The sequence below is a fragment of the Allobosea psychrotolerans genome (assembly GCF_002917105.1).
Classification (GTDB): domain Bacteria; phylum Pseudomonadota; class Alphaproteobacteria; order Rhizobiales; family Beijerinckiaceae; genus Allobosea; species Allobosea psychrotolerans.
Genome location: NZ_PQFZ01000016.1, coordinates 1 through 55,564, shown reverse-complemented (window position 1 = coordinate 55,564; position 55,564 = coordinate 1). Strand labels below are relative to the sequence as shown.

The following is a 55,564-nucleotide window of genomic DNA, read 5'->3' as shown; positions in this document are numbered from 1 at the left end:
GCGAAGGCGTCGGTCGCGAGGATCTCCTTCGCGGTCCGGCCGGAATGGATGGCGAGCGCCAGCGCCACCAGCCCGCGCACGATATGCGCGTCGCTGTCGCCGCTGAAATGCAGCACGCTGTCGGGGCCGGGCGGACCCTCGCGCTGCGCCACGAGCCAGACCTGGCTGGCGCAACCGCGGACCTTGTTGGCGTCGTTATGGTCCGCCTCGGGCAAGGGCGTCAGGCCCTTCCCGAGTTCGATCAGGTAGCGATAGCGGTCGTCCCAATCGTCGAGCAGCTCGAAATTGGCGATGATCTCGTCGAGGTTGGTGCTCATGTCCACGCTGCGCAATGAGGATGCCGGCTCCCGTCGTCCAGGACGTCGTCCGGGAACATGGCAGACAGCGTCTTCGGCGCGTCCCCCTGCGTCGTCAAGCGTCGGCGTGCCGCAGGCGCTCTGCGTCGGTTGTTTTAACGCGAGCCGGCTTTGCTGTCTTGCTCGGAGGCTCCGAGGCGGGCGGTGGCTCCCGGCAGCGCGAGCGCCAAGACGCGCTGGCGCGTGTCGGGATCGAGCCCGGCGAGGATCTGCGCGGCCTCGCGGGCGGCGGTGAGGCTTTGCATGGCACTGTGGGTGTCGATCCGGGTCGCGGATTTCGCGACGCCGCGTGCCGCATCGACGGCGCTGCTCGCCATCGACTTCCCGTCATGGACAGGCGAGTTCAGCGCGATCACGCCGATCACCGCCAGGCTGCGCAGAATATAGGCCATGCTGCGTCCCCGTTCCCGCATCTCTCCCGAACCCGCCGGCACCATAGCCTGCGAACCCGAAAGATCGCGTCATCCAGAAGCCGCGCATTTGAAGCAAATGCACGATGCGATCTTCAGTTTCCATTCACCCTGCCGGCAACATCGTCACCGCGCGGAACAGCTCTCCGATTTTTCGCAAGGCACTGAAATCAATCATATTATTCGCTTATCTGCGGTGCCGGGCCGGTCTTGCTGCGCCGTGGCCTTAAGCCCCGCTTAAACCGGCGATGGCGAGGATCGCTGCAACACGGGCGAACCAGCCCTCAGAAGGTCAGGCGTTTGCGGTTTCTCATGACGATGTCTGCGATCAGGACACAGGTGGCGGCGTTGGTGCACGCATCGGTGCTGCCGAATTCGCTCGAGCGCATGCGGCATGAGCGCTTCATTCTGACGCGCCTCATGGTCGGCGCCGTCGCGCTCGGCCTGGCACCCGCCTATCTCGCCTGGCGCGGAACCTTGGGCACGCTCGAGGCTCTCATCATGATCGCCGCCGCCCTGCCGCTCATCGCCGTCGTCACGCTTTCGCGCAGCGGCCGGCTCGACATCGCCCATTGCATCTCGGCGAGCGCGCTGGCGCTGTTCATCGCCGCGCTTGCCGGGATGACGGGCGGCGCGGGATCGCCCCTGCTGCTCTGGCTGGCGGCCGTGCCGACCGAGGCGATGTTCTTCGGCTCGCGGCCCTATGTGGCGCGCGCCAGCGCCATCGCCGCCATCGCGCTCGGCAGTGTCGTGATCTTGCAGCAGCTCGGCGCCTTCGCGGCGCCGGCGCCCTGGACCGCGGGCATGATGCCGAGCTTCGTCATGATCGCGATCCTGTACGCGATGGCTGTCGCCGTCGGCTTCCTGCATCGGCGCGACGACGAATTGCGCGAGCATCGCGCCTCCGATGCGCGCGCCCAGCTCCTCCTCGACAATGTCGGCGATCTCGTCACCTGGCATGATGCCGGCGGCTCCGTCCTGTTCGCCAATGCCGCGGCCAAGGCGCTCGCCGGCGCCGATCCGCAGGATCTGCGCGGGCGCGGCCTGTTCGAGCGGGTGCACATCGCCGACCGGCCGCTCTTCCTCAAGGCGCTGAGCGACGCAGCCCATGGCGGCGGTGTCTCCACCGCCTGCTTCCGGACGCTCTTCGTGCCGCGCAGCGGCGACACTGACGGCAGGACGCCGGTCTCGCTCTGGCTGGAGATGCGCGCGCACCGGATCGAGGACGCGGGCGCCAGGGACGGCGTGGCGGTGGTCTGCGTGATGCGCGACATCACGGCCCGCCAGGCGCTGGAAGAGGAGCGCGCCCGTGGTCATGCCGAGGCCCTGAAGGCCAGCGACGTCAAGGGCCAGTTCCTCGCGACCGTCAGCCATGAACTGCGCACGCCGCTGAATGCCATCATCGGCTTCTCCGAGATGCTGAGCAATGATGCGCAGGCGTGGCTCGACGCTGAAAAGCGCCAGGAATATGCCAAGATCATTCACGGTTCGGGACATCACCTGCTCGATGTCGTCAACACCTTGCTCGACATCTCCAAGATCGAGAGCGGCGCGATGACGATCGAGCAGGAGCCGATCGATATCGCCGCCGTGGCCCAGGATTGCTGTGCGCTGATGGCGTTGCGCGCCGAGGCGAGCCAGGTCTCGCTGGAGCGGGTGCTGGGGCCTGATTTGCCGTCCGTTCTGGGCGATCGCCGCGCCTTGAAGCAGGTCATGATCAACCTGCTCTCCAATGCGGTGAAGTTCACGCCGGTCAATGGCCGCGTCGTGCTCGCGGTGGTGCGCGACGGCGATATGATCGACCTTTCGGTCGCCGATACCGGGATCGGCATCGCCGCCGCCGACCTGCCGAAGCTGGGCGATCCCTTTTTCCAGGCGGGCGGCAGCTATGACCGCAACTACGAAGGCACGGGCCTGGGCCTCTCCGTGGTGCGCGGCCTGGTCGGCCTTCACGGTGGCAAGCTGACGATCGAGAGCGCGCCGGGGGTCGGCACGCGCGTCGCCGTCAGGCTGCCGGTCGGCGGCGTCGCAGCCAGCTCCCTGCCGGTCAAGATCACGACCTTCGCGCGCGCCCCGCGCCGCGGCCTCGAATCCAAAGAACCCGTCCGTCTGACCGCCTGATCAAGAGCCAAGCATGTCCGCAACGATAGCCGCCCGCGCCCGCTCCGGTTCCACTCTGACCGCGCCGATCAAGCGCGCCGCGCCGCCGCGCCGCAAGGCGCCCTGGCTGTCGCGGATCTGGCGGGCCGTCGGCCGCCGCCCGGGCCGCGCCTTCGTGCTGCTGGTCTTCACCGCGGTGGCGGCCGCGATCCTGGCCAATGCGATGCTGCTGCAGAAGGTGCGCCACCCCGCTCCGATCCTGTCGGCTCCGATGCAGGGACCCTATGCGCGCTCGGTCGAGCGCCGCACGGAGACGCCGCCTGCCGCCGTGACGCCCGCCGCCCAGCCCGCCTCGGCCTCGACACAGGGCTTCGTCCCGCCAGCCCGTCCGAGCGATCTCACGCAGCTCATCCGCGAGACCACGCAGCCCAGGCCGCCCGCCGCCGTCACCAATGTGCCGCGCACCGCCCCGGCCACTGCCGCGCATGCGCCCGCGCCGGTGACCCGCAGCGCCGCGATGCGCGATCCGATCGCCGATCTGATCAATGGCGGCGATATTCGCCCGCCGGCCGATATTCGCGGCGCCAAACCTTCTCAGCGGTAAGAGAGTTTTTGGGCATGTGAGCCCTCATCCTGAGGAGCCGCGCCAGCGGCGTCCCGAAGGATGCTCCAGCTGGTTCGGGAGCCTCCTGGAGCATCCTTCGAGACGCCATTCCTGCCGGAATGGCTCCTCAGGATGAGGGCTCGCGGAGTTTCCAAGCCTTCGCAGCGCTGGGCCACGGCGATCGCCGCGGCTGGACAGGGCCGCGAAGGCGCTCTAGCCGGGACCGACATCCATTCGGGGATTTCGGCCATGGCGCGCCTCACGAGCGATTTCTGGGTCTCGGCCTATCTGCGCCAGGCAGCGCATGACGGGCTGGTCGCGGTGCTGCGCCGGCGCGGCGCCAGCGAGGCCGGCGCGATTTTCGTCAAGCTCGACCGACTCGACGGCACGGCGGCGCTCTATGGCCCCGCACCGCAATCGCTGGCTGACGACGAGGGTAACCGGCGCTTCCAGCTCATCCTCGATTCGGATCCGGCCTCGATCGAGGAGCGCGTCGCCCGCGAGCGGCGCTTCGATTCCGATCTCTGGCTGGTCGAGATCGAGAACCGGCAGGGCGACCCCAGGCTCGATCTCGTCGAGGCCTAATAGGCTTCTTCAGCAGCCCGCTAGCTTGTCGGTCAGCCGTTCTCGCGCCGCAGGCCGAGCTTGCGCATCACATCGGAGATGAGCGTCTGGCTCTCCGGCTTGGCGGCGCCGCTGCGATTGGGCGAATTGCTCGGATCCATCGCCGGCTGATGCCGGCCCCTGCGGGTGACGACCGGCGCACGCACGCCCGCGACCTGCATGATGATCTTGAGCGCGACAGCCGGCCTTACCAGGCGCATCAGGGCGACGAGGGCGAAGATGCGGTCGACCGAATGGGCCGCTTCGTCGCCGAGCCTGATCATGAAGCGCGTCGCGTCCTCCACGCTCGCCCCGGCCGCCGTCAGCGCCAGCGCCACGAGATCGCGCGATGTGTCGGCTTCCATGGCTTCCGCCAGCGCCTGCCCGCCGCCGACATAGCTCGCGATCGCGCCGAATGCGCCGGCGGGGTCGTTGCTGGCCGTGGTGAGCCAGCCCGCGAAGAGATCCGGCGCGAGCTGCGGCCGCCGCTCCGCCGGGGCGAAGGAATCCAGCGCCGTCAGCGATTCGATGATCGCGGTTTTCCGTTGCGCGCCGGCCTGCAGATAAAGCGGCGCCAGATCCGCGCTGGCGATATCGGGCCGCGCCAGCAGGAGCTGGGCGTAGGAGGGCTCGGTGCGCGAGCGCTCGAGCAACTGGTCGAGCACCATGTGGGGCAGGGGCGAGGCGGCATTGGCGATCAGCGCCAGATCGACCGGGCGCAGGTCGCGATCAACCAGGATCAGGGCCGCCGTCGCGGTCAGATCCGCGCGCTCCGCGATGGCGAGCGCGATCTCGTCATCGCCCCGTTCCGCCAGGGCCTCGATTTCCGCGGCGGGGAGCGGCATGCCATGGCGCAGGAGTGCAACCAAGACCGCGCCGCCGCGCGATTTCAGGGCCTGCAGTACGGATGCTGGTGCGTAACGCCAGCCAGCCAGCTTGCGCGCCAGGATCACGGCCGTGGCCTCGTCGATGGCGGGAATCAGGGCCTCCCCCATCTCGCGGAAGGCGTCGAGGTCCTCCTGCGGCGGCCTGGGCGAGGACATCAGCAGATCGGCCTTCACCCGCAGCGAAACCTGGCTGAGATCGAGTCCGCCATCGCGCGCAAGGCGGGCGAGCTGGGCAAGTTCGGAGGCGATACGCGAGGGCATGAAGGGAACTCTGTGCGGAATTTCGATGGTCTCACCATCTTAACCCGCGAGGCTTTAAGAGGGTGTTAACCATGTCGAGGCCTGATGCGGACAGGAGGGCCTAAGCGTCGATGCGGGTTCTGCCCCGTATGGCTCGAAGCCCTGCTGACAACCGCGATCCGGAGCGGGTGCTAAGGCGGGGAATCGGTTTTCCGCAAGAGAGCCCGCTTCCGCTTCCAAAAGCTCAAGGCGCCAGACAAGGAGGCGCGTCACAATGGCCGATGTCATTCCGTTTGCGTCTCGTCCCAAGGCGGCGCCGACCTCGCACAAGGCGGCACCGATCTCGCAGGAGAGCGCTCCGGCTCGCGGGCCGGCGATGATCCTGTTCTTCACCGGCGTGCGCTACGAGCGCCAGGCCGAGGCCGCCGCCATCGACGAGCGCGTAACCCGCAAGCGCCGCGCCGCTCCGCGGCAAGGCCGTGCGAAAAGCGCCGGGCAGCCGGTGTGAGGACCGCTTGCCGAAGCCTGGCCTTGCTGCTCGCCCTGGCGGGAGGCGCCTGCACGGGCGATCTGGGACGTCCGCGCCCGAATCTCTGGAGCGATACGATCGCGCCGCAGGCCGGTTTCTGGTCGGCGACCTTTCGTGGCGAGGCGGCTTCCTATTTCAGGATGACCGATGACGAGGAGCAATTGCGCGACAGGGCCTGGCGTCTGGTCATGCCGGCGCATGAGCGCAATTTTTTCGAGCGCCAGGTCTCGGATCTCGCCCATGCGCGCATCCTGCCGGTCGCGGCGCAGTCGAACGCGGTATCCGACTATTTTCGCGGCCTGACCGGCGGCTCCTATGCCTCGCAGGCCTCGCGCTACAACAGGCTCGCCGAGGATGCGAATGCCGACCGCCTGCTGGTCACGCCGTTTCGCGGCAATGCGGCGCGCGTCGTGGCGGCTGATCGCGTCCGCATGCGCGCCGTCGAAGGTTCGCCCCTGGTGCCGCCCGAGAAGGCTGACCCCGCCATGGCGCGCGTCGTCGAGAATGAGGGGCTGATCCTCTGGGTCTGCGAACGCGTAGCCTTCCGGATCGAAAGCTACCGCTACGCGCTGGCGAACCTCGTGGTCGAGATGCCGTCGCGCGAGGCGATCAAGGCCGAGCGCAGCATCATGGCGCTGGAGGCGGAAGCCGGGCCCACGTGCAAGCTGCCGCTCATTGGCGCCTTCGGCGGGGGCGGGGGCGCGCAAGAGCCTGCCGAGAGGGCGCCAAGGCCCCCGGTCGTCTACAAGGGCTGATCATTCCGCGAGCCCGCAGGCGACGCCTGTCGCGAGCGCCTCGGCGTCTTCGCGGTCGGATGGATGTTTCGCCAGGACGCGCGCGACGATCAGGCCCTGCATCGTGTCGGAGACGATGCGCAATTCACGCACGGCCTCGCCCTCTTCGTCGCGCGCGGCCCGCTCGTCGCGCTGTTCCTCCGTCATCACCAGGAACTCGACCACGCCGCGGATCGCGGCCCGGTCGGTGATGGCGTAGAGCACGCCGCCGCCGCGCCGGTGCAGCGTCAGTCCGAGCGGCAATGTGCCGGTGCGCGCGACGACGCGCATCGGGCCGGCGGAAAGATCGTAGCTGCAGATCGCGGTCACGGCCGCAGGATCGGCCTCGCGCGGCACGGGCAACCCGCTCTCAGTGCTGCGCGGCCAGACCAGCTCGGCATGGCCGCTCGTGCCCAGCGAGAGATAGGCGCTGGTGGCGTCGCTGTTGGAGAGGAGCGGGATCAGCAGGACCGTGACGATGTGGACGATGCCGGCGAGCACCAGCCCCGCGATGGTTGCGTAGGCGAGGCGCCGCACGGCGCCGGTGATCCGCATCGGCCAACGCCGCCGCGGTGTTGCGTCGGCCTGGCTCGGGAGCGCCGGTCTCTCATCGTGCGGAGCCTGATCGAGCGTCGTCATCAGCAGCCGAGCCGGGCGATGCCGGGCAGGACATTGGGCCGCAATTCGCCGGCCTGACTCGAAATCGGCGTGTCGTAGAGCCGCAGCCGGAGCTGGAAACGCCCGCTGCCCGGCAGCGGCAACCAGTTTCCGGTCTGCGGCTCCGCCGCTGCCGTGATGCGCAGGATGCCGCTCTCCTCGCGGACGACTTCCGCATCGGTGAAGCCGTTGCGGTCGAGCGGCAGGCGGAACGGCCGCCCATCCATGTCGCTGACGCTCAACGACCAGCCGCGCGTCGTCGGCGTCGCTCCCGAGATCAGATAGCGGCAGCGCCCGTCGAGCGCCTGGCCGCGATCGTCGCGGCTCGCGATCAGTTCGAGGCCTTCGCCCGCGCCCAGCGGCACATGGACGCCGCGCGCCAGAAAGGCGCGCATATAAGGGTCGACATCGCGCCCGCCGCCGCGCGGCCAGGCGTCCCAGGGGCCGATCCGGACCACGCCGAGCAGCGGCCTGCCGGCGACGGCTAAATGGGCCGAGCCGAGCCCCAGCCCGGCACCGAGTGCGATGACGTAAGCGAGATCCAGCGCGCGCACGGCCTTGCTTTCCGAACCGGCTGACGACAGGCCGGCGGCGGGAGTTGAACCAGCCCGGCCCGCCCCGTCAACCTGGGCCCAGCGAGCAGCAACCTATCTCAGCGCAGGCGCGTCTCGCGCCCCGGCGAAGAGACCTCGCGGATGCCGACCTGAATGGATGTGCCGCGCGTGCGGGAGGCCTCTATCGTCTTGAACATGGAGCCGACCGCCGAGAGCACCTCGAAGGATTGACGTGGCATATGGCCGGCGCCGGGACCCGAAACCTGGGCAACGCGCGACATCTCCGGGCTGCCCGCTTTGGCGACCGTAATGGCCTTGGGGTCTGTCGCGGGTGTGACGCCTGGGATCGGCTTCAGCTCGAGCCCCTGATGGGCGAACTGCATGATCTCCTTCCAGGCCATCGCCGGCAGGGAGCCGCCGGTCATGTTCGCGGTCTCGGAGCTGTCGTCATTGCCGAACCAGACCGCGCCGACGAGATTGCCGGAGAAGCCGACATACCAGGCGTCCTTGTAGCCGTTCGTGGTGCCGGTCTTGCCGGCGGTCACGACGCCGTCCAGCGCCGCGCGCCGGCCGGTGCCTTCGGTCGGCACCTTGGAGAGCATGAAGTTCATGTCCTGCGCCACCTGGGTGCTCAGGACCTGCTCCGGGGCCGGCTCGTCGCGGTCGTGCCGGTAGATCTCCTCGCCCTGCGAATTGCGGATCTCGATCGCGACATAGGGTCTTGCGCGCTTGCCGCCATTGGCGAAGACCGAATAACCGGCCGCCATGTCGATCACCGTGACCTCGGCCGCGCCGATCGGCAGGGACACCGTGTCGGTCAGCGGCGTGGTCAGGCCCATGGCCCGGCCGGTCTCGATGATCTTGAGCCGGCCGATGCGGGCGGCACGGGCCTCATGCGTCTCGCCGGTCGCCTTGCCCATCGCAATCGACATCTGCACCGGGATCGTATTGATCGATTTCGCCAGCGCCACGGTCAGCGGTATCGAACCGGCATAGGAGCGCCCGTAATTGTTCGGGCACCAGTTGCCGATGCAGATCGGGCGGTCGGTGACGATGGTGTTGGGCCGGTAAAGGCCGGACGACAGCGCCGCGGCATAGACGAAGGGCTTGAAGGACGATCCCGGCTGCCGCAGGCTCGACGTCGCGCGGTTGAACTGGCTGATGCCGTAGTCGCGCCCGCCGACCATGGCCCGCACCGCCCCGTCAGGGTCCATCACGGTGGTCGCCGCCTGCTTGACCCGGTAGGCGGGGCCGTTCTGGCGCAGGACCTGCTCGATCGCCTTCTCGGCCTGTCCCTGGATCGCGGGATCATGCGGCGTCTTCACGGTCAGCACCCGGTCCGAGCCGATCTTGCCCTCGTCGGCCAGGTGCTTGATCTCGTCGAAGGCCCAGTCGAGATAGTAGTCCGGGTTGGAATCGCGCCTGCGGTCGACCGGCGTCGCCGGGTTGCGCTTGGCGCTGTCGATCTGGCCCGCGGTCAGGAAGCCGGCATCGACCATCGCGTTCAGCACGTCGCCGGCGCGCGCGCGGGCGGCGGGCAGGTTGACATGGGGGGCGTATTTCGTCGGCGCCTTGAACAGCCCGGCCAGCATCGCGGCCTCCGCCAGCGACACGTCCCTGACCGATTTGCCGAAGTAATACTCCGCCGCTGCCGCCACGCCGAAGGTGCCGCCGCCCATATAGGCGCGGTCGAGATAGAGCTTGAGGATCTCGTTCTTGCTCAACCGGGCTTCCAGCCAGAGCGCCAGGAAGGCTTCCTTGATCTTGCGGTCGAGCGAGCGCTCATTGCTGAGGAAGAGGTTCTTGGCGAGCTGCTGCGTCAGCGAAGAGCCGCCCTGGACGACGCCGGAGGCGCGCGCATTGACCGTCATGGCCCGCAGCGTGCCGAAAATGTCGATGCCGAAATGGTCGTAGAAGCGCCGGTCTTCGGTTGCCAGGACCGCCTTGACCAGATGGTCGGGCATCTCCTCGAGTTTCAGCGAGTCGTCATGGCGCGCGCCGCGATGGCCGAGCTCCGAGCCGTAGCGGTCAAGGAAGGTCACGGCGAAGACCTGGTTCTTCAGCGCCTCCTCGCGCCCTTCCCGGAAGGAGGGGATCGCCAGGGAGAGCATCAGCAGGCTGCCGACGATGCCGAGATTGAGGCCCTCGCTGGCGAATTCGGCGGCGACGCGCTTGCCGCCGGTGGCTGTGAAGCGGTCGGCGAAGCTGCGGATGCGTTCATAGATCTCGCCGGCGCGGCGGGCTGAGCCCCAGAGGCCGGCATCGACCCATGAATCGACGCCAAGCGCGAAGCGCTTCAGACGTGTCCCCCAGCCTGCCTTCCTGAACTCCATCGCCGTTCTGGAACTCCACGAAAGAGCTGCCGTCACCGTCCTGCCGCGACGCGATCGCCTTGGCAACGCAATCTGCGACAGCAAACACATATGCGCCGCTTTGTCTCCAGGTAAGGGAGGAAAGCGCGGCGGCGATCGTTGTCCGCAGATTTCGGGCCTGCCGGGTTCCATCCTTTTTCCGGACAGCTCCGCAAGGATCATCGGGGGGAGCCTCGTTAGGATGCGCGCTTGCGTCGGCTTCCCTCGCGCGGCGGGGCGGCGCATAAGCACAGGCATGACCGAAAAGCCGTCCCCGACCGAGCCCTTCTGGCGCACGACCTCGCTCGAGGAGATGAGCAAGGATCAATGGGAATCGCTCTGCGACGGCTGCGGTCGCTGCTGCCTGATCAAGCTCGAGGATGAGGATAGCGGCGAGATCCTCGCGACCAATGTCGGCTGCCGCCTGTTCGATGCCGGCTCCTGCCGCTGCAAGGACTACCCCAACCGCTCCAGCATCGTACCCGATTGCATCACGCTGACGCCGGAAGCGGTGCGCACGCTGCGCTGGCTGCCGCCGACCTGTGCCTATCGGCTCGTCGCGACGGGGCGTGATCTGCCCTGGTGGCATCCGCTGGTCTCGGGCGATCCGCGTACCGTGGTCGAGGCGGGCGTGTCGGTGAAGGGGCGTGTCTCCGGCAGCGAGGACGAGGTCTCCGAGGACGACATGCCGGAGCGGATCGTCGCCTGGCCGCTGCGCTGGCCGCGCGCGGCGAAGAAGCGCAACGCTTCTGAATGAGGGGCGGTGCATTCTGAAGAATGCATTCCCACAACGATTGTCTGGGACATGGCCGCAGCCCGAATGCGATCTTGCCCTGGGGGCTGCTCGAGGCTTGCCATTTGGCGCGAAGCTCCTATTCTTACATGTAAGAGTAAGGAATTTGTCGATGCGCATCACCTCCAAAGGCCAGGTGACGATCCCGGCGGATATCCGCGAGAAGGCAGGCCTCCTGCCGGATACCGAGGTCGATTTCGAGTTCGATGGCAAGGTCGTGCGGATCACGCGCGCCAAATCCCGCAACAAGGCCGGCCGCGGCGACAAGCTGATAGCGCAGATGCGCGGCCGGGGCGATGTCGCGATGAGCACGGCCGCCATCATGGCCCTGACGCGCGATGACTAGTGCATTTTCGGGCGAAGTGGATGCCGGTTCGCGTGAAGAAAACGCGATAAAACAAGGAGTTGGAGAATTTCCACGATTCGGGGAAACGCGGAAGTGCTCTGAATGAGCGCGATCCTGATCGACAGCAACGTCCTGCTCGACGTCATGAGCGAGGATCCGCAATGGTTTGCGTGGTCTGCCCAAGCGCTCGCCGAGGCGGCTGACAGCGCCCGGCTCGTCATCAACCCGGTCATCTATGCCGAGGTCTCCGTGCGCTATTCACGGATCGAGGAACTCGACCAGGCCTTGCCGAAGGCGATGATCGATCGTGAGGCGCTGCCCTATGAGGCGGCGTTCCTGGCGGGCAAGTGCTTCCTGGCCTATCGTCGCAAGGGCGGCACGAAGCAGGCGCCGCTGCCTGATTTCTTTATCGGCGCCCATGCCGCCATCTCCGGATATCGCCTGATGACACGCGATCCGGCGCGCTATCGTTCCTATTTCCCGACCGTGCCGCTGGTGACGCCGGGCCCGTCGACGTCATGATGGCCCGGTCGGTCTTTGTGGCGAGCGTGGCGCTCATTGATTGTTCAGCTGCATTTCGGCATGACCACGCCGTCTCCGCCGCACAGTCGCTTCCTGGCGCCCGCGGCGCTTCGCTGGAAACTTTTGGATCGCCGTCGCGTTGCCGCGGTGGCTGGATGAAGAGGCATTGGTGATGGCAGGCGGTAAATGGGTCTACACCTTCGGCGACGGCAAGGCCGAAGGCGAGGCGGGTATGAAGAACCTGCTCGGCGGCAAGGGCGCCAATCTCGCCGAGATGAGCAATCTGGGCCTGCCGGTGCCTCCGGGCTTCACCATCACCACCGAGGTCTGCACCTGGTATTACGATAACGGCAAGCAGTTCCCCTCCGAGCTCGACGGGCAGGCCAAGGCGGCGCTGGCCGAGATGGCGCGCTTGACCGGCAAGGTCTTCGGCGACCCCGCCAACCCGCTGCTGGTCTCGGTGCGCTCGGGCGCGCGCGCCTCGATGCCGGGCATGATGGATACGGTGCTGAACCTCGGCCTGAACGACGTCACCGTCGAGGCCGTCGCCAAGGCTTCGGGCGATGCCCGCTTCGCCTGGGACAGCTATCGCCGCTTCATCACCATGTATTCCAACGTCGTGCTCGACGTCGACCACGGCCATTTCGAGGAGGCGCTCGAGGACTACAAGGAGCGCAAGGGCCTGCATCTCGACACCGATCTCGGTGCCGAGGATTGGAAGGTTCTGGTCGGCAAGTACAAGGACATCGTCAAGAAGGCGCTGGGCTCGGAGTTCCCGCAGGATCCCGAGGCCCAGCTCTGGGGCGCGGTCGGCGCGGTCTTCTCCTCCTGGATGAATGCGCGTGCGATCAAATATCGCGAGCTCAACAATATCCCGGCCGCCTGGGGCACGGCGGTCAACGTCCAGTCGATGGTCTTCGGCAATATGGGCGACACCTCGGCGACCGGCGTCGCCTTTACCCGCAACCCCTCGACCGGCGAGAACGCGCTCTATGGCGAGTTCCTGATCAACGCCCAGGGCGAGGATGTCGTCGCCGGCATCCGCACGCCGCAGGACATCACGGAGGTCGCCCGCAAGGAGGCCGGCTCCGACAAGCCTTCGATGGAGAAGGCGATGCCCGAGGCCTATGCCGAGCTCGTGCGCATCTACGGCATCCTGGAGCGGCACTACCGCGACATGCAGGACATGGAGTTCACCATCCAGGAGGGCAAGCTCTGGATGCTGCAGACCCGTTCCGGCAAGCGCACGGCCAAGGCCGCGCTGCGGATCGCGGTCGAACTCGCCAAGGAAGGGCTGATCACGGAAGAGGAAGCGGTCGGCCGCATCGAGCCCGGCGCGCTCGACCAGCTGCTGCACCCGATGATCGATCCCAAGGCCGAGCGCCGCATCCTGACGACCGGCCTGCCGGCCTCGCCGGGCGCGGCTGCCGGCGAGATCGTCTTCAACTCCGACGACGCCGAGGCGGCGAAGAAGGCCGGGCGCAAGGTCATCCTCGTGCGCGTCGAGACGAGCCCCGAGGACATTCACGGCATGCACGCGGCCGAGGGTATCCTGACCACACGCGGCGGCATGACCTCCCATGCCGCGGTCGTGGCGCGCGGCATGGGCAAGCCCTGCGTCTCCGGCGCCGGCCAGATCCGCGTCGACTACGCCAAGGGCACGCTGACGGTCGGTGCGACGACGCTGAAGGCCGGCGATTTCATCACCATTGACGGTGCGGCCGGCCAGGTCATGCTCGGCGAGATCAAGATGCAGAAGCCCGAGCTCTCCGGCGAGTTCGGCACGCTGATGGGCTGGGCCGACAAGGTCCGCCGCCTGAAAGTCCGCGCCAATGCCGAGACGCCCGACGATGCCCGCACCGCGCGCGATTTCGGCGCCGAGGGCATCGGGCTCTGCCGCACCGAGCACATGTTCTTCGACGAGGATCGCATCCAGCCGATGCGCGAGATGATCCTGGCCCAGGACGATGCCGGGCGGCGCACGGCCTTGGCGAAGCTCCTGCCGATGCAGCGGCAGGATTTCGTCTCGCTGTTCACGATCATGCACGGCCTGCCGGTGACGATCCGCCTGCTCGATCCGCCGCTCCACGAATTCCTGCCGCATGGCGAGGCCGAGATCGCCGCCGTCGCCAAGGCGCTCGGCGTCACGCCCGAGGCGCTGAAGCACCGCGCCGCCGAGCTGCATGAATTCAACCCGATGCTCGGCTTCCGCGGTGTGCGCCTGGCCATCGCCTATCCCGAGATCGCCGAGATGCAGGCGCGCGCCATCTTCGAGGCGGCGGTGATCGCCGCCAAGGAAACAGGCAAGCCGGTGATCCCGGAGGTGATGGTGCCGCTCGTCATGGGCGTGGCCGAGTTCGACCTGGTCAAGGCGCGTATCGATGCCATGGCCAAGGCGGTGATCGCCGAGAGCGGCGTCGGCCTGACCTATCAGGTCGGCACCATGATCGAATTGCCGCGCGCCGCGCTGCGTGCGCAGGAGATCGCCGAAAGCGCCGAGTTCTTCTCCTTCGGCACCAACGACCTGACCCAGACCACGCTCGGCATCAGCCGCGACGATGCCGGCTCCTTCCTCGGCTCCTATACGGCCAAGGGCATCCTCGCCAACGACCCCTTCGTCACCATCGACCAGGAGGGCGTCGGCGAATTGGTGAAGCTCGCGACCGAACGTGGCCGCAAGGCGCGCCCCGACATCAAGCTCGGCATCTGCGGCGAGCATGGCGGCGACCCCGCCTCGATCGGCTTCTGCGAGAGCGTCGGCCTCGACTACGTCTCCTGCTCGCCCTTCCGCGTGCCGATCGCGCGGCTTGCCGCCGCGCAGGCGGCGCTCGGTGCGGTCCGGGCCAAGGAAGGCTGAGAAGAACGCACGGGGCCGGCTTGAGCCGGCCCCGGCTTCATCTTTCCCTGCTACGGCGTGATCAGGATCGCGCCCTTCACGCCGCGGGCTTCGGCCGCCTCATGGACCCCCGCGATCTCGTCCAGGGTGAAGCGTGCACCGATATCGACCCGCACATGGCCCTTGGCGATGGCGTCGAACAGGTCGGCAGCATTGGCGCGGAAGCTTGCGGCATCGGCATTGTGCGGAAAGATCGAGGGCCGGGTCAGGAACAGGCAGCCCTTCTTGTTGAGCAGTTCCGGGTCGATCGCGGGAGCCTTGCCCGAGGCTGCGCCATAGCTGACGACGAGGCCGAAGGGCGCGGCGCAGTCGAGCGACTGCAGCAGGGTGTCCTTGCCGACCGCGTCGTAGACCACCCTGGCCTTGCGCCCGCCTGTTGCCGCGAGAAAGGCGGTGGGCCAGGCCGGATCGGTCAGGTCGATGACGGCGCTGCATCCGGCGGCCAGCGCCGCCTCGCGCTTCTCCGGCGAGCCGGTCGTGCCGATCACGGTCGCGCCGAGCGCGCTCGCCCAGCGCGTCAGGATCTGGCCGACGCCGCCGGCGGCGGAATGGACCAGCAGCAGGTCGCCTGGCTGGACCGCATGGGTCTTGCGCAGCAGGTACTGGGCGGTCAGCCCCTTGAACAGCAGGGTTGCCGCCGCTTCGTCGCTGACCGTGTCGGGCAGAGCGACCAGCTTGTCGGCCGGCACGTTGCGCCGGTCGCTGTAGGCGCCGACGCCGGCATTGATATAGGCGACCCGGTCGCCGGGCTTGATGCCGGTGACGTCGGGGCCGAGCGCCTCGACCACGCCGGCTGCCTCGAAGCCGAGGCCGGTCGGCAGCGGCAGCGGATAGATGCCCTTGCGCTGGTAGATGTCGATGAAATTGAAGCCGATCGCCGTCTGGCGCAGGCGGACCTCGCCTTGCGCCGGCGGCGGCAGCGTTTGCACCTCGACGGACAGGACGTCCGGCGGCCCGAATTCGCTGATGATGGCGGCGCGTCTTGTGGTCATGCGGCGATCGCTCCAATGATAGGAGCGCAATGACGCATGGATTAAGGTATGATGCAAGACGTACCTGAGGCGAGATGCGCTTTGAACAAGTCATGCCTGGAGCGAGTTGATGCCTGACGACAGCGGCCATCCCGCGCTGGAGGAAATGGAGATCGGGGCGATCTTCGCCGCGCTCGCCGACCCGATCCGCCGCAAGGTCGTGCTCGCGCTCGCGGCCCGGCCGGATACGATCCGCCATTGCAGCTCCTTCGACCTGCCGGTGACGAAGGCGACGCGCACGCATCATTTTCGCGTGCTGCGGGAATCGGGCCTGATCCGCCAGGTCGATCTCGGCAACAGCCGCACGAACGCGCTGCGTCTTGCCGAATTGCAGCAGCGCTTTCCCGGGCTGGTCGATCTTTTGATGGCGGAAGCCGCCGCAGCCTCTGGGCTCGTCGAAGCCGAGCCGGTATCGTGAGACCATGCAACGCAGTCTCACCACTATCGGCTTCGATGCCGACGATACGCTCTGGCAGAACGAGCAGTTCTTCAAGCTGACCGAGGCGCGCTTCGTCGCGCTGCTCGGCGAGCATGGCGAGGCGGCCGAGATTTCCGGCCGGCTGCTGGAGGCGGAGCGCCGCAACCTCGCCTTCTACGGCTTCGGTATCAAGGGCTTCGTGCTCTCGATGATCGAGACCGCGATCGAGGTCACCAGAGGCCAGGTCCCGGCGACGGTCATCGGCGAGATCCTGGCGGCCGGCCGCGAGATGGCGGCCCATCCCGTCGAGACGCTGCCGCATGCGCGCGAGACGCTCGAGGTGCTCTCCGACGAGTACAAGCTCGTGCTGATCACCAAGGGCGATCTCTTCGACCAGGAGCGCAAGCTCGCCCAATCGGGCCTCGGCGACTTCTTCGACGCGGTCGAGATCGTCAGCGACAAGACGGCCGCGACCTATCAGCGGATCTTCGCGCGCCATGGCGATGGCGCCGAGCAGGCGATGATGGTCGGCAACTCCCTGAAGTCGGACATCTGGCCGGCGCTTGAGGCCGGAGCCTGGGCTGTGCATGTGCCCCATGATCTGACCTGGGCGCTGGAGCACGCGCAGGAGCCGCAAGGGCAGGCCCGCTACGGCAAGCTCGCCGATCTCGGCGGTTTGGCCGCCCTTATTGCGGAGCTTGCGGGAGCGGACCCGCGCTGACGCCGGTTCCCGCCGCTGCTCGGCGGAGCGGGGAGGGCCGGTGGTCGCTCCCTGCTTCCGTCTTCCACCCAGAGTTGAACGCTGGACCCGGCTTGCAAATTATGCTAGCCCAACCCACGTAAGACGAGATGCGGCCGGGTTCTGGCCAATCCTCCGCGCGGGCTTGGCCCGGTCGGCGGGCACGATTCAGATCCACCACACATCGACTACAAGACCGGAGCGAGGCGTCCGCGCGTCGAGCTTTGGGCCTCATTGAATACGCGGATCTGAAACGTAAGGACTACCTTCCATGGATAAGGGCACCGTCAAGTGGTTCAACACCACCAAGGGCTATGGCTTCATCACCCCTGAGAACGGCGGACAGGACATCTTCGTCCACATCTCCGCTGTCGAGCGGGCCGGCCTGCGCGAGCTGGTCGAAGGTCAGGTCGTGTCCTACGAGCTGATCGCCGATCGCAAGACCGGCAAGTCCTCGGCCGGCAACCTCGCCGTCGCCTGAGACTGACCACCATAGACCGGGCAGGCGCGTCTCGCGCCCGCCCGGCTTTCCAAAGACACCCTAAAAGACCCCTTCCGGCGCTGTGGCTTAGCGGTTCGCCGGCAGGAACGATCCAATATTCAAGGCCGGACGCAATCCGGCGGCACAGCCGACACCCACATGTGCCCCTTGCGTCGCGGCGTCCGGAAAGACCTATTTTGACTCAATTCACCGACCTCGGCCTGGCCGAGCAGCTTCTCAAGGCGCTCGCCTCCGAAGGTTACACCACGCCCACGCCGATCCAGGCGCAGGCGATTCCCCGCATTCTCGAGGGCCGCGACCTTCTCGGCGCCGCCCAGACCGGCACAGGCAAGACGGCAGCCTTCGCGCTTCCGCTGATCCACCGCCTGCTCAACCAGCCGCGTCGCATGGAGACGCGCTCGGTGCGCGCGCTGATCCTGTCGCCGACCCGTGAGCTCGCAGCCCAGATCGAGACCTCGATCCGCGCCTATGCCCAGTTCACCACGATCAAGTCGACCGTCGTCTTCGGCGGCGTGCCCGTCGGCAAGCAGATCCGCGCGCTCGGCCAGCATGTCGACATCCTCGTCGCGACGCCCGGCCGCCTGCTCGACCTCGTCGATCAGCGCGCCGTCTCGCTGCGCGAGATCGAATATCTCGTCCTCGACGAGGCCGACCAGATGCTCGATCTCGGCTTCGTCCATGCGCTGCGCCGGATCGCCACGCTGATCCCCAAGAAGCGCCAGACGCTGCTGTTCTCGGCGACCATGCCCAAGCCGATCCGCGAGATCGCCTCGGCCTATCTGACCGATCCCGTCGAGGTCTCGGTCGCGCCTGTCGCGACCACCGCCGAGAAGATCGACCAGCGCGTCATCTTCATCAGCCCCGGCGAGAAGCCGACGCTGCTGGCCAAGACCCTGAGCGTTCCCGAGATGGAGCGCGCTATCGTCTTCACCCGCACCAAGCACGGCGCCGACAAGGTCGTCCGCCAGCTCGAGATCTCGGGCATCAAGTCGGCCGCGATCCATGGCAACAAGAGCCAGGGCCAGCGCGAGCGCGCGCTCGGCTCCTTCCGTGACGGCGAATTGCGCATCCTGGTCGCGACCGACATCGCCGCCCGCGGCATTGACGTCGATGGCATCAGCCATGTCGTTCAGTTCGACCTGCCTAACGTCGCCGAGACCTATGTTCACCGCATCGGCCGCACCGCGCGCGCCGGCGCGTCGGGCGTCGCGATCGCCTTTTGCACGCCCGAAGAGCGCGGCGATCTCGCCGCGATCGAGAAGCTGACCCGCGTCGCCATCACCCCGATCGGCGAGGTTCCCTATTGGGACGGCCGTACGCCGAAGAAGCCGGCCCAGAACCAGGGTCGCGGCGGACGCGGCGCACAGAATGGCGGCGGCGGACGCGACCATGGCCGGCCCTCGGGCCAGCGCCAGGGCGCCAAGCCCGCCCATGCTGCCAAGCCTTCCCATGCGGGCAACGCTGCCCATGCCGGCCAGCGTCAGGAGCCGCGCAGCGATGCAGCTCGCCCTGATGCGCCGCGCAATGATCGGCCGCAGCAGCGCAGCGAACAGCCTGCGCAGCGAAAAGACGGTGGTTCCGCCAAGGAAGGGCTTGGCGGCGTCGCTTTCTTGCAGCAAAGAACAGATCAACGACGCACCAACGGCGCCCGGCGACGCGCGAACTGACGCGCAACCAGCCAGAGCAGGGTGGGGCGGCCTGACGGGCCGCCCATGACCCCCGCGCCTACGGGCACACGAAGGACGACAGTATGGCTAAAGAAGAACTGCTCGAATTCGACGGAACGGTGGTCGAAGTGCTGCCCGACGGCAATTATCGGGTGAAGCTCGACAACGAACACGTGATCCTGGCTTATGCGGCCGGCAAGATGAAGAAGAACCGCATCCGCACCATCGCGGGCGACCGCGTCGTGGTCGAGATGTCGCCTTACGATCTCGATCGCGGCCGCATCAACTTCCGCCAGAAGACGGCCGGCCCCGGCCCGGGCGCTCCGCCGCGCAATCAGAACTTCCGTCGGCGCTGAACGGGCACGATGCGCTTCACGCGGGTCGAGTTCGTCTTCATCGCTCTCGGCGCGGCGCTCGGCGCCATCGTCGCATTCGCTGCCAAGGCGGGCTGGGTCGGAGCGTCCTCGCCGCTCCCGCCTTTCGTCCTGGTGCTGCTGGGCTTGGGCGTCGTCGAGCTCGGCGTCGGCCTCGCGACCAGGAGCTCGCCGGGAAGCCTGATCGCCATGCCCGCCCGCATGCTGGCCTTCGTGGTCGGTGTCGGCGTGCTGGCCCTGCTCAATGGCGGGCTTGGCTGAGCGGGCATCATTGATCCGGGCTTCGCGAGAGCTGAAGAGCCCCGGAACCCAAGACCACTGAAGCTATCCGGAAGGCGCTGCGACCGCGGCGCCTTTTTTGCGTTCAGGGCTGCTGCCTACGCTCGGAAACACCGCGTCATCCCGGACAAGCGGCAAAGCCGCGCAGATCCGGGATCCATCATAGGGCATCGACGGCGCCCTATGATGGATCCCGGCGCTCCGCTTCGCTACGGCCGGGATGACGGCGCGGTTCCGAGCATCAAGCGCCTTGCTCCAGCTCCAGCAGATCACCATGCAGCAGCGCAGCGCTCCCGCTCAGGGCATCGTCCGCAAAAAAAGACCCCGGCCGGAGCCGGGGCTTTGAAGTGGTCTTTTCCGTGATGAAGAAGTCTACCTAGAACCTAAAAAACTCAGTAGCCGGCGCGCTCCCAGCGCTGCGAGCCGGGGCTCACGAGGACGTTGCGCTGGCGGGTGGCGTATTGCGCGGGCCGCGTCTCATGGACGACCTGCGTCGGCCGCACCATCACCTTGCGCTGGCGCTGGGTGTAGACGGCGGGGATGGTCTCGTAATCGACGGTGGCGGGCGCGACCTCGACGGTGCGCTGCTGGTAGCCATACTGCGCGGGAACCTCGACCCAGCAGCCCGTGGTGTTGCCATAGGCGTCGCGGGTCACTTCCCAGCGCCTGCTGGCGGGCGAGATCATCACCTTCTCGGAGACGCTCGAATATTGCGCCGGGCGATGATGCGGAATCTGCCGGGGCGGTGCGATCATCACCGTCTCGGTGACGTAGTCGTACTGCGCCGGGATGACGCGGGACTGGGTCTGTTCCGGGCGGATGAGATAGCTCTCGCTGACCGTGTCGTAGACCGGCGGCGTCTGCACGAGGTTGTAGCAGGCCGAACCGCGGCAGGAGGGTGCCGGGCGGCAGGAGTAGCCGGCGCAATCGCCCGCCTGGGCGGCTTGCGCGCCAAGCAGCAGAAGCGCGCTGAATGCCGAAGTGACGAAAACCTGACGCATCTGTCCGAACCCACCAGCCCTGCGGCATCACCGTGCCGCTTGTGGGATCAGAAAGCCTGCGCGGCGTGATGAACGCAAGGTAAACGCTCAAACAAGGTAAAATTAACCAAGCCGGGCCGGCAAACCACGTTCATGGGTGTTGAAATGGCGTGAAGCGGATCGCTCGAATGCGAGGGAGTTCGGGCTTGCTTGTGGATAGCGCGGGCGCATGGAGTGCGCCGATCCGGGAGCGGAAGTTCGTCATGGTCGGGCTTGGCCCTTGCGGGCAAAGGTGACGCGAAACACCGGATGAAGGGCGCGGGGAACCCTCTCCTGTAAGGAGAGGGCAGGGTGAGGTGTCGGCCGTTCGACCATTGAGGCTGCGGGCGGGGCTCGGCTATCACGTCCAGGGGCCTACACCTCACCCCTGCCCCTCTCCTTGCAGGAGAGGGGTTCCTCGCACTTCTCCCCTCTGTCAGCGCCCGTTGGAAAGCCTGCGATGAGCGGAGCGTTTCAATGGGGCGCTTGCGGCGAACCGGCTCGTCGCGGGACAAGCCCGAGAATGACGCCTTTCGATGAATGCCCGACCTGCTGCCCTCAAGTCTGCCCGGGCCGCAGCTGATAAAAGACGTGCTGGCCGATCGTGTCCATCTTCTTCAGCTTCTTCGCCCAGTACGGGCGGACGTAGTTGGCGTGGTAATGCGTGGAGCCGCCGACCTCGGGCAGATAGGTCGTGCCCTCATAGACCTCGCGGGCGATGCGGACCGCGTCGTGCCAGGGCGCCGGCTCGGTGATGCGCAGCGATTTGCCCTCGCAGGCGAAGGTGAACTGGCAGGCGAGGTAGCGGCTGGCGTTCTGGTAGACCACGCCGCAGACATTGTCGGGATAGAGCCCGCTCTTGACCCGGTTGAGCACGACCTGCGCCACGGCGGCGCGGCCCTCATTCGATTCCGAGCGCGCCTCGAAATAGACCGCCTCCGCCAGGCAGCGCTGCTGGCGCGCCATCTCGCCCGGAGCGATCAGGCCGGCATAGCTGATCTGCGGGCCGGGATCGCCCTTGCGCATGGTGCTGGTCGCGGGCGGCGCCTTGGCGACGAGGTTGGGGCGAGTCAGCGCCGCAGGCGGCGCGGGAGTGACCGGGGTGGCCAGCGTCGCGACATTGTAGTGTACCGGCGGCGTCGAGGAGCTGCTGGCGGCGCGTCCAGACACGGAGGGCGTCGAGCCGTCGATGCTTTCCAGATGCAGTTCGGCCTGACGCGGCGAGGTGATCAGGCGGTGCTGCGAGCTTGGCGAGGCGTCCGCCATCGCAGGATCCGTCAGCCCCTCCTCATTCGCCGACGGCTCGAAGCCGATCTGCGGCCCGTCGACGGCTTCCGCCGCGCGCTGGGCGTCGAGTGAGAAGCCGCCAGAGATCAGGCGCGGCTGGGTGTCGCCGAAGACGACGCGTTCGAGCTCGCCTGCCGGCAGCGCCGAGAGGCCTGGCCGCAGGCCGGGCAGCGGGTCACCCTTGGCGGTGCGGTCGACCTCCGGGAAGCCCGAGACCGAATGTTTCATGTCGTCGCGCGGCTGGCGCGGATCGATCGCGACGAGCCGCTCGGGATCGTCGAAGGAGAGATGCGCCTGCCGGATCGCCGAGGACAGGGCAAGGCCGGGCAGCCGGAAGGCGCTGCCCGCGACCAGCAGCGAAGGGCCTTCCTCGAGCGCCGAATCGAAAGCCGGCGCGGCGCGCTGGATCGATGAATAGGGCAGGGCGTCGGGGCCGTAATTCTGGCCGGCCGAGGCGGTGAAGGAGACCAGAACGCCGGCCGAAAGCGCCCATGGCGCCACCGTGGCCAGGGCCCATTTGACCCCGAGCGAACCGATCCGTCTCGTACGCCTGCGCAAACGCACCTGACCTGCTACTCCACCCGATCCCGGAAGACAGCGCGCATTCGCGCCATGCCGTTATCACCCCGGTAGGGTTGAGCAGCGGTTAATGAGACCGGCAATCTTCGGATTTTGCCGGTTCGCCCATGCAAGGCTGTGATGCGCAACGCCACGAAAAGGCGTTGTTGCGCCGCCCGGATCGGCGCTACCGTGCAGCCACACGATCAATATTGCGCTCGCTCGCAGAGACCGCCGGAGACCGATCATGAGTGCAGCCCCCGCGCGCAGCTACGCTCCGGAGGTGATCGTCGCCGCCGGTTGTCTGATCGCCCTGATCACCTTCGGCCCGCGCGCCAGCGCCGGCCTGTTCCAGATCCCGATGACGCTGGAATTCGGCTGGGGCCGGGACACCTTCAGCATCGCAATCGCGATCCAGAACCTGCTCTGGGGCCTGGGCGCGCCCTTCGCGGGCGCGGTCGCCGATCGATTCGGCACGGTGCGCGTGCTCTGCTTCGGCGCGCTGCTTTATGCGGCGGGGCTGGTGCTGATGGCCTATGCCGCCACGCCGCTGACCCTGCATCTGGGCGCCGGCGTGCTGATCGGCTTTGGCCTCTCGGCCTGTTCCTTCAACCTCGTGCTCGCTGCCTTCGGCAAGCTCCTGCCGGAATCCTGGCGGCCGATGGCCTTTGGGGCCGGCACGGCGGCCGGTTCCTTCGGCCAGTTCCTGTTCCCGCCGATCGGCAACATCCTGATCGAGCAGATCGGCTGGCATCAGGCGCTCGTCGTCTTCGCCGGCTCGGTTCTGCTGGTGATGCCCTTCGCCTTCATGCTGGCGACGCGCAAGGACGGCGTGACCCAGCCCAGCGCGACCGCGAATCTGCCGGGCCAGTCGATCATGCAGGCGCTGACGGAGGCCTTCAAGCACCGCTCCTATGTCCTGCTCGTGCTCGGCTTCTTCACCTGCGGCTTCCAGCTCGCCTTCATCACCGCCCATATGCCGGCCTATCTCAAGGATGTCGGCATGGCGGCCTGGGTCGGCGGCTGGACGCTGGCCGTGATCGGGCTCGCCAATGCGGTCGGCTCGCTCTGTTCGGGCTGGCTCTCGACGCGCATGCCCAAGCGCCACCTGCTGGCCTGGATCTATCTCGGCCGTTCGGTCGCGATCGCCGCCTTCATCCTGCTGCCGCCGAACCCCGCGACAGCGCTGGCTTTCGGCGCCGTCATCGGCCTCTTCTGGCTCTCCACCATCCCGCCGACCTCCTCGCTGGTGATGCTGATGTTCGGCACGAAATACATGGCGATGCTCTATGGCTTCGCCTTCTTCTCGCATCAGGTCGGCGGCTTCCTCGGCGTGCTGCTCGGCGGCGTGCTCTACGAGGCGACCGGCTCCTACCAGATCGTCTGGTGGCTCTCGATCGCGCTCGGCATCGCCTCGGCGCTGATCAACCTGCCGATCATCGAAAAGGCCGTCGAGCGGCCGCTGGCGCAGCCGGCGTGAGACGGGACTGACCAAAGACGCACAGGCTCGCCGCTTGCGGCGCGGGGCGCGGCGGGTCATTCATCCATCGAAACCAGGCCACCACCTCAGCCCTCATCCTGAGGAGCCGCGAAGCGGCGTCTCGAAGGATGATCCAGGAGGTTCAGAGAACACTGGAGCATCCTTCGAGACGCGCGCAATTGCGCGCTCCTCAGGATGAGGGCTGTGGGGGCTTCTGTCGATTGGAGGAAACGCGCATGACCACGTTCAAGGCCCTGGTCGCGACCAAGGGCGAGACCGGCCCCAACCTCGCCTTCACCGATTTCGCCGAGAGCGATCTAATGGAGGGCGATGTCACCGTCCGCGTCACCCATTCCACGGTGAACTACAAGGACGGCCTCGCCATCACCGGCAAGGCACCGGTGGTGCGGCGCTGGCCGATGATCCCCGGCATCGACTTTGCCGGCAGGGTCGAGACCTCCGACCATCCCGATTTCAAGCCGGGCGACCTCGTCATCCTGAACGGCTGGGGCACGGGCGAGACGCATCTGGGCGCCTATGCCCAGAAGAGTCGGATCAAGGGCGACTGGCTGGTGCCGCTCCCGCCCGGCATGAACCCGAGCGAGGCGATGGCGATCGGCACCGCCGGCTACACCGCGATGCTCTGCGTGCTGGCGCTGGAGAAGCATGGCCTGAAGCCCGCAGACGGTTCGGTCGTGGTGACGGGGGCTGCCGGTGGCGTCGGCTCGGTCGCGACCGCGCTGCTTGCCAAGGCGGGCTGGCATGTCATTGCCTCGACCGGCAGGCCCGAGGAGGCGGATTATCTGAAGAGCCTGGGCGCGGCCGAGATCATCGATCGCAACGAGCTCTCCGCGCCCGGCCGCCCGCTCGGCAAGGAACGCTGGATCGCCGGGGTCGACGCGGTTGGCTCGCACACGCTGGCCAATCTGCTGTCGATGACCAGATATGGCGGCGCCATCGCCGCTTGCGGGCTGGCGCAGGGCATGGACCTGCCCGCATCCGTCATGCCCTTCATCCTGCGCGGCGTCGCCCTGCTCGGCGTCGATTCGGTGATGTGCCCGAAACCGCGCCGGCTCGAGGCCTGGGCCAGGCTCGCGACCGATCTCGACCGCGACGCGCTGGCCAAGATCACCACCACCATCCCGCTGGAGAGCGTGATCGAGACCGGCAAGGCGATCGTCGAGGGCAAGGTGCGCGGGCGGGTCGTGGTCGAGGTGGGGTGAGAGCCTAGGTATTAACCGTCATTGCGAGCACCCGGGTCTTGCCTTCGGCAAGCCCGAGTACAGGCTCCGCGAAGCAATCCAGGGGGACGTCGAGTTCTGCCGCTCCAGGATTGCTTCGTCGCTTTGCTCCTCGCAATGACGGTGTGGTTCAGGCCAAAACCGTCCCCGGAGCATTGCGCGCGAGAAACCGGCACCCGTTTTTTTCCTGGCAAGGCTCTGGCTCAGGCCAGGGCGGCACCCACGCGCCGCGCGATCTGTTCCCGCTCGCTCTGGAACTTCGCCGAGTCCTGCCTCACGGTGGCGACCAGTTCGCCCGAGGCGCTCGCCGGCGAGCCGCCGGGGAAGGGTGGCTGCGGGTCGTATTCCATCTGGAGCTGGACCTTGCGGGCGCGCTCCTCGCCGAAGATATCGGCCATCAGGCCGAGCGCGAAATCGATGCCCGAGGTCACGCCCGCTCCGGTGACGCGGTTGCGGTCGCGCACGACGCGCTCCGCCAACGGCTCGGCGCCGAGCAGGGCGAGCTGCGGCAGCGAGAGCCAATGGCAGGTGGCGCGGTAGCCCTTGAGCAGGCCGGCCGCGCCCAGGACCAGCGAGCCGGTGCAGACCGAGGTGACATAGCGCGCCGAGGCGGCCTGCCGGCGCAGGAAGGCGAGCGTCTCCTCATCCTCCATCAGCGCGGCCTGGCCGGGGCCGCCGGGCACGAACAGGATGTCGGCCTGCGGGCAGGCCGCGAAGGTCGTGCTCGGCAGGATAGCCAGGCCGCCGTCGTCCCTGACCGGGTCGGCCGTCTTCCAGACCAGGTGCAGTTCGAGCTCGCGGAAGCGGGTGAAGACCTCGAAGGGGCCGGTCAGATCGAGCTGGGTCAAGCGGGGATAGAGCAGCATCACGACATGCATGGGGGCGTCTCCGGAAGGGAATGAGAGGACCCAGGCGCGCGGCAGCGAGGCTCGCGCTCCCCGGTGGTGGCCCACCTCGCAGCGCCAGTCACGCGAGCGACGTCATGCTAAAATGGCCAGTGAGCGGGCGCAAACGAAACCCCGCTCCTCAACCCATGCCCTCGATCAGCCCACGTTTCTTCGCCAGTTCGTTGCCGCAGAAGTCCATGAAGGCGCGCACCCTGGGCGCATGCCGGATATCGGGATGGGTCAGGATCCACAGGCCCGTCGAGAATTCCGGATCGGGCGGCATCAAGCGGACGAGGCCCGGCCGCTGGTCGGCGATGAAGCAGGGCAGGGGGCCGATGCCGAGGCCCTGCTCGACCGCCTCGGTCATGCCCAGCACGGCCGAGCTCTTCAGCGCGATCCGCTCGGGCGCGACCCGCTCGCGGACATAGCGGGCAGCCTTGACATAGCCGAGCTGGTCGCCGAGCGCGACCCAGTCGCGCTGGAAGAGGGCTTTCGGATCGGCCTGCTCGGCCGGCGTCAGCTCGTCTCCGGCGCGGCCATAGATCGCCCAGTTCAGCGTCGCGAGCCGGCGCCCGACTAGGGTCTCGCCCGGTGAGTCATTGGCGCGGATCGCAACATCGGCATCGCGCTTCGACAGGTTCAGCGTCTGGTTGCCGATGACGATGTCGAGGCGGATCAGCGGATGCGCCAGGCGGAAGGCGGCGAAGATCGGCAGCAGGACGTTGAGATAAAGCGTATCGGTCGTGGTCACGCGCACTTCGCCCGACGGCGCGACATCGCGCCCGGCCAGGCGCAGGCCGAAGGCGGTGACGTCCTCGTCCATGCGGTTGGCCAGCGCTGCCATCTCGGTGCCGGCGACGGTCGCGACATAGCCGGTCTTGCGGCGCTCGAACAAAGGCAGGCCGAGCTGCTCCTCGATCTGGCCGAGACGGCGGAAGACCGTGGAGTGGTTGACGCCGAGCGCGTTCGCCGCACCCGTCAGCCCGTCATGGTCGGCGATCGCCTTGATCAGGCGGAAATCATCCCAGGCGAGATTGGAATTCATTGGCGGCCTGTCCCATCGGAGACAGGGCTATCGCATGTGACCCCACAGCCCTCATCCTGAGGAGCGCTTCCGTAGGAAGCGCGTCTCGAAGGATGCTCCAGAAGGCGTTTCCGGAGCAAACTGGAGCATCCTTCGAGACGCAGCCTCCGGCTGCTCCTCAGGATGAGGGCTCTAAAAGTCCAAATGCGATCCCCTGCCTTGGAAGGCGGACCCAAGCCGATATCTTGCAGCATTGCAAGATGGCGCTTGCCGGCTTCAGCGTGGCGCGGCGGCTCGCCGAAGGCGGTCGTTGATCGCCTCGCCCAACCCATGCATCGGGATCGCCGCAACGGCGATGGTTGCCGGCGCGGCCATGTCGAGCTGGCGCAGATAGCCGAAGAGGTTCGCCGCAGCCTCCATGAGATCGCCTGCCGGGCTGAGATTGAGCTGGAGCGTGGCAGGCGACAGCGTGACCGGCTCGGGCCCGAAACCGAGCCAGGCTTCGCCGTCACGCGGCCCTTCCGCATCGAGCCTGACGCCGGCGGCGGGGGCATAATGCGAGGCCAGCAGACCCGGCGAGATCGGCGCGGCGCCCGATTCGCCGGCGAGCACGAGCGAGCGCCCGATCACGCCCTCGATCGCGGCACTCGGCACGCCGCCGGGGCGCAGCAGGCGCGGCGCGCCGTCGAGGCAGGCGACGATCGTCGATTCGACGCCGACCTTGGTTGGTCCGCCGTCGAGCACCGCATCGATGCGCCCGTCGAGATCGGCCAGCACATGCGCGGCGCTGGTGGCGCTGACCCGGCCGGAGCGGTTGGCGGAAGGGGCGGCGATCGGCCGTCCCGCCGCTTGCAGGATCGCCCGCGCCACCGGGTGGGACGGCACGCGCAGCGCCACCGTCGCAAGCCCCGCCCGCGCCAGTTCGCTGACGCTGCAACCGCTCGAGACCGGCACCACCAGCGTCAGGGGCCCCGGCCAGAAGGCGCGCGCCAGCGCCAGGGCGTTGGCGTCGAACAGGCCCTGCCGCCGGGCAGCCGTGAGGTCGGGCAGATGCGCGATCAGCGGGTTGAAGCTCGGCCGCTCCTTGGCCGCGTAGATGCCGGCGACCGCGGTGCCGGAGGTCGCGTCCGCCGCCAGCCCGTAGACCGTCTCCGTCGGCAGCGCCACGAGCTTGCCCGCGCGCAGCAATGCGGCCCCAGTGGCGACGCCGGCCTCGCTGTCGTCCAGCCGCTGCGTGACGCGTTGATCGGGCACGATTGACCTCTGATGGTTTAGATATAAACTATATTCGCAGCAGGCTACGGATGTGGACGCGTGACGAAGGTCGCGCTCGCCTGCGCGTGGCGTCGGGGATAGTTCCTCGCTAACATCGCGGCAACGTCAAAAGCAGACCCGCATCTGCCGATCAGGCAGGATATGCGGGCTTCCAGGGAGAATTTCATGAGCTACCGCGCCCCGGTCGAGGACATCATCGCCACCTTGCGCCATGTCGCCGGCCTCGACGGGCTGATCGCGGAGGGGCTTGCGCCGGAGCTCGACGGCGGCCTCACCGATGCCGTTCTGGAGGAGGCGGCGAAATTCGCCGGAGACGTGATCGCCCCGCTCAACCGCGTCGGTGACACGCATGGCTCGACCCTGAAGGACGGCGTCGTCACCACGCCGCCGGGCTGGAAGGAAGCCTACAAGGCCTGGACCGAGGCCGGCTGGAACGCACTTCCCGGGCCGGAGATCTATGGCGGCCAGGCCCTGCCGACGCTGCTGCAATCGGCCTGCACCGAGATGTGGAACTCGGCCTCGCTCGCCTTCGCGCTCGGGCCGCTGCTGACGATCGGCGCGATCGAGGCGGTTCACGCCCATGGCTCCGAGCATCTCAAGCAGACCTATCTGGCCAAACTCGTCTCGGGCGAGTGGATGGGCACGATGAATCTGACCGAGCCGCAGGCGGGCTCCGATCTGAATGCGCTGCGCTCCAGGGCCGAGCGCGTCGGCGACGGCACCTACCGCATCACCGGCCAGAAGATATTCATCACCTATGGCGAGCATGGGATGACGGAGAACATCATCCATCTCGTCCTGGCGCGCCTGCCCGACGCCCCTCCCGGCACGCGCGGCATCTCGCTGTTCCTGGTGCCGAAATACCTGGTCAATGCCGATGGCACGCTCGGCGCCCATAACGACCTGCGCTGCTCCGGCATCGAGCACAAGCTCGGCATCCACGCCTCGCCGACCTGCTCCATGGCCTATGGCGACAATGGCGGCGCGATCGGCTGGCTGATCGGCGAGGAGAATCGCGGCCTCGCCTGCATGTTCACGATGATGAACAACGCCCGTCTCAACGTCGCGCTGCAGGGCGTCGCCATTGCCGAGCGCGCCTATCAGCAGGCGCTGGCCTTCGCCGGGGAACGCCGCCAGGGCACGGCGCTCGACGCGCCCAAGGGCTCGGCCATGAGCCCGATCATCGTGCATCCCGATGTGCGCCGCATGCTCATGGACATGCGCGCCAAGACGCAAGCCGCCCGCGCCATCTCCTATATGGTCGCCGCCGCGCTCGACCGCAGCCATCGCGAGACCGACGAGGCCAGGCGCAAGGCCGCCAGCGAGCGCGCCGCGATCCTCACCCCCGTCGCCAAGGCCTATGCCACCGATATCGGCATCGATGTCGCCTCGACCGGCGTGCAGATCCATGGCGGCATGGGCTTCATCGAGGAGACCGGCGCCGCCCAGCATCTGCGCGATGCCCGCATCTGCACGATCTATGAGGGCACCAACGGCATCCAGGCGATCGACCTCGTGCTGCGCAAGCTGCCGCTCTCCGGCGGCAACGCGGTCAAGGCGCTGATCAGCGAGATGCGCGGCGTGGTCGGCAAGGTCGAGGGCGCCAACACGCCGGGCTTCGGCCACAGCGCAGCCCGGCTCAAGGCCGCCATCGATTCCCTGGAGCGCGCCACCGACTGGATGCTGGCGACGATGGGCGCCAGGCCGGGCGAGGCGCTCGCGGGTGCGACGCCCTATCTCAAGCTCTTCGCCTTGGCGCAGGGCGGCACCGGCCTCGCCCGGAAGGCGCTCGCCATGCGCGCGGAGGAGAATGGCGCGGCGGCTGTCGCCACGGCCCGCTTCTTCGCCGAGCATGTCGTCACCGAGGCCCCGGCGCTGGAACTGGCGGTGACGGAAGGCGCCGGCGCCGTCGAGGACGCCGACGCGGTCTTCGCGGCGTGAGTGAAGTCCCGCGCGCGCTCGCAGGCCGCATCTGCCTCGTCGCGGGCGCCTCGCGCGGGCTTGGGCGCGGCATCGCCAGGGCGCTGGGCGAAGCCGGCGCGACCGTCATCGTCACCGGCCGCTCGAGCGAGGCCGGTCCCCGCACCGACCAGCGCCAGGAGACCTTCGAGGATACGGCGCGCGAGGTCGAGGCCGCCGGCGGCAAGGGCCATCCCTATCGCTGCGATCACACGCAGGAGCGCGAGGTCGATATGCTGGTCTCCTGGGCCTTGCGCCGCTTCGGCCGGCTCGACTGCGTGGTCGATGCCGTCTGGGGCGGCAATGAGGGCTATGACGGCGAGCGCTATCCCGATGGCTCGCAATTCGGCGCGCCGTTCTGGCGCAGGCCGGCGGCAAGGCTTGGCCAGAATTTCGAGAGCGGCGTCTACGCGCAATTGCTGCTGGCGCGCGCGGTCGCGCCCGCCATGGTGCAGATGCGCAAGGGCCTGATCGTCACGGTCAGCTTCGACACCGCCGGCGGCTATCTCGGCGATGTCTTCTACGATCTCGCCAAGACGGCGATGAACCGCCTGACCCTGGCGATGGCTGAGGAGCTCAAGTCTTTCGGCGTCACGGCGCTGGGCCTGTCTCCCGGCCATGTCCTGACCGAGCGCGTCACCGATGCCGGCATGGCTGAGGAGACGACCGAGAGCCCGCTCTATGCCGGCCGCGCGGTCGCGGCGCTCGCGGGCGATCCCGATGTCGCCCGCCATGCCGGCCATGTGCTGCATGTCGCCGATCTCGCCCGCGCCTATGGCTTCACCGATCGGGACGGCACGCAGCCGGGCCGCTTCACCATTCCAGCCTGAGGGAGGTCAGTCATGTCGCTCAAGAACAAGACGCTGTTCATCACCGGCGGCTCGCGCGGCATCGGGCTCGCCATCGCGCTCAAGGCCGCGCGCGACGGCGCCAATGTCACCATCGCCGCCAAGACGGCCGAGCCGCATCCCAAGCTCGCGGGCACGATCTATACCGCCGCCGCCGAGATCGAGGCGGCCGGCGGGCAATGCCTGCCGCTGATGGTCGATGTCCGCAACGAAGCGAGCGTGGCTGATGCCATCGCCAGGACGGCGGAGCGCTTCGGCGGCATCGACATCGTCGTGAACAATGCCAGCGCGATCTCGCTGACCAACACGCAGATGACCGACATGAAGCGCTTCGATCTGATGCAGCAGATCAACACGCGCGGCACCTTCATGGTCTCGAAATATGCGATTCCGCATCTGGAGAAGGCGCAGAACCCGCATATCCTGATGCTGTCGCCGCCGCTCGACCTGGCGATGCGCTGGTTTGCGCCGCATCTGGCCTATTCGATCGCCAAATACGGCATGAGCCTGTGCGTGCTCGGCCTCGCCGGCGAGCTTGCGCCGAAGGGCATCGCCGTCAACGCGCTCTGGCCGCGCACGACGATCGCGACCGCGGCGGTGCAGAACCTGCTCGGCGGCGACAAGATGGTGCAGGCGAGCCGTACGCCCGAGATCCTCGCCGACGCCGCCTATCTGATCTTCGGCAAGCCGGCGCGCGAATTCTCCGGCCAGTTCCTGATCGACGACAGCTTCCTGGCAAGTGAGGGCGTCACCGACTTCACGCCCTATCGCGTCGACCCCTCCGTGCCACTGATGCCGGACTTCTTCGTGCCGGCCGCGAGCCGGCCGCCCGAGGGCGTCAAGGGCGGGATGTGAGGGAGGCGTGGGCTGTCATCGGTTTGACATCATGGGGCGCTTGGGGTTCTTGCGGCGCAGCGAAGGGCTTGCTCGCCGCAGCTGAAAGTCGCCTGCCATGCTCCTGATCCACAATATCTGTCCCGATCACGGCGACCGGCTGATTCGCCGCATATTGACGACGGACGAGCCGATCCCGAAGGGCGCGGTCTGGATCGATCTGCTCAAGCCGACATCGCTGGAGGACAAGAAGATCGAGGCCCATCTCGGCGTCTCGATCCCGACCCGCGAGGAGATGCACGACCTCGAGCCCTCCGAGATCATCTATACCGAGAACGGCGCGCATTACATGACGGCGCGTGTCATCTGCCAGTCGGAGACCGATGTCCCCAAGCTCGCCGACGTCACCTTCATCCTGACCGAGGCGGCGCTGGTCACGGTGCGCTATGACGAGCCCGGCGCCTTCGGCATCTTCCTCAACCGCGCGACCAAGCCCGATGGCTGCGGCATGGAGCCCGCCGCCGTGCTGGAAGGGCTGATCGAGGCCATCGTCGACCGCGCCGCCGAGGTCCTGCGCGGCGTCGGCGACAGGATCGACGCCCGCTCGCGGCAGATTTTCGACGGCAAGAGCTCGGATGTCGAGCAGGGCGGCGCCTATCAGGCCGTGATCCGCAAGATCGGCCAGTACGAGCACCTCATCTCCAATGTGCGCGAGAGCATGGTCTCGGTGGAGCGCGTGCTTTTGTTCCTCTCGGCCAATTTCAAGCGTTCCAAGAAATCGGCCAGCGCGATCACGCCGGAATGGCGCTCGGCGATCCGCGACGTCCAGGCGATCGAGGAACACGCGACCTTCATCTCCAGCAAGCTGCAATTCATGCTCGATGCGACGCTCGGCCTCGTCGGGCTGGAGCAGAACAAGATCATCAAGCTGTTCTCGGTCGTCGCGGTGGTGCTGATGCCGCCGACCCTGATCGCCTCGATCTACGGCATGAACTTCAAGGCGATGCCGGAGCTCGAATGGGCCCATGGCTACCCGATGGCGCTGGCGATGATGGTTGTCTTCGCCATCCTGCCCTACCTGTTCTTCCGCTGGAAGAAGTGGCTGTAGCCAGGCCGTCCTTTTGGAGGGTGGTTGAAACCTCCCTCAGCCCTCATCCTGAGGAGCCATGCCTTAGGCATGGCGTCTCGAAGGATGCTCGTCGAGGCTCCAGAACCTCCCGAACCATCCTTCGAGACGCCGCTCCGCGGCTCCTCAGGATGAGGGCTCAAGTCTCAATTGGCCTCTTGAAATGCGCCATTATCCCAGGCCTCCGCGCAGCCAGGTCCGCCACGCGAGCAGCATCCTTTCGAAGATTCGTGTTGACGCCGGCCAGGCGTGAGCTTGTGTCCGGGCGCTTGCATGGCAAGCGTTGCCGCAGCTTCGCGCGCTGTGGCGGAAGCCAAGAACGATTCGGACGAGTTCATGAGAATGCTTCTGGCCGCGGCTGCTCTGTTGAGCCTGCTTGCGACGCACGCCTATGCCCGCAATGTCGCGGTTCCGGACAAGGATCCGGCCGTGACGATCACGGTGCCCGATAGCTGGGAGACCGAAGCGATCACCTATGGCTATTCCGCCCAGTCTCCGGACAAGGACATCTTCTTCTCCGTCGAGTTCGCCAGCGCCCGCGATGTCGGCAAGATGATCGACAACAACGCGGCCTGGATGAAAGACAACAACATCAAGGATGTGCCGCCCAAGAAGGTGGAAACGCCCTTCAACGGCATCCCGGCGACGATCTTCCAGTTCGAGACGAGCGACGACGACGGCCCGACCACCGTCGAGCTCATCCTGCTGCCGGCCGGCAAGAACCGCGTGGTCATGCTGACGCTCTGGGGTTCGGACGCGGAACGCACCAGGCATGGCGCGGCGATCGATACGATCATGAGCAGCGTCAAGGCGATCCAGTAATCAGGCGCTGGCAGGCAGGTTGCGGGGCCGGAGCGCGCGCCGCATTCTGTTGTCATCCTGGGCGGCCGCAGGTCGTCCCGGGATCCATCGGAGGGCGTCATTTTCGGGCGGAGCGAAGCGCAGACCCGAGAATCTCGAGCCGGAAGAGGCATCGATAAAGGCCGTTGCTCCATCACCAGATGGTCGGGCAAACCCGACCACGACGCGCCTGGGCTCCCGGCGCTTCGCTTGGAGTGACAGCGTGGTTCGGAGCGAAAATGCCCGTCGCTAGCCGAGCACGCGCGCCATCACGCCCTTCAGGGCCGCATCGTCCTGCTCCAGCCAGCCCGGTGTCGGCAGGCCCTTCGAGCGCAGGAAATCGGGGTTGAACAGCTTCGACTGATAGCGCGTGCCGTAATCGCAGAGGATGGTCACGATGGTGTGGCCAGGTCCCATCTGCTTGCCGAGCCGGATCGCGCCGGCGACATTGATGCCCGACGAGCCGCCGAGGCACAGCCCCTCATGCTCGAGCAGGTCGAAGACGACAGGCACCGCCTCGCTGTCGGGGATCTGGAAGGAGATGTCGATCGGCGCACCCTCCAGATTCTTGGTGATCCGGCCCTGGCCGATGCCCTCGGTGATCGAGGAGCCCTCGGATTTGAGTACGCCGGTGGTGTAGAACGAATGCAGAGCCGCCCCGAATGGGTCGGCGAGCCCGATCGTGATCTTCGGGTTGAAGCCCTTCAGCGCGATGCCGACGCCCGCCAGCGTGCCGCCCGAGCCGACGGCGCAGATGAAGCCGTCGACCTTGCCCTCCGTCTGCGCCCAGATCTCCGGGCCGGTCGTCTCGATATGGCCCTGGCGGTTGGCGACATTGTCGAACTGGTTCGCCCAGATCGCGCCATTGGGCTCGGTCTTCGCCAATTCCTCGGCGAGGCGCCCCGAGACCTTCACATAGTTGTTGGGGTTGACGTAGCCGACGGCCGGCACCTCGAGCAGCGTCGCGCCGGCCAGCCGCAGCATGTCCTTCTTTTCCTGGCTCTGCGTCTCCGGGATCACGATTACCGAGCGGTAGCCGAGCGCATTGCCGACAAGCGCGATGCCGATGCCGGTATTGCCGGCCGTGCCCTCGACGATGACGCCGCCCGGCCGCAAGGTGCCGCGCCGTTCGGCGTCGCGGATGATGGCGAGCGCGGCGCGGTCCTTGACCGACTGGCCGGGGTTCATGAACTCGGCCTTGCCGAGGATGGTGCAGCCGGTCTCGGCCGAGGCGCGCTTCAGTTTGATCAGCGGCGTATTGCCGATGGCCTCGATGACGCCGTCGCGGATGCTCATGTCGCGATTTCCCTGTTTGCCTCCGACCTGATAGGCGAAAGCGACGCTCAGGTCACCACGGGCCAACGCGCTCGGACAAGGTTGGAAGAATGCTCGCCGGAAGGACGCCGCAGGAGAAGGAAAGCGCTGCCGGAGGGCTGGCGATGAATGAAACGCTCCTCATCGACCATCTCGGCCAGAAGGGCGACGGCGTGGCGAAGGCGGCTGCCGGCCCGGTTTTCGTGCCTTATGCGCTGCCGGGCGAGACCGTGCGCGTCGTCCGCGACGGCGATCGCGGCCAGCTCGTCGAGATCATCGCACCGGCCGAGTCCCGCATCGCCGCGATCTGCCCGCTCTTCACCCGCTGCGGCGGCTGCGCGGCGCAGCATATGGATGAGGGCCTCTACAAGGCCTGGAAACGCCAGCAGGTCGTTACCACGCTGCAGCGCGCCGGCGTGACAGTGCCGGTCGCCGAACTGGTCGACGCCCACGGCGCGGGCCGCCGCCGCGTCACCTTCCATGCCAGGCGCGAGGGACCCGGCATGCAAGGGCTTGGCATGATCGTCGGCTTCATGGCGGCGCGCAGCCATGATCTCGTCGCTGTCGAGGCCTGCCCAGTCCTGGCGCCCGGCCTGGCGCGGGCTCCGGCCGTCGCGCAATTGCTGGCGAACCGGCTCGGTGGCTCCAACAAGCCGCTCGATCTGCAGGTCACCGCCTCGGATGCCGGGCTCGATGTCGATATTCGCGGCCATGGCCCGGCCGGCGACAAGCTTCGGCTTTCGCTGACGGAGGCGGCCGAGCGGCTCGATCTGGCCAGGCTGTCGATGCATGGCGAGATCATCGTCGAACGCCGCTCCCCGCTCCAGAAAATGGGCAGGGCGATGGTGGCGCCGGCTCCGGGCGGCTTCCTGCAGGCGACCGCTTTGGGTGAGGAGACGATCGCGGCGCTGGTCGTCGCCGCCCTGCCCAAGGCCAAGCGCGTTGCTGATCTCTTCGCCGGTTGTGGCCCCTTCAGCTTCCGTCTCGCCGAGAAGGCGCAGGTCCACGCCGTCGAGAGCGAGAAGGCGGCGATCTTGGCCCTGACCCGCGCGGCCGGCGCGACGCAAGGCCTCAAGCGGATCACCGCGGAAACCCGCGATCTGTTCCGGCGGCCCTTGCTGGAGCATGAGCTGAACGCCTTCGACGCGGTGGTGCTCGATCCGCCGCGCGCCGGCGCGGAAGCGCAGGCGAGGCGGCTCGCGGCCTCGAAGGTTGCCAGCCTCGTCTATGTCTCCTGCGATGTCGGCAGCTTTGCCCGCGACGCCGCGATCCTGATCGCGGGGGGATATGCGCTGGAGGGCGTCACGCCCATCGACCAGTTCCGCTATTCAGCCCATATCGAACTCGTCGGCCTGTTCAGGCGCGCCGGCAAGCGTTGAAGCCCGGAGAGCCCATGAGCAGCGAAATCCTGGATCAGATGTCGGCGATCGTCGGCGGCAAGAACGTCATCACCGACGCTGACGCGATGGTGCCCTATCTCAAGGAATGGCGCGATCTGTTCCGCGGCAAGGCGCAGGCCATCGTCCGGCCGGGCTCGACCGAAGAGGTCGTGGCGCTGGTCAAGCTTGCGGCTGCGACCGGCACGACGCTTGTGCCCCAGGGCGGCAATACCGGTCTCGTCGGCGGGCAGATCCCCGTGGCGGAGGGGCGCGAGATCATCCTCTCGCTGCAGCGCATGGACAAGATCCGCGCCGTCGACCCCGACAGCGACACCATGACCGTCGAGGCCGGGCTGACGCTGCAGAAGGCGCAGGAAGCGGCCGAGGCGGCAGGCCGGCTCTTCCCGCTTTCGCTGGCCTCGGAAGGCAGCTGCACCATCGGCGGCAATCTCTCGACCAATGCCGGCGGCACGGCGGTATTGGCCTATGGCAATGCCCGCGAGCTCTGCATGGGGCTCGAGGTCGTGCTTGCCGATGGCCGGGTCTGGAACGGCCTGCGCCAGCTCCGCAAGGACAACACCGGCTACGACCTGAAGAACCTCTTCATTGGCGCCGAGGGCACGCTCGGCATCATCACGGCGGCCGTCCTGAAGCTCTTTCCGCTGCCCGCCGCCCGCGCCACGGCCTTCCTCGCCGTGCCCTCGCCCGACGAGGCGCTGGCGCTGCTCAACGCCGCCAAGGCCGGGGCCGGCGGCACGCTGACGACCTTCGAGATTCTCTCCCGTACCGGGCTCGACTTCGTGCTGCGCCATGCCTCGGGCGCGCGCGACCCGCTTTCGGAGTCCTCGCCCTGGTATGTGCTGATGGAGGTCTGCGCCCAGTCGGCCACGGGGCTCGACGAGGCGGTCGAGGCTTTCCTCGGCGAGGCGCTGGAAAAGGGCCTGGTCACCGACGCCGCGCTCGCCGGCTCGCTCAACCAGCGCAATGATTTCTGGAAGCTGCGCGAGATGCTCTCCGAGGTGCAGACCTATGAGGGCGGCTCGATCAAGCACGACGTCTCGGTGCCGCTGCATGCGGTGCCGGCCTTCATCGCCCGCGCCTCGGAGGCTGTTCTCGCGATGGTGCCCGGCTGCCGCCCGGTGCCCTTCGGCCATATGGGCGACGGCAACATCCACTTCAACGTCAGCCAGCCGGTCGGCGCCGACAAGCAGGCTTTCATCGGCCGCTGGAGCGAGGTCAACCAGGCCGTCCACGCCATCGTCAGCGAGATGCATGGCTCGATCTCGGCCGAACACGGCATCGGCCGCCTCAAGCGCGACCTGCTGCCGGGCGTCAAGGACCCGGTCGAACTCGCCTTGATGAAGACGCTGAAGGCGACGCTGGATCCGCAGGGGATCCTGAATCCCGGCGCGGTGGTCTAGGGCGACCGCGCACCCTCTCCATCATGCTCGGGCTTGACCCGAGCATCTCAGGGCGAATGCCCCTTTCTTGCCGAGATAAGCGCGGGGAACCCTCTCCTGTAAGGAGAGGGCAGGGTGAGGTGTCGGCCGTTTGACGCTTTGGCCGCGACCTCACCGCTGCTCCATCGTCATTGCGAGCGCAGCGAAGCAATCCAGAGGATGTAGGGCGAGTCCCGCCTGGATTGCTTCGCTGCGCTCGCAATGACGGCAAGATCGTCACCCAGCTGGTCCAGGGGCCGACACCTCACCCCTGCCCCTCTCCTTACAGGAGAGGGGTTCCCCGCGCCTTCTCGTTGGGCCCGGGCTGACGCCCTTTGCTGAAAGGCGGCGCAATGCGCTGCGCGCCGCCCTTATTGCAGATCGGCAAACGCGTCCTGCAGGCGCTCGACCGCCTCGGCGACGACGGCGCGCGGCGTTGCAAGGTTGAAGCGCAGGTAGTTGTCGCCGCCCAGCCCGAAGCTCGCCCCGTGATTGGCGGCGATCCGGGCCTGCTTCTCGACGCGGGCGGTGAACTCGGCCGGGGCCATGCCGGTCCCGCTGAAATCGACCCAGCCGAGATAGGTCGCCTCCAGCGCCATCGAGCTCAGGCCGGGAACGGCGCTGATGCCATCGTCGAAGAGGCGCCGGTTGCCGTCGAGATAGGCGACCAACGCATCGACCCAGGCCGCGCCCTCGGGGCTGTAGGCCGCCGTCGCCATGGCCATGCCGAAGGAGTTGGGCGAGATGCCGAGCGCGTTCATCCGCGCCTGGAAGGGGCCGCGCAGCGCCTCATCGGGAATGATGACGTTGCCGATATGGCTGCCGGCGATGTTGAAGGTCTTGGTCGTCGCCGTCATCATCACCAGCCGGTCGAGGATGTCGGGCGCGGCGAGCGGCATCGCGGTATGGCGCTGCCCGGGCATGACCAGATCATGGTGGATCTCGTCGGAGACGAGGATGAGGTCGTGGCGCTTGCAGAAATCGGCGATGGCGCGCAATTCCTCCGCTGTCCAGACGCGCCCGCCCGGATTATGCGGCGAGCACAGGATCAGCATGCGCTCTGTGCCGGTCATGCGCGCATCCCAGGCGGGGATGTCGAGGACATAGCGGCCATCCGCGAGCGCGAGCGGGCATTCGACCACGCGCCGGCCGGCAGCCGTGATGATGCGGGCGAAGGCGTGGTAGACCGGCGTCATCAGCACGACGCCGTCGCCGGGCCTGCTATAGGCCTCGACGCAGAGCGCGGTGCCGTTGACCAGCCCATGGGTGGTGAAGATCGCCTGCGGCTCCACCTCCCAGCCATGGCGGTTTTTCATCCACCAGCGGATGGCGTCGCGATAGCTCCGGTCATCGCCGAAATAGCCGTAGACGCCATGGCCGGCCATCGCCTCGACCGCCCCCTGCACGCAGGCCGGCGGCTGGAAATCCATATCGGCCACCCACATGGCGATGCCGTCGGCAGCGGGAACGCCGAAATTCGCCTCCATCATGTCCCATTTCGCCGAATGCGTGCCGCGGCGGTCGATCAGCAAGTCGAAATTCGGCGTGGTCATGATGGATCCTGGAGAAGATTTTGTTCGGATTGGCGGTGTCGGGGATTATAAAATTCTACGCAGGCGAGAATGCGTAGACAGTTTATCTAGGTGATGCGTGCGGAGTCACGGCCTCGCGGCTGAAGCGGGCGGGGTAGGGGCATGTCAGCGACGCAGGGTGTCTGGCTGTTCGGGTCCCAAAGGCGACGTTGTCGAAACCGCATCAGCGAGGCCCTAATTCTACCGTGACCGCAGGCTGTCCGCATGAGTCAGGCCGTGGAGCAACGGATACGATTTGACCCACATTCACCTTATCCGCTGTGAGGCTGACTTCGGCTTGGCAGACTATAGAAGCGCCAGCCTGCTCCCTTGTGAACTCGACCAAGGCTCGCACACTACCCCTTCTAGGCTGAAATGACAGAATGATGCCGGGAACATGTGGCTGGGCAGCGAGCCGTCGCTGATCAGCTTGCTGACGCCAATAAAGCGCTCCACCGAACAGAAGAAATGACGGCGTCATAATGCCGACAATCCAAAGCGCGGCATGTTTGTCCGCTCTTGAGGCCTTCGACCAACTCGTCACGCCCATTCCCAAACGGTCATTGAAACATGCCTCGCTTGCAGCCGAGAACGACTGCGTTAACGGTTGCGCCTCCCATCGGAGGCCGGCATCGGCGACAGTCTCGCCCTCACGCCGCCACGATCCGCTCCACCTTGATGTCCTTCTCATGCGCCCGCGCTTTGGCGAGGTCGTGCGCGGCCTGCATCCGCAGCATCGTGTCGGCGCGCAGGCCGAACGCCTTCTCGAAGCGGATCGCCATTTCCGCCGACAGGCCGGCATGGCCGTTCAGCAGATTGCTCATGGCCTGACGGGTCACGCCCAGCTTTTCGGCCGCGACGGTGACGCTGAGCCGATGCGGCTCGACGATCTCGGCCCTGAGCCATTCGCCGGGATGGACGGCGAAGCTCGGGTGAAGCTTGATGGCCATCAGTGATAATCCTCCAGATCGTGCCACCATAACTAGGTCGCCACAACATACCCGTCCCGCCGCGGATCGGCCGCCCCGGTCAGCACGCCCGTCGCGGGATCGCGCGCCACCGCCTGCATGCCGCCGCAGCGCATCGTCCAGCCGACATCGAAGGCCTCGATCGCGTGGCCGCGGCGCTGGAGCTCGGCGATCGTCTCCGGCGCGATGCGGTTCTCGGCCTGGATGAAGCGGCCGTCCCAGAGCCTGGCACGCGGCGCCTCGATCGCCTCCTGCAAGGGCAGGGCGAAATCGAGATATTGCACCATCGCCTGGACCTGCGTCTGCATGATGCCGTAGCTGCCGGGCGTGCCGAGCGCGAGCACCGGCTTGCCGTCCCGCGTCGAGATGCTCGGCGACATGCACATCGGCAATTCCGAGCCGGCCTTCGAGCGGTTGGGGCTGCCGGTCTGGACGTCGGCCCAGTAGAGGAAATTGTTGAGGCAAAGCCCTGTGCCCGGCACCACGATGCCGCTGCCGAAGGGCGCGCCCAGGCTGTTGGTGATGCAGATCAGGTTGCCATCAGCGTCGCCGACCGAAAACGAGGTGGTGTGGGCCGGGTCCTCGCCCTCCTGCGGCGTCCATTGCTCGGTTGGGCCGGCGATCGGCTTGCCGTCGCGCAGGCGCGCCCGCAGCTGTTCGACGAAGGCGTCAGAGAGGATCTCGGCGAGCTTGTCCGGCGAGGGGTTGTTGTGGGCGATGCGGATGCCGGCTGCGAGCCGGATGGCGCGATAGACCAGGTCGAGATGCTCCGGCCCATCCTTGGGCAGGTGACCGAGATCGAAGCCTTCGAGGATGCGCAGGGATAAAAGGAACTGGAAGGCTTCGCAGGTGGGCGGCGGCACATGGATGTCCAGGCCGCGATAGGAGGCGCTCAGCGGCTCGCGCCAGCGCGGGGCGACGGCTGCGAGATCGGCCATCGTCATGGTGCCGCCGAGCGAGGCGAGATGCGCGACGATGCGCTCGCCGAGCGCGCCGCGATAGAGATGATCGGGGCCGTTCGCCGCGATCTCGGCGAGGGTGCGCGCGAGGTCGGGCTGGCGCAGCAGCGTGCCGAGCTTCACCGGGCCGCCAGCGGGCAGATAGGCCTGGGCGAAGGCCGGGTAGAGCTCGGGCCAGGCCTTGAGCAGCGGCGCCTGCTCGTTGAACTCGTCGACGCCGAACTCGGCGAGCGGGAAGCCGCCCTCGGCAAGCGCGATGGCCGGCGCCAGGATATCGCCCAGCGGCTTGCGGCCATATCTGGCGGCGATCTCGCACCAGCCGGCGAGATTGCCCGGCATGGCGACCGAGAGCGCGCCGCGTTCGAGATCGGAGCGCTTGCTGAAGCGCTCGGCCGGGAAGCTTGCCTGGATCGGCGGCACGAAATCGAGCACCCGGATGCAATTCTCGGCCGCGACCCACATCGTCGCCGAACCCATGCCGAACAGGCTCGACATGAAGGGCTCGACCACGTTGAGCGCCGCCGCCGTCGCGGCGATGGCATCGAATGCGTTGCCGCCCTGGGCGAGCAGGCGCGCGCCGGCCTGCGCGGCCAAGGGATGGGCGGCGGCGACCACGCCGTGGCGGGAGCTCATCGTCGGGCGGCGGCCATGCATACGCGTCATCCTCTTCGTCACTGCGGCATCGGCTAAGAGACCGTTTGCAAACTCCAGCCCTCATCCTGAGGAGCCATTCCCAAGGGAATGGCTCCTCAGGATGAGGGCTCAAGAGGTTTGCAAACAGCCTCCAAGCGATCAGACCACAATTCGCGCTTCAGAACAGGCTGCCTTGCCCCTCGTTTTCGGGGTTGCGGGTCGCCTTGCGCGCATGGCGCACAGGCGCTGGAGCGGGTGTGACGGCCGAGGCGTCGAACGGCTCCTGGATCTGCGGGCCGTCATTGACGACCCTGTTCACGGCGGGGCCGATGCGCAGCATCTCCAGCAGGTCCTCCGGCGGAGGCTTGAGCAGCGTCGCGGCCTCGTCGGGCGTGGCGGCGGGGTCGAGCCAGGCGTCGTAATCGCGGGGATCGAGGATCACCGGACAGCGGTCATGGATCGCCGACATCAGGCCATTCGCCGGGCCGTTGACCAGGGCGACGGTGTCGATCTCCGAGCCATCGGGCGAATGCCAGGTCTCCCAGAGCGCCGCAAAAGCGAACAGGCCGCGATCGGGTCGGCGGAACAGGAAGGCGTGGTTCTCCGGCTGGCGGCCCTGGCCGGTGCGGTGCCATTCATAGAAGCCATCGGCCGGCATCAGGCAGCGCCGGCGGATGAAGGCCGCGCGGAAGGAGGGCTTTTCGCGCGCGCTTTCGCCCCGGACATTGATCACCAGCGGGAAGCTCTTCACATCCTTGACCCAGCCGGGGATGAAGCCCCAGCGCATCAGGATGAACTGGCGCACGCCCCCGTCCAGCCGCACCACCGGCACGGGCTGCGTCGGCGCGATGTTGTAGCGCGGCGGGAAGTTCGGCCGCTCGCCATAGGCGAAGAGCTTCTGCATCGCCTCGGGGGGCAGGGTAATGGCATAGCGGCCGCACATAGGCTCACAGATGTGGCGAGTGCGGCGGGCGCGATCAACACTTTATTTGCCTTTGAACACGCATAGTCCCGGCATTCTCGGGGCTCTTGATGACCGTCTCTGCGATGCGAGCACCGGCTGCTGCCGAGGACGACGTGCCGGACATAGCGGCCGGACCCCATCTGTCGACCGACTATCTCAACCGCTACGGCGAGGCGCTGATGCTGATCGAGATGGCGCCGATGGATCTCGGTATCCTCGACGATCTCAGGGATTGGCGCGTCGTCGATTATCGCGGGCATTTCGAGGCGTCTCAACTGCGCTGCGCCGCTTCGGCGCTCCAGGCCTATGAGGCTCTCGATCCCACGCGCAGACAGGCCTTCGAAGAGCTCTGCCGCGCCATGAACCGGCTGATCGCGACGGTGACCGCGCTGCTGGGAGATCTGCGGGGCGAACGGGAAGCGCCGGTCGTCGTCGAGGTCGCCAGCGAAGCGCTGCGCAGCCTGATCGGCCGCGCGACCCGGTTCATCAACGCCAACGGGCAGATCGATCTCGGCAGCATCGAGGCACGCGGGCTGCAGAGCGAGATCGACGCGCTGTTCGGGCGTTGAGCACGTTCCGCAAAAGTGCCGGTCGGCTTTACGACAAGAACCCGCGACAAAACAAAGGCTTGAAATTCAGCCCGGCCGTTTCGCTCCGATCAGGAATTCGCGGTTGCCGTCGCCGCCCTCGATCGGGGAGGGGGTGAGCCCCAGGATCGCGAAGCCGAGTCCTTCCAGCGTGGCGGTGATCTCGGCGCAGACGCGCTCATGCACGGCCTCGTCGCGCACGACGCCCTTCTTCAGCGCCGCCCGGCCGGCCTCGAATTGCGGCTTGATCAAGGCCGCGATCCCGGCCTCGGGAGCCAGCAGCGCCGCGACCGCAGGCAGGACGAGCTTGAGCGAGATGAAGCTGACATCGATCGCCGCCAGCGAAGGCGGCCCCGGCAGGTCCGAGGGCGCGAGCTTGCGCACATCCTGCCCCTCCAGGCTGCGCACGCGGGGATGCTCGCGCAGCGAGGCGTGGAACTGCTCGCGGCCGACATCGACGGCGGTGACATAGGCGGCGCCGCGCTTCAGCAGGACGTCGGTGAAGCCGCCGGTCGAGGCGCCGACATCGAGGCAGATGCGGTCCTTGGGATCGAAGCCGAAGGCGTCGAGCGCGGCTGCGAGCTTGAGGCCGCCGCGCGAGACGTAAGGGTGGGGCGCCTCCGCCGTGACCTGCGCATCCGAGGCCAGCATCACGGATGCCTTGCGGACGACCGCGCCATCCGCCGTGACGAGCCCTGCGGCTATAGCGGCCTGCGCCCGCGCCCGGCTCTCGAAGATGCCGCGCTCGACGAGCAGCTGGTCGGCCCGGGTCTTCATGACGGCGCGCGAAACGCGCTCAGGCCCGCTTGATCGCGCTCGGGACGCCGAGCGCGCCTTCGACGGTGCGCACGATGCCCGCCGCGTCGAGCCCGGCCTGGGCGTACATCGCCTCCGGCTTGTCCTGGTCCTGGAAGATGTCGGGCAGGGTCAGGGTCCGGACCTTGAGCCCGCCATCGAGCATGCCGCTGCGCGCCAGGAGATGCAGCACATGGCTGCCGAAGCCGCCGATCGAGCCTTCCTCGACCGTGACCAGGATCTCGTGCTCGCGGGCGAGCCGCAGGATCAAGGCCTCGTCGAGCGGCTTGGCGAAGCGCGCATCGACGACGCTGGTCGAAAGCCCGCGCTGGCCGAGCTGCTCGGCCGCGATCAGGCATTCCGCCAGCCTTGTGCCGAGCGAGAGCAGCGCGACGCGCGTGCCCTCGCGCACCATGCGGCCGCGGCCGATCTCCAAGGGTACGCCGAATTGCGGGATCTCGACGCCGACGCCCTCGCCGCGCGGATAGCGCAGGGCGATCGGGCCTTCGTCGAAGGCGGCCGCGGTCGCGACCATATGGGTCAGCTCGGCCTCGTCTGCGGCAGCCATCACCACCATGTCGGGCAGGCAGGCGAGATAGGCGATGTCGAAAGCGCCCGCATGGGTCGCGCCATCCGCGCCGACGAGGCCGGCGCGGTCGAGCGCGAAGCGAACCGGGAGCTTCTGGATCGCGACGTCATGCACGACCTGGTCATAGGCGCGCTGCAGGAAGGTCGAATAGATCGCGCAGAACGGCTTGTAGCCTTCCGTGGCGAGCCCGGCCGCGAAGGTGACCGCATGCTGCTCGGCGATGCCGACATCGAAGGTCCGGCCCGGAAATTCCTTGCCGAAGGCGTCGAGCCCGGTGCCGGACGGCATGGCGGCGGTCACGGCGACGATCTTGTCGTCCTCGCGCGCCGCCTTGATCAGCGCGTTGCCGAAGACGGCGGTATAGCTCGGCGCATTGGCCGGGGCCTTGGCCTGCAGGCCCGTGACCGGATCGAACTTGACCACGCCGTGATATTTGTCGGCGCTGGCTTCGGCGGGGGCATAACCCTTGCCCTTCTGCGTCACGACATGGACGAGGATCGGGCCGTTGCCGGCGTCGCGCACATTGCGCAGCACGGGCAGGAGATGGTCGAGATTATGCCCGTCGATCGGCCCGACATAGTAGAAGCCGAGTTCCTCGAACAGCGTGCCGCCGGTCCAGAAGCCGCGCGCATATTCTTCCGTGCGCTTGGCCTTGTCGTGGAAGAAACGCGGCAGCCGCTCGGCCAGATGCTTGGCGACCTCGCGCAGCGAGCGATAGGTCCGGCCCGAGACGAGCCTGGCGAGATAGGCCGACATCGCCCCCACTGGCGGGGCGATCGACATGTCGTTGTCGTTGAGGATGACGACGAGGCGCGAGCCGAGCGCGCCGGCATTGTTCATCGCCTCATAGGCCATGCCGGCCGACATCGCGCCGTCGCCGATCACGGCGATGACATTATTGGGCTTGCCCGAAAGATCGCGCGCCACCGCCATGCCGAGCCCGGCCGAGATCGAGGTCGAGGAATGCGCCGCGCCGAAGGGATCGTATTCGCTCTCGGAGCGCTTGGTGAAGCCCGACAGGCCGCCGGGCTGGCGCAGCGTGCGGATGCGCTCGCGCCGGCCGGTCAGGATCTTGTGCGGATAGGCCTGGTGGCCGACATCCCAGATCAGCCGGTCATCGGGCGTATTGAAGACGTGATGCAGCGCGACCGTGAGCTCGACCACGCCGAGCCCCGCGCCGAGATGGCCGCCGGTGACGGAGACCGCGTCGATCGTCTCCAGCCGCAACTCATCGGCGAGCTGGCGCAATTCGCTCTCGGGGAGCTTGCGCAGATCGTGAGGCGTGTGAACGCGGTCGAGCAGCGGGGTGAGGGGGCGCTTTGTCACGGGTCCCGGTCTATCGCATCGGCATGGACCGACACAAGGGTGTCAAGGCGCGACGGATATGCACGTGCAGAGGCCGGCCATCCGAGTCTTGCCCGAATGGCGCTGGCCTGCAAATTGCGATCGGTGCGTTCGAGCTTCGGGTTCGAGCTTCCCCGACGAGAGCCGCCACTCAAGGAGACGACATGCCGGAAAGCCGTTTTCATTGGTCATCGAGCGCAATCTTCGCCCGTTTGAAACCGGCCTTGCGCGGCGCGCTCGCCGGCATCGGCTGCGCTCTGCTCGTTCCGCAAGCGGCCACGGCCCAGACTTTGCGCATTGCGATGACCGCCTCGGACATCCCGACCACGACCGGCATGCCCAATAACGGCTTCGAGGGCATGCGCTTCCTCGGCTACCCCGTCTTCGAGAGCCTGGTGCTCTGGGACCTGACCACGACGGATCGACTGGCGCCGCTGCGTCCGGGCCTGGCCGAGCGCTGGGAGCAGTCGCCCGACGACCCCAAGACATGGATCTTCCATCTGCGCCGCGGCGTGACCTTCCATGACGGCACCGCCTTCGACGCCGATGCGGTGATCTGGAACCTGGAGCGCTATTTCAACAAGGACGCTCCGCAATTCGAGCCGCCGGCGGCCGGCATCGTGCGGGCGCGCGCGCCGATCACGACCGGCTACCGCAAGCTCGACGCCATGACGGTGGCGATCACCACCGCGAGCCCGGCCTCCTATTATCCCTATATGGCGGCGCTGATCCTGCTCTCCTCGCCGGCCTCCTTCGAAAAGGCGGGGCGCGACTGGGCCAAGGTCGGGCTGGTGGGGTCGGCCGGAACCGGGCCGTTTCGGATCGGCAGCGTCGCCCCGCGCGAGCGGGTCGAGTTGATCCGCAATGACGGCTATTGGGACACAGCCAAGAAGGCCAGGCTCGAGAAGGTCGTGCTGCAGCCGATCCCGGAGGCGAATGCGCGGCTTGCCGCCTTGCGCACCGGCCAGGTCGACTGGATCGAGGTTCCGCCCGCCGACGGCATCCCCTCGCTGAAGCAGGCGGGCTTTGCGATCGTCACCGGCTCCTACCCGCATGTCTGGCCGTGGTTCTACAGCATCGGCGCGACCAACAGCCCCTTCAAGGACGTCAGGGTTCGCCAGGCGCTGAACTACTGCATCGACCGCGCCGGCATCGTCGAACTGCTCAACGGCACGGCTGAGCCGGCGGTCGGCTGGCTCAAGGCGAGCGATCCCGATTTCGGCAAGCCGGTGAACCGCTACGGATTCGACCCGGCCAAGGGCAAGGCCCTGCTGGCACAGGCCGGCTACTCCGCGCAGAAGCCGCTTTCCTTCAAGGTGATGATCTCGACCTCGGGCTCCGGCCAGATGTCGCCGCTGCCGATGAACGAGTTCCTGCAGGCCAATCTCAAGGAGGCTTGCGGCGTCAATGTCGAGTTCGTCGTCTCGGAATGGCAGGTGCTGCTGAACAATATGCGCGCCTTGCCGGACGCGCCCGCGCTGAACGGCTCGCTGAGCCTGAACATCAGCTCGCCCTCCTCGGATGTCGCGGTGATGGCGCGCTATTTCGCGGCCGCCGGCGCGCCGCCCAACGGCTTCAACTTCGCGCAGTGGAAGGACGATGCCTTCGAGGCGGCCTTCGCGAAACTGGCTGCCACGACCGATCCGAAGGTGGTGGCCGAACAGACCGCCATTGCCCATGAGCGGCTCGTCGATAATCCGCCCTGGCTCTATATCGTGCACGATCTCAACCCGCGCGCGATGTCGGGCAAGGTCAAGGGCTTCGTCTCCCCGCAATCCTGGTTCGTCGACCTGACCCTCGTGACCATGCAGTGATCCCATGAACGATGCCTCGCGCCACCTCTCCGACCTCGCTTTCCTGCCGGCCCATGTGCTGGCCCGCGAGATCGCCGCCAAAAGAGTGTCGCCCGTCGACGTCGTCGATGCGTTTCTGAAGCGCATCGACAAGTTCGAGCCAAAACTTCAGTCCTTCGTCGCGGTCTATGGCGTGGACGCCAGGCTTGCGGCCGAGGCCGCCGACAAGGCGATCCGCTCCGGCCATGCCGTCGGTCCGCTCCATGGCGTGCCGGTGGCGCTGAAGGATCTGATCGAGCTGGAGGGCCGTATCACCACCGGCGGCTCGGCGCATTGGCGCACGCGCCGTTCGACCGTGACCGCGACGATCGCCAGGCGCATGATCGCGCAGGGCATGATCGTGCTCGGCAAGACCCACACCGTCGAGTTCGCTTTCGGCGGCTGGGGCACCAACCAGCATATGGGCACGCCCTGGAACCCTTGGGACCCCGAGCATGCGCGCACGCCCGGCGGCTCCAGCAACGGCTCGGGTGTGGCGGTGGCGGCAAGGCTCGCGCCTTGGGCGATCGGCACCGATACCGGCGGCTCGGTCCGCCTGCCGGCCTCTTTCTGCGGCCTGACCGGCCTCAAGCTCACCATCGGCCGGGCCTCGACCCATGGCATCCTGCCGCTCTCGACCTCGCTCGACACGCCGGGCCCGATGGCGCGCGACGTCGAGGATGCGGCCCTGCTCTACAATGTGCTGCAGGGGCCGGACCCGCTCGATCCCAACACGCGCGGCATCCTGTCCGTCGATCCGCTGCCGACCCTGAAGCGCGGCGTGCGGGGCCTGCGGCTCGGGCGCATGCCAGCCTCCGAGCGCGAGGGTTGCGCGCAGGAGGTGCTGGCGGCCTATGACAGCTCGCTCGAGACGCTGGCCGGGCTCGGCGCCGAGATCGTCGATGTCGTGCTGCCCTTCGCCTTCAGCGATTTCTTAAGGGCGCAGGCGATCCTGGAGGCGGAGGCCTATTTCAACGACGGCGCGATGGCCGAGGACGCAGGCGTCACGATGGACGATGCCGTCCGGGCCCGCGTGCTCGTCGGGGCCAAGGTCTCGGCCCAGGACTATCTCGCGACCAAGCGCCGGCAGGTCGAGTGCAAGGCGCAGATGGCGGCGGCGATGGCGGGCGTCGACGCGCTGCTGACGCCGAGCACGGCGATGGCGGCGATCAGGCTCGACGAGGTCGACCAGGCCCTGATGCCCTCGCGCTTCACCCGCTTCGGCAATTTCATGGAGATGTGTGCGCTCTCGCTGCCCAACGGCTTCACCGCTGGCGGCCTGCCGCTCTCCCTGCAGATCTGCTGCCCGGGCTATGAGGAAGCGATGGCGCTGCGCATCGGCTACGCGCTGCAGCAGGCGACGGACTGCCACAAGCGCGTGCCGGCGATGGTGGCGTAGGTTCCGAGCTTCGCCGTCATGCTCGGGCTTGCCCCGAGCATCTCTTGCACGAGCTTCTCGGGTCTGCGCGGAGTTTATCCTTGGGCCGATCGAAGATCGGACCCGAGGGCTCCGCCCGAGAATGACGGCGCGGTTCCAGGGAAAGGCAACCCTCCCTGAAGACAGGAAACGGGTGGGTTCGGCCCCGGCGATCGGCGAGCTTGCGGTCTCCCGCAAGCAGGAAACGCCCCGATGTCGTCGCCCGTCCCGATCGCCCTTCTCCTCGCCGGCGTCTCCTCGCAATTCGCCGATAAGCTGTCGCTCGACACGATTTCGCTGGCGGCGACGCAGGGCGGGGCGAGCCCGCGCCTGGTCGGTCTGCTGGTCGCGGCGCAATCGGCGGCCTGGCTCCTGGTCTCGCTGCCGGCCGGCGTCTTCGCCGATCGGATCGCGCCGCGCAGCCTTGTCATGCTCGGCGGCGGGCTGATGCTGGCCGGCTCGCTGATGGGGGCAGGGCTGCTGGCGCTCGGCCTGGTCGGATGGCCCCTGGGCCTTTCGACCTTCATCGCGGCCTCGGGGCCGGTGGTGATCGCGCTGTCGATCTTCGTGCTGCTGCCGCGCATGGTCGCGGTCTCGACATTGCCGCGCGCCAATGGCCGGCTCGAACTCGGCCGCGCCTGCTTCAGTCTGGCGGCTCCGCTGATCGCCGGCTGGGCGGTGGCGCATGGCGTGGGTGGGCTCGGCCTCGTCATCTGCGCGCTGGCGGGCCTCGTCGTGCTCGTCGCCGCCACGCGCCTGCCCGGAGACCGCCCGCCTGCCCAGCCGCGCCAGCGGCTGCATCGCGCCATCGCTGAGGGTGGCGCCTTCGTCGCGCGCCATCCTTATCTCAGGCCGATCGCGCTCTGCGCCATCGGCTGGAACATGGCCTTCTTCGCCTTCCTCGCGATCGTCACGCCTTATGCAGCCCGCATCCTGCTGCTGGCGCCCGAGACGATCGGCCTTGCATCCTCCGTCTATGGCGCGGGCCTGATCGCGGGCGCGCTCAGCGGCCCCGCCCTGATCGCAAGGCTGCCGACCGGCCTCCTGCTCGTCTTCGGCCCGGCTTCGTCATTGCTCGGCGTCGGGTTGCTCGCGCTTGCTCCGGCCTCGCTCGGTTGGCCGGCGCTGGCGCTCGCCTTCTTCCTGTTCGGCTTCGGACCGATCCTCTGGTTCATCACCCAGACCAGCTTGCGCCAGGCGGTGACGCCACAGGCCCTGCTCGGCCGCGTCAGCGCCACGCTCACCACGGCGATGTACGGCATGAGGCCGGTCGGGGCACTGGCGGGAGGTCTGGCCGGCGAATGGCTCGGCCTGCAGACGGCGATGCTGCTGCCGGTCGGGCTCTTCGCGCTCTCGACGCTGGCGATCCTGGCGTCGCGGATGCCCGGGCTGAAGGCGATGCCGGAGGGTGAAGTCGTGCTCCCCGCAAACAAGGCCTGGCTCGCGGCTCGCTCATGAGCGGGCGGGGCGCGCTGCCAGCAGCACGCCGGCGACGATGATCGCGATCGAAATTCCTTCCGCCACTGCCGGTATCTCGCCGAGGAACAGGATGGCGAGGAGCGAGGCGGCGACCGGCACCAGCGCGATCATTGCAGCCGCTGCCGAGGAGCCCAGCAAGGCGACGCCGCGATTGAAGCTGATCAGCGCAACGCTGCTCATCAGCACGCCCTGATAGAAGCCCTGGACCGCGATCTCGGCGGTCGGGGCCTGTCCGAGACGGCTGATGCCGAGGACGAGATAGACCGGCAGGAAGATCACGGCCGACCAGAAGCAGATCAGCGCCGCCGACTGGATCGCGCTCAGGCCGCTGCGGCGCAGGAGCAGCGTGTAGCTCGCCCACATCGCCGCCGCCAGCGCGAGCAGGCCGAGCCCGAGCAGGCTCGGCGCGGCCTGCCCGCCATTCGCGGTCAGGACGAGGCCGCCAAGCCCAGCCACGATGGCGGCATAGCCTACGAGCCGGATCGTGCCGGGGCGCTGGTGCAGCAGCACCCAGCCGAGCAACCCGGCGAAGACCGGCATCAATGTCGGCGTCACCGAGGCCGCGCGGGCGGCCGAGGTCATCTGCACGCCGAGCGCGACCAGGATCGCGAAGGGCGCGCCCCAGAGCAGCGCGAAGCCGAAACCGTTGCGCCAGGCCCGGGGCGGCAAGCCGCGCAGCAGCACCGGCGCGAGCAGGATCGCGCCGATGCCGTAGCGCAGCGCGGTCAGGTCCCAGACGGTGAGGATGCGGGTGACGCTGAAGCGCGTGACCACGAACCAGCCGGAAAAGATCGAGACGCTGAGCCCGGCCCAGAGAAAGCCGCGCAGCATCAATGAGCCCGGGTCGGGCGTGTGCAAATCCCGTTGTATTGGCATGGCGGCTTTCGAGGGGAGGCACGGGTCGGCGGCAGCCTGAGTTTCTTTCAGCCCTCGGGCAGCGGAATGAACTCGGTCTCGTCTCCGGGCACGGTGTCGAAGCGGCCGGCCTTCCACTCCGCCTTGGCCTGGTCGATGCGCTCCTTCGAGGAGGAGACGAAGTTCCACCAGATATGGCGCGGTCCATCCATCGGCTCGCCGCCGACGATCATCAGGCGGGTCTGGTCGACGGCGAGGATCGAGATGCGGTCGCCCGGCTTGAAGATCAGCAACTGGCCGGCGCCGAACTCGTCGCCGGCAATGTCGACCTTGCCGGTCACGATATAGATCGCGCGCTCGTCATAATCGGGGTCGAGCGGCAGGATCGCGCCGGGCGAGAGCACGGCCTCGGCATAGAGCGCCTCCCACGGGAATTTCACCGGCGAGGTCTGGCCATAGGCCGAGCCCATGATCAGGCTGATGCGCTTTCCGCCCTCGACGATGCGCGGCAATTCGGGCGCGGCGTGATGGATGAACTCGGGCGCGTTCTCCTCATGCGTCCTGGGCAAGGCGAGCCAGGCCTGGATGCCGTAGAGGCGCGGGCCGCTGGCGCGGGCCTCGAGCCCGGTACGCTCGGAATGGACGATGCCGCGCCCGGCCGTCATCAGATTGACGGCGCCGGGCTTGATGGCGAGCGCGGTGCCGAGCGAGTCGCGATGCATGATCTCGCCGTCGAAGAGATAGGTCACCGTGGAGAGCCCGATATGCGGGTGCGGGCGGACATCGAGCCCCTCGCCGAGATGGAACTCGGCCGGCCCCATCTGGTCGAAGAAGATGAAAGGGCCGACCATCTTGCGCCCGATCGAGGGCAGGGCCCGCCTGACCGAGAAGCCGCCGAGATCGCGTGCGCGCGGCACGATCACCTGCTCGATCGCCTGGCAGGAGCGGGCGTCGCCCAGGACGGGATCTTCGTCGGGTAGCTGGGACATGATCATGGCTCCTTGCTTCGCCTGAATCTGACGGGATTGATCGGCCCCGGCAAGAGCGTTGGAAGCTGGGCCGCCCGGCGCAGTCACGCGGCCTGGCCCCGTGACGCAGGGGCGGCAAGCCGCCCGAGTCGTGCGACATAGTGTTCTGCCGCTGCCTGCAGCGCCTCGTCATCGGCCTTGTGCGCATCGTAGATCAGGAAGGGTTCGGCCCAGGCGAGGTCGCAGCGATGGGCGGTGGCCTTGAGCGGCTTCAGAAGGTCTCGCAGCGGGAACAGGTTGGCGCCATCAGGCGCATAGGCTTCGCGGGTGTTGCCCGCGGTGGCGACGACCAGCAGCGGCTTGCCGGCGAGCTTCGCACCCTCCGTTTCATAGGCGATGTAGAACATCCGCGTCAGAACGGCGTCCTGCCAGGCCTTGAGCAGCGGAGGCGTCGCGTACCATTGCACCGGGAACTGGAAGACGATGCAGTCGGCGGCGATGAGGCGCGCGACCTCGACATCGGCGTCTATCCGGCCATCCGGATAAAGCGCCTCCATGTCGGCGATCTCGACATCCGGCAGCGAGCGGGCGGCCTCGACGAGCGCCCGGTTGGCGCGCGACTGCGCATAGCGGGGGTGGAACAGCAGGATCAGGGTCTTGGGCATGGCAATCTCCTTCGCGGTGACGGGAGAATGCTGCGCGCCATAAAATCATTCCAATGGATGATTTATATACCGTATCATCCATCCCATGAATTTGCGCGCCGTCGATCTCAACCTGCTTGTCATCCTCGACGCGCTGCTCGATGAGGCTCATGTCTCGCGGGCTGCGGAGCGTCTCGGCCTGTCGCAACCGGCGGCATCAAGCGCACTCGATCGCTGCCGCCAGCTCTTCGGCGACAGGCTGCTGGAGCGCGGCTCTGGGGGCATGGTGCTGACGCCGAAGGCCCAGGCGCTGGCGCAGCCGGTCAAGGATGTGCTGGCCGGCGTGGCGGCGCTGTTGCGGCAGCAGGAGCCCGACCTGTCGGCGATCCGGCAGACGGTGCGGATGGTCATGGCCGATCATCCCGCCGTCGCGATCGCACCCGCGCTACAGGCGCATCTGGTCAGGACGGCGCCTGGCGTCACGCTCGCCATCATGCCCTGGCATGGCGCAAGCGCCGCGCTCGAAGGGCTGGCGCGCGGCACGATCGATCTCGCGGTCTCGGTGTTTCCGACGGTCGAGGCCGATTTCACGCGCAAGGAGCTGCTGCGTGAGAACTATCTCGTTGCGATGCGCAAGGGCCACCCGGCGGCTGCCGATTTCGCTCTCGATCGCTGGCTTGCCTATCCGCATGTGCTGGTATCGGGGCGCGGCGAGACCCATGGCGCGCTGGACGAAGCCCTGGCCCGGCTCGGCCGCGTGCGCCATGTCGGCATGGTCGTGCCGAGCTTCCTGATGGTGCCGCCGCTGCTCGCAGGCTCGGACATGATCGCGCTGCTGCCGAGCCGTTGCCTGCCGCCCTCCGGCCAGGAGAGCCTCGTCGCATTGCCGCCGCCGATCGCGGTCGAGGGCTTTCCGCTGCACATCGCCTGGCACAGGCGGCGCGGCAGGGACGCCGGCGTTCAGCACGTCGCGCGATTGGTGGAGGGGCTGATCGGACAACTTGGAGGCTGGGCGAACCCGATCGCAGGCGATTAAAGCTTTTCGAGCGAGGCGGACACCAGTTCGCGCGAAGACAACGCGTCAAGACAAAGAGTTGGAGCCGTTGAACGATCCAATCAGGTCGGAATCAGCTCCAGCGGCAGGTCATTGGTCGACATCGAGTGGCGTCGTACCCGTCGGCTTGCCGTCGGCACCCAGCGTGATCTTCTCGATGCGCGCCTCGGCCTGCTTCAGCAGCGCGTCGCAGCGCGCCTTCAGGGCTTCGCCGCGCGTGTAGATGTCGATCGATTCCTCAAGCGGCACGTCGCCGCGCTCGAGCTTGGCGACGATCGCTTCGAGTTCCTTGAGAGCCGCTTCGAAGGGCAGGGCGGCGATGTCTGAGTTCTGCTTGGCTTCGGTCACGGGCCTGATTCCTCTTTGCGGCAAGCTTATCAGCCGGACAGCCGCCCGCCGCAACCCGCTTGAATACCCGCAGCCCTCATCCTGAGGAGCCGCGTCAGCGGCGTCTCGAAGGATGCTCCAGATGGGTCCGGAGCCTCCTGGAGCATCCTTCGAGACGCCATTCCCAAGGGAATGGCTCCTCAGGATGAGGGCTAGGTGGCGTGGACTCTTGGGATTCCCAAGAGTGAATTGGCATGATTCAAGGCTGTCTTTTGGAGGCAGCCATGGGCGTTCTGGACCGCTTGATTCTTAGGGACGATCAGTGGGAGCGGATGTCGCTCTATATCATCGGCGATGAGCGCACGCGCGGTTCGTCTGGGCGCGACAACCGCATGTTCGTGGAAGCGGTGTTGTGGATCGTGCGGACCGGCTCGCCC

The 55,564-nt window shown here is 67.5% G+C and carries 52 protein-coding genes, 1 pseudogene and 1 riboswitch (1 of these 54 cut by a window edge); of the genes and pseudogenes, 30 read left to right on the top strand and 23 right to left on the bottom strand.

From position 1 onward, the window contains the following. A protein-coding gene (locus CYD53_RS22395) for a SufE family protein (protein ID WP_103720312.1) crosses the window boundary here: on the bottom strand, positions 1-317 show its 5' portion. It extends 112 nt beyond the left edge of the window; the window shows 317 of its 429 coding nt (coding positions 1-317); the start codon lies at positions 315-317; the stop codon falls past the left edge of the window. Between the two features lie 134 nt (positions 318-451). Continuing rightward, on the bottom strand, positions 452-748 hold the full coding sequence (locus tag CYD53_RS22390) for a hypothetical protein (RefSeq protein WP_103720311.1): 297 nt from the start codon (positions 746-748) through the stop codon (positions 452-454). 330 nt (positions 749-1,078) lie between these two features. Here CYD53_RS22390 and CYD53_RS22385 point away from each other — a divergent pair, with 330 nt between their 5' ends. From CYD53_RS22385 to CYD53_RS22375, 3 genes are all read left to right on the top strand, one after another. Then, positions 1,079-2,887 (top strand): sensor histidine kinase, encoded by a 1,809-nt coding sequence (locus CYD53_RS22385; protein ID WP_103720310.1) that lies wholly within the window; start codon positions 1,079-1,081, stop codon positions 2,885-2,887. Between the two features lie 13 nt (positions 2,888-2,900). After that, on the top strand, positions 2,901-3,470 hold the full coding sequence (locus CYD53_RS22380; protein WP_103720309.1) for a hypothetical protein: 570 nt from the start codon (positions 2,901-2,903) through the stop codon (positions 3,468-3,470). A gap of 249 nt (positions 3,471-3,719) precedes the next feature. After that, positions 3,720-4,055: a DUF1491 family protein gene (locus CYD53_RS22375; RefSeq protein WP_092169290.1), complete on the top strand. Its 336-nt coding sequence runs from the start codon at positions 3,720-3,722 to the stop codon at positions 4,053-4,055. Positions 4,056-4,087: 32 nt separating this feature from the next. Here CYD53_RS22375 and CYD53_RS22370 read toward each other — a convergent pair whose 3' ends face one another. Continuing rightward, positions 4,088-5,221 (bottom strand): DUF2336 domain-containing protein, encoded by a 1,134-nt coding sequence (locus tag CYD53_RS22370; RefSeq protein WP_103720308.1) that lies wholly within the window; start codon positions 5,219-5,221, stop codon positions 4,088-4,090. Between the two features lie 253 nt (positions 5,222-5,474). On the opposite strand from CYD53_RS22370, the gene CYD53_RS22365 reads away from it, so the two are divergent. Further along, positions 5,475-5,708, top strand: coding sequence for a hypothetical protein (locus CYD53_RS22365; RefSeq protein ID WP_103720307.1), 234 nt, complete (start codon positions 5,475-5,477; stop codon positions 5,706-5,708). Positions 5,709-5,731: 23 nt separating this feature from the next. Next, positions 5,732-6,484, top strand: coding sequence for a hypothetical protein (locus tag CYD53_RS22360; RefSeq protein ID WP_103720306.1), 753 nt, complete (start codon positions 5,732-5,734; stop codon positions 6,482-6,484). On the opposite strand, the gene CYD53_RS22355 is transcribed toward CYD53_RS22360, so the two are convergent. From CYD53_RS22355 to CYD53_RS22345, 3 genes are all read right to left on the bottom strand, one after another. Beyond that, positions 6,485-7,057, bottom strand: coding sequence for a DUF1254 domain-containing protein (locus CYD53_RS22355; RefSeq protein WP_146055975.1), 573 nt, complete (start codon positions 7,055-7,057; stop codon positions 6,485-6,487). Between the two features lie 83 nt (positions 7,058-7,140). Further along, positions 7,141-7,713 (bottom strand): DUF1214 domain-containing protein, encoded by a 573-nt coding sequence (locus tag CYD53_RS22350; protein ID WP_103720304.1) that lies wholly within the window; start codon positions 7,711-7,713, stop codon positions 7,141-7,143. Between the two features lie 98 nt (positions 7,714-7,811). Continuing rightward, positions 7,812-10,046: a transglycosylase domain-containing protein gene (locus CYD53_RS22345; RefSeq protein WP_103720303.1), complete on the bottom strand. Its 2,235-nt coding sequence runs from the start codon at positions 10,044-10,046 to the stop codon at positions 7,812-7,814. A gap of 274 nt (positions 10,047-10,320) precedes the next feature. Between CYD53_RS22345 and CYD53_RS22340 the strand changes: the two genes are divergently transcribed. From CYD53_RS22340 to ppdK, 4 genes are all read left to right on the top strand, one after another. Continuing rightward, positions 10,321-10,821 carry a YcgN family cysteine cluster protein gene (locus tag CYD53_RS22340; RefSeq protein ID WP_103720302.1) on the top strand — a complete coding sequence of 167 codons (501 nt, stop codon included), beginning with the start codon at positions 10,321-10,323 and terminating at the stop codon, positions 10,819-10,821. Between the two features lie 148 nt (positions 10,822-10,969). Continuing rightward, a complete protein-coding gene (locus tag CYD53_RS22335; RefSeq protein WP_103720301.1) occupies positions 10,970-11,203 on the top strand; it encodes an AbrB/MazE/SpoVT family DNA-binding domain-containing protein in 234 nt (77 codons plus the stop codon). 102 nt (positions 11,204-11,305) lie between these two features. Then, positions 11,306-11,725 carry a type II toxin-antitoxin system VapC family toxin gene (locus tag CYD53_RS22330; protein WP_103720300.1) on the top strand — a complete coding sequence of 140 codons (420 nt, stop codon included), beginning with the start codon at positions 11,306-11,308 and terminating at the stop codon, positions 11,723-11,725. Positions 11,726-11,897: 172 nt separating this feature from the next. Next, positions 11,898-14,582: a pyruvate, phosphate dikinase gene (gene ppdK / locus CYD53_RS22325; protein ID WP_103720299.1), complete on the top strand. Its 2,685-nt coding sequence runs from the start codon at positions 11,898-11,900 to the stop codon at positions 14,580-14,582. A gap of 50 nt (positions 14,583-14,632) precedes the next feature. Here ppdK and CYD53_RS22320 read toward each other — a convergent pair whose 3' ends face one another. Beyond that, entirely contained in the window at positions 14,633-15,613 is a 981-nt protein-coding gene (locus CYD53_RS22320; protein WP_103720298.1) for a quinone oxidoreductase family protein, read from the bottom strand. A 109-nt stretch (positions 15,614-15,722) separates the two neighbouring features. On the opposite strand from CYD53_RS22320, the gene CYD53_RS22315 reads away from it, so the two are divergent. The 6 genes from CYD53_RS22315 (at position 15,723) to CYD53_RS22290 (ending at position 19,613) form a co-directional block, all read left to right on the top strand. Further along, positions 15,723-16,070 (top strand): ArsR/SmtB family transcription factor, encoded by a 348-nt coding sequence (locus CYD53_RS22315; RefSeq protein ID WP_103720297.1) that lies wholly within the window; start codon positions 15,723-15,725, stop codon positions 16,068-16,070. A gap of 4 nt (positions 16,071-16,074) precedes the next feature. Then, entirely contained in the window at positions 16,075-16,791 is a 717-nt protein-coding gene (locus CYD53_RS22310; protein WP_103720296.1) for an HAD family hydrolase, read from the top strand. 289 nt (positions 16,792-17,080) lie between these two features. Next, positions 17,081-17,290: a cold-shock protein gene (locus CYD53_RS22305; RefSeq protein ID WP_103720295.1), complete on the top strand. Its 210-nt coding sequence runs from the start codon at positions 17,081-17,083 to the stop codon at positions 17,288-17,290. 197 nt (positions 17,291-17,487) lie between these two features. Further along, positions 17,488-18,978: a DEAD/DEAH box helicase gene (locus CYD53_RS22300; protein WP_103720294.1), complete on the top strand. Its 1,491-nt coding sequence runs from the start codon at positions 17,488-17,490 to the stop codon at positions 18,976-18,978. An 83-nt stretch (positions 18,979-19,061) separates the two neighbouring features. Beyond that, complete coding sequence (gene infA, locus CYD53_RS22295; protein WP_069690262.1) at positions 19,062-19,334, top strand: translation initiation factor IF-1; 273 nt, start codon at positions 19,062-19,064, stop codon at positions 19,332-19,334. A gap of 9 nt (positions 19,335-19,343) precedes the next feature. After that, positions 19,344-19,613, top strand: a complete 270-nt coding sequence (locus CYD53_RS22290) for a hypothetical protein (protein WP_103720293.1) — start codon at positions 19,344-19,346, stop codon at positions 19,611-19,613. Between the two features lie 410 nt (positions 19,614-20,023). Here the strand turns inward: CYD53_RS22290 and CYD53_RS22285 are convergent, their stop codons facing one another. After that, on the bottom strand, positions 20,024-20,632 hold the full coding sequence (locus tag CYD53_RS22285; RefSeq protein ID WP_103720292.1) for a hypothetical protein: 609 nt from the start codon (positions 20,630-20,632) through the stop codon (positions 20,024-20,026). Between the two features lie 576 nt (positions 20,633-21,208). Next, entirely contained in the window at positions 21,209-22,501 is a 1,293-nt protein-coding gene (locus tag CYD53_RS22280; RefSeq protein WP_245928376.1) for a cell wall hydrolase, read from the bottom strand. Between the two features lie 241 nt (positions 22,502-22,742). Between CYD53_RS22280 and CYD53_RS22275 the strand changes: the two genes are divergently transcribed. Both CYD53_RS22275 and acuI read left to right on the top strand, forming a co-directional pair. Then, positions 22,743-23,975: an MFS transporter gene (locus CYD53_RS22275; RefSeq protein WP_103720291.1), complete on the top strand. Its 1,233-nt coding sequence runs from the start codon at positions 22,743-22,745 to the stop codon at positions 23,973-23,975. Between the two features lie 236 nt (positions 23,976-24,211). Beyond that, complete coding sequence (acuI, locus tag CYD53_RS22270) at positions 24,212-25,198, top strand: acrylyl-CoA reductase (NADPH) (protein WP_103720290.1); 987 nt, start codon at positions 24,212-24,214, stop codon at positions 25,196-25,198. A 221-nt stretch (positions 25,199-25,419) separates the two neighbouring features. Here the strand turns inward: acuI and CYD53_RS22265 are convergent, their stop codons facing one another. The 3 genes from CYD53_RS22265 to CYD53_RS22255 form a co-directional block, all read right to left on the bottom strand. Continuing rightward, on the bottom strand, positions 25,420-26,094 hold the full coding sequence (locus tag CYD53_RS22265) for a DJ-1/PfpI family protein (protein WP_103720289.1): 675 nt from the start codon (positions 26,092-26,094) through the stop codon (positions 25,420-25,422). A 21-nt stretch (positions 26,095-26,115) separates the two neighbouring features. After that, positions 26,116-26,196: riboswitch (ZMP/ZTP riboswitch) on the bottom strand. A gap of 46 nt (positions 26,197-26,242) precedes the next feature. After that, positions 26,243-27,148, bottom strand: coding sequence for a LysR family transcriptional regulator (locus tag CYD53_RS22260; protein ID WP_103720288.1), 906 nt, complete (start codon positions 27,146-27,148; stop codon positions 26,243-26,245). Positions 27,149-27,403: 255 nt separating this feature from the next. Beyond that, complete coding sequence (locus tag CYD53_RS22255; protein ID WP_245928375.1) at positions 27,404-28,381, bottom strand: L-threonylcarbamoyladenylate synthase; 978 nt, start codon at positions 28,379-28,381, stop codon at positions 27,404-27,406. Between the two features lie 186 nt (positions 28,382-28,567). Between CYD53_RS22255 and CYD53_RS22250 the strand changes: the two genes are divergently transcribed. From CYD53_RS22250 to CYD53_RS22230, 5 genes are all read left to right on the top strand, one after another. Next, the gene (locus CYD53_RS22250) at positions 28,568-30,343 is read left to right on the top strand and encodes an acyl-CoA dehydrogenase (RefSeq protein WP_103720286.1); all 1,776 of its coding nucleotides are present in this window, start codon (positions 28,568-28,570) and stop codon (positions 30,341-30,343) included. Beyond that, positions 30,340-31,191 (top strand): SDR family NAD(P)-dependent oxidoreductase, encoded by an 852-nt coding sequence (locus CYD53_RS22245; protein WP_103720285.1) that lies wholly within the window; start codon positions 30,340-30,342, stop codon positions 31,189-31,191. Before CYD53_RS22250 ends, CYD53_RS22245 begins: the two co-directional genes overlap by 4 nt. A gap of 12 nt (positions 31,192-31,203) precedes the next feature. Next, on the top strand, positions 31,204-32,064 hold the full coding sequence (locus CYD53_RS22240; RefSeq protein WP_103720284.1) for an SDR family oxidoreductase: 861 nt from the start codon (positions 31,204-31,206) through the stop codon (positions 32,062-32,064). Between the two features lie 97 nt (positions 32,065-32,161). Then, positions 32,162-33,151, top strand: coding sequence for a magnesium transporter CorA family protein (locus CYD53_RS22235; RefSeq protein ID WP_103720283.1), 990 nt, complete (start codon positions 32,162-32,164; stop codon positions 33,149-33,151). A 354-nt stretch (positions 33,152-33,505) separates the two neighbouring features. Then, the gene (locus CYD53_RS22230; RefSeq protein WP_146055974.1) at positions 33,506-33,991 is read left to right on the top strand and encodes a hypothetical protein; all 486 of its coding nucleotides are present in this window, start codon (positions 33,506-33,508) and stop codon (positions 33,989-33,991) included. A 267-nt stretch (positions 33,992-34,258) separates the two neighbouring features. On the opposite strand, the gene CYD53_RS22225 is transcribed toward CYD53_RS22230, so the two are convergent. Next, a complete protein-coding gene (locus CYD53_RS22225) occupies positions 34,259-35,305 on the bottom strand; it encodes a cysteine synthase A (RefSeq protein ID WP_103720385.1) in 1,047 nt (348 codons plus the stop codon). Positions 35,306-35,448: 143 nt separating this feature from the next. Here CYD53_RS22225 and CYD53_RS22220 point away from each other — a divergent pair, with 143 nt between their 5' ends. Both CYD53_RS22220 and CYD53_RS22215 read left to right on the top strand, forming a co-directional pair. Continuing rightward, positions 35,449-36,702 carry a class I SAM-dependent RNA methyltransferase gene (locus CYD53_RS22220; RefSeq protein ID WP_103720384.1) on the top strand — a complete coding sequence of 418 codons (1,254 nt, stop codon included), beginning with the start codon at positions 35,449-35,451 and terminating at the stop codon, positions 36,700-36,702. Positions 36,703-36,716: 14 nt separating this feature from the next. Further along, positions 36,717-38,123, top strand: coding sequence for an FAD-binding oxidoreductase (locus CYD53_RS22215; protein ID WP_103720281.1), 1,407 nt, complete (start codon positions 36,717-36,719; stop codon positions 38,121-38,123). Positions 38,124-38,512: 389 nt separating this feature from the next. Here the strand turns inward: CYD53_RS22215 and CYD53_RS22210 are convergent, their stop codons facing one another. The 4 genes from CYD53_RS22210 to CYD53_RS22195 all read right to left on the bottom strand — a co-directional run bounded on the left by CYD53_RS22210 (position 38,513) and on the right by CYD53_RS22195 (position 43,215). Next, complete coding sequence (locus tag CYD53_RS22210) at positions 38,513-39,694, bottom strand: MalY/PatB family protein (protein WP_103720280.1); 1,182 nt, start codon at positions 39,692-39,694, stop codon at positions 38,513-38,515. Between the two features lie 668 nt (positions 39,695-40,362). Next, on the bottom strand, positions 40,363-40,662 hold the full coding sequence (locus tag CYD53_RS22205; protein WP_103720279.1) for a HigA family addiction module antitoxin: 300 nt from the start codon (positions 40,660-40,662) through the stop codon (positions 40,363-40,365). A gap of 32 nt (positions 40,663-40,694) precedes the next feature. Then, a complete protein-coding gene (locus CYD53_RS22200) occupies positions 40,695-42,293 on the bottom strand; it encodes a gamma-glutamyltransferase family protein (RefSeq protein WP_103720278.1) in 1,599 nt (532 codons plus the stop codon). 157 nt (positions 42,294-42,450) lie between these two features. Further along, positions 42,451-43,215 (bottom strand): SOS response-associated peptidase, encoded by a 765-nt coding sequence (locus tag CYD53_RS22195; protein WP_103720277.1) that lies wholly within the window; start codon positions 43,213-43,215, stop codon positions 42,451-42,453. Between the two features lie 89 nt (positions 43,216-43,304). On the opposite strand from CYD53_RS22195, the gene CYD53_RS22190 reads away from it, so the two are divergent. Then, on the top strand, positions 43,305-43,805 hold the full coding sequence (locus CYD53_RS22190) for a hypothetical protein (protein ID WP_103720276.1): 501 nt from the start codon (positions 43,305-43,307) through the stop codon (positions 43,803-43,805). A 66-nt stretch (positions 43,806-43,871) separates the two neighbouring features. Here CYD53_RS22190 and CYD53_RS22185 read toward each other — a convergent pair whose 3' ends face one another. Both CYD53_RS22185 and dxs read right to left on the bottom strand, forming a co-directional pair. Then, positions 43,872-44,600: a TlyA family RNA methyltransferase gene (locus CYD53_RS22185; protein WP_103720275.1), complete on the bottom strand. Its 729-nt coding sequence runs from the start codon at positions 44,598-44,600 to the stop codon at positions 43,872-43,874. Positions 44,601-44,619: 19 nt separating this feature from the next. Beyond that, the gene (gene dxs, locus CYD53_RS22180; protein ID WP_103720274.1) at positions 44,620-46,533 is read right to left on the bottom strand and encodes a 1-deoxy-D-xylulose-5-phosphate synthase; all 1,914 of its coding nucleotides are present in this window, start codon (positions 46,531-46,533) and stop codon (positions 44,620-44,622) included. Between the two features lie 182 nt (positions 46,534-46,715). On the opposite strand from dxs, the gene CYD53_RS22175 reads away from it, so the two are divergent. The 3 genes from CYD53_RS22175 (at position 46,716) to CYD53_RS22165 (ending at position 51,258) form a co-directional block, all read left to right on the top strand. Then, positions 46,716-48,365, top strand: coding sequence for an ABC transporter substrate-binding protein (locus CYD53_RS22175; protein ID WP_103720273.1), 1,650 nt, complete (start codon positions 46,716-46,718; stop codon positions 48,363-48,365). 4 nt (positions 48,366-48,369) lie between these two features. After that, a complete protein-coding gene (locus CYD53_RS22170; protein ID WP_103720272.1) occupies positions 48,370-49,782 on the top strand; it encodes an amidase in 1,413 nt (470 codons plus the stop codon). Between the two features lie 231 nt (positions 49,783-50,013). After that, entirely contained in the window at positions 50,014-51,258 is a 1,245-nt protein-coding gene (locus CYD53_RS22165; protein ID WP_103720271.1) for an MFS transporter, read from the top strand. Here CYD53_RS22165 and CYD53_RS22160 read toward each other — a convergent pair. The 3 genes from CYD53_RS22160 to CYD53_RS22150 all read right to left on the bottom strand — a co-directional run bounded on the left by CYD53_RS22160 (position 51,253) and on the right by CYD53_RS22150 (position 53,767). Beyond that, positions 51,253-52,155 carry a DMT family transporter gene (locus CYD53_RS22160; RefSeq protein ID WP_103720270.1) on the bottom strand — a complete coding sequence of 301 codons (903 nt, stop codon included), beginning with the start codon at positions 52,153-52,155 and terminating at the stop codon, positions 51,253-51,255. The two genes, CYD53_RS22165 and CYD53_RS22160, sit on opposite strands and share 6 nt — an antisense overlap. 47 nt (positions 52,156-52,202) lie before the next feature. Next, positions 52,203-53,123, bottom strand: a complete 921-nt coding sequence (locus CYD53_RS22155) for a pirin family protein (RefSeq protein WP_103720383.1) — start codon at positions 53,121-53,123, stop codon at positions 52,203-52,205. 83 nt (positions 53,124-53,206) lie between these two features. Further along, a complete protein-coding gene (locus CYD53_RS22150; protein ID WP_103720269.1) occupies positions 53,207-53,767 on the bottom strand; it encodes an NAD(P)H-dependent oxidoreductase in 561 nt (186 codons plus the stop codon). 85 nt (positions 53,768-53,852) lie between these two features. On the opposite strand from CYD53_RS22150, the gene CYD53_RS22145 reads away from it, so the two are divergent. Beyond that, entirely contained in the window at positions 53,853-54,782 is a 930-nt protein-coding gene (locus tag CYD53_RS22145) for a LysR family transcriptional regulator (protein WP_103720268.1), read from the top strand. A 108-nt stretch (positions 54,783-54,890) separates the two neighbouring features. On the opposite strand, the gene CYD53_RS22140 is transcribed toward CYD53_RS22145, so the two are convergent. Further along, positions 54,891-55,148 (bottom strand): exodeoxyribonuclease VII small subunit, encoded by a 258-nt coding sequence (locus tag CYD53_RS22140; protein WP_103720267.1) that lies wholly within the window; start codon positions 55,146-55,148, stop codon positions 54,891-54,893. Between the two features lie 263 nt (positions 55,149-55,411). Here CYD53_RS22140 and CYD53_RS22135 point away from each other — a divergent pair. Then, positions 55,412-55,564, top strand: a pseudogene (locus tag CYD53_RS22135) (IS5/IS1182 family transposase); the annotation flags it as partial.

Excerpts from the sequence above, each read along its gene's own strand:
- CYD53_RS22380 (WP_103720309.1), top strand. The coding sequence starts at position 2,901 with ATGTCCGCAACGATAGCCGCCCGCGCCCGCTCCGGTTCCACTCTGACC.
- CYD53_RS22385 (WP_103720310.1), top strand. The coding sequence starts at position 1,079 with ATGACGATGTCTGCGATCAGGACACAGGTGGCGGCGTTGGTGCACGCA.
- CYD53_RS22335 (WP_103720301.1), top strand. The coding sequence starts at position 10,970 with ATGCGCATCACCTCCAAAGGCCAGGTGACGATCCCGGCGGATATCCGC.
- CYD53_RS22175 (WP_103720273.1), top strand. The coding sequence starts at position 46,716 with ATGCCGGAAAGCCGTTTTCATTGGTCATCGAGCGCAATCTTCGCCCGT.
- CYD53_RS22310 (WP_103720296.1), top strand. The coding sequence starts at position 16,075 with ATGCAACGCAGTCTCACCACTATCGGCTTCGATGCCGACGATACGCTC.
- CYD53_RS22365 (WP_103720307.1), top strand. The coding sequence starts at position 5,475 with ATGGCCGATGTCATTCCGTTTGCGTCTCGTCCCAAGGCGGCGCCGACC.
- CYD53_RS22235 (WP_103720283.1), top strand. The coding sequence starts at position 32,162 with ATGCTCCTGATCCACAATATCTGTCCCGATCACGGCGACCGGCTGATT.
- CYD53_RS22250 (WP_103720286.1), top strand. The coding sequence starts at position 28,568 with ATGAGCTACCGCGCCCCGGTCGAGGACATCATCGCCACCTTGCGCCAT.
- CYD53_RS22165 (WP_103720271.1), top strand. The coding sequence starts at position 50,014 with ATGTCGTCGCCCGTCCCGATCGCCCTTCTCCTCGCCGGCGTCTCCTCG.
- CYD53_RS22275 (WP_103720291.1), top strand. The coding sequence starts at position 22,743 with ATGAGTGCAGCCCCCGCGCGCAGCTACGCTCCGGAGGTGATCGTCGCC.
- CYD53_RS22390 (WP_103720311.1), bottom strand. The coding sequence starts at position 748 with ATGGCCTATATTCTGCGCAGCCTGGCGGTGATCGGCGTGATCGCGCTG.
- CYD53_RS22200 (WP_103720278.1), bottom strand. The coding sequence starts at position 42,293 with ATGCATGGCCGCCGCCCGACGATGAGCTCCCGCCACGGCGTGGTCGCC.
- CYD53_RS22265 (WP_103720289.1), bottom strand. The coding sequence starts at position 26,094 with ATGCATGTCGTGATGCTGCTCTATCCCCGCTTGACCCAGCTCGATCTG.
- CYD53_RS22370 (WP_103720308.1), bottom strand. The coding sequence starts at position 5,221 with ATGCCCTCGCGTATCGCCTCCGAACTTGCCCAGCTCGCCCGCCTTGCG.
- CYD53_RS22355 (WP_146055975.1), bottom strand. The coding sequence starts at position 7,057 with ATGCGGATCACCGGCGCCGTGCGGCGCCTCGCCTACGCAACCATCGCG.
- CYD53_RS22340 (WP_103720302.1), top strand. The coding sequence starts at position 10,321 with ATGACCGAAAAGCCGTCCCCGACCGAGCCCTTCTGGCGCACGACCTCG.
- CYD53_RS22260 (WP_103720288.1), bottom strand. The coding sequence starts at position 27,148 with ATGAATTCCAATCTCGCCTGGGATGATTTCCGCCTGATCAAGGCGATC.
- CYD53_RS22195 (WP_103720277.1), bottom strand. The coding sequence starts at position 43,215 with ATGTGCGGCCGCTATGCCATTACCCTGCCCCCCGAGGCGATGCAGAAG.
- CYD53_RS22170 (WP_103720272.1), top strand. The coding sequence starts at position 48,370 with ATGAACGATGCCTCGCGCCACCTCTCCGACCTCGCTTTCCTGCCGGCC.
- CYD53_RS22155 (WP_103720383.1), bottom strand. The coding sequence starts at position 53,123 with ATGTCCCAGCTACCCGACGAAGATCCCGTCCTGGGCGACGCCCGCTCC.
- CYD53_RS22160 (WP_103720270.1), bottom strand. The coding sequence starts at position 52,155 with ATGCCAATACAACGGGATTTGCACACGCCCGACCCGGGCTCATTGATG.
- ppdK (WP_103720299.1), top strand. The coding sequence starts at position 11,898 with ATGGCAGGCGGTAAATGGGTCTACACCTTCGGCGACGGCAAGGCCGAA.
- CYD53_RS22145 (WP_103720268.1), top strand. The coding sequence starts at position 53,853 with ATGAATTTGCGCGCCGTCGATCTCAACCTGCTTGTCATCCTCGACGCG.
- CYD53_RS22215 (WP_103720281.1), top strand. The coding sequence starts at position 36,717 with ATGAGCAGCGAAATCCTGGATCAGATGTCGGCGATCGTCGGCGGCAAG.
- CYD53_RS22190 (WP_103720276.1), top strand. The coding sequence starts at position 43,305 with ATGACCGTCTCTGCGATGCGAGCACCGGCTGCTGCCGAGGACGACGTG.
- CYD53_RS22320 (WP_103720298.1), bottom strand. The coding sequence starts at position 15,613 with ATGACCACAAGACGCGCCGCCATCATCAGCGAATTCGGGCCGCCGGAC.
- CYD53_RS22220 (WP_103720384.1), top strand. The coding sequence starts at position 35,449 with ATGAATGAAACGCTCCTCATCGACCATCTCGGCCAGAAGGGCGACGGC.
- CYD53_RS22315 (WP_103720297.1), top strand. The coding sequence starts at position 15,723 with ATGCCTGACGACAGCGGCCATCCCGCGCTGGAGGAAATGGAGATCGGG.
- CYD53_RS22210 (WP_103720280.1), bottom strand. The coding sequence starts at position 39,694 with ATGACCACGCCGAATTTCGACTTGCTGATCGACCGCCGCGGCACGCAT.
- CYD53_RS22375 (WP_092169290.1), top strand. The coding sequence starts at position 3,720 with ATGGCGCGCCTCACGAGCGATTTCTGGGTCTCGGCCTATCTGCGCCAG.
- acuI (WP_103720290.1), top strand. The coding sequence starts at position 24,212 with ATGACCACGTTCAAGGCCCTGGTCGCGACCAAGGGCGAGACCGGCCCC.
- CYD53_RS22230 (WP_146055974.1), top strand. The coding sequence starts at position 33,506 with ATGAGAATGCTTCTGGCCGCGGCTGCTCTGTTGAGCCTGCTTGCGACG.
- CYD53_RS22240 (WP_103720284.1), top strand. The coding sequence starts at position 31,204 with ATGTCGCTCAAGAACAAGACGCTGTTCATCACCGGCGGCTCGCGCGGC.
- CYD53_RS22290 (WP_103720293.1), top strand. The coding sequence starts at position 19,344 with ATGCGCTTCACGCGGGTCGAGTTCGTCTTCATCGCTCTCGGCGCGGCG.
- CYD53_RS22205 (WP_103720279.1), bottom strand. The coding sequence starts at position 40,662 with ATGGCCATCAAGCTTCACCCGAGCTTCGCCGTCCATCCCGGCGAATGG.
- CYD53_RS22305 (WP_103720295.1), top strand. The coding sequence starts at position 17,081 with ATGGATAAGGGCACCGTCAAGTGGTTCAACACCACCAAGGGCTATGGC.
- CYD53_RS22345 (WP_103720303.1), bottom strand. The coding sequence starts at position 10,046 with ATGGAGTTCAGGAAGGCAGGCTGGGGGACACGTCTGAAGCGCTTCGCG.
- CYD53_RS22150 (WP_103720269.1), bottom strand. The coding sequence starts at position 53,767 with ATGCCCAAGACCCTGATCCTGCTGTTCCACCCCCGCTATGCGCAGTCG.
- CYD53_RS22330 (WP_103720300.1), top strand. The coding sequence starts at position 11,306 with ATGAGCGCGATCCTGATCGACAGCAACGTCCTGCTCGACGTCATGAGC.
- CYD53_RS22285 (WP_103720292.1), bottom strand. The coding sequence starts at position 20,632 with ATGCGTCAGGTTTTCGTCACTTCGGCATTCAGCGCGCTTCTGCTGCTT.
- CYD53_RS22185 (WP_103720275.1), bottom strand. The coding sequence starts at position 44,600 with ATGAAGACCCGGGCCGACCAGCTGCTCGTCGAGCGCGGCATCTTCGAG.
- CYD53_RS22225 (WP_103720385.1), bottom strand. The coding sequence starts at position 35,305 with ATGAGCATCCGCGACGGCGTCATCGAGGCCATCGGCAATACGCCGCTG.
- infA (WP_069690262.1), top strand. The coding sequence starts at position 19,062 with ATGGCTAAAGAAGAACTGCTCGAATTCGACGGAACGGTGGTCGAAGTG.